The following is a 56,765-nucleotide window of genomic DNA, read 5'->3' on the forward strand; positions in this document are numbered from 1 at the left end:
GGGTTCCGGGCGTCGCTGCGCGACGCGAGGGACAGGCCGACCACCGCCAGCTTTTTGGGTTAGCGCGGCGGTCGGCCTGCCCCTCATCGCGAGCAAAGGATACAGTCTGGCCAGGCGGACCTAAGCGTTGCTTGGTGCCCTCGAAAATCGATAGCGCTGCCGACTTGGCGCCGGAGTTGAGCGTCCCTCCGGTTTCGCAGTCGACGATCCGCGTCGCCTCCAGCGCGTCGCGCAGGTTGGCATGAATGATCGCCCAGGCTTCGGCATAGGCATCATAAACCGCGATCTGATCCTCGGTCAGGCAATGCTCAAGGATCTCATATTCGACACCGGCGAATGAAAGGGCCCGGGCGGTGTATAGTCCGAGCGACTTGAGATCTCGCGCGACCAGTTCCATCGCGGCGATGCCGCCATCGCGAATGTCGGCAACGAAAGCCTCGCGATTAGCGAAGGCGGTCTCCGGCCCCCACAGCCCAAGGCGCGTCGCATAGGCCAAATTGTTGACGTCGGACGCTCCGGTGGCCGAAGCATAGAGCACCCGTGCGCGGGGCAGGAGGTTCTGCAGGCGCACGCCAGCGATACCCTGCTCCGATCCCTTGACCTTGCCTCGCGATCCTTCGCCGCCAGCAGCATTGGCCATGGCGTGCGCCTCGTCGAACACGATCACGCCCTCGAAGTCATCACCCGCCCAGGCGAGGATCTGGTCGAGGCGGGTCGCATCGTTTCGACCCGAACGCAGGGTCGGGTAGGTGACGAAGAGAATGCCCTCGCGCATGGCGATGGGGGTGCCGAGTTTCCAGGACGCAAGCGGCTGGATGTCGATCGGGAGACCGCCAAGGGCGGCCCAGTCGCGCCGGGCATCTTCGAGCAGCGCCTCATTCTTCGAAATCCAGATATGGCGGCGCTCGCCGCGCACCCAGCGATCGAGAATGACGCTCGCGACCTGGCGACCTTTGCCGGCGCCTGTCCCGTCCCCGAGGAAATAGCCCTGCCGGTACACCTGTCCTTCCGCCGAGGCTTTGAGCGAACAGCCTTTGTCCTCGGGTTCGAACCGGCCGGGAAGATCGCGGGCGTGAGCGCTGGCGGTGTAGATCAGGGTCTCTGCCTGCGCAGCCGACAGCAGCCCTTTGGCAACCAGACCGTTGGGCAGCTGCGGCACCGCTTCGGGCATCGGTGCGGCGATCGACCCCATGGCAACAGATTCGACGAGCGGTGTCGGATGCTCGGCCGCGCCATTGATCACAATCCTGCTCGGGCGATAGGGCAGATAGTGGCCAACCTGAGGGGCAAGCCGCGCAGGGGTTTCGAGCGACTGGTAGGTGAGCGACGCGATGGCGGAGGCTGGGGGCGCGATCCTGGCTGGTGTCGGCAGCGGCCTGCGCGGCACCGTCACCAGGCGAAACGGCGCACGAGCCGGAAGGCTCGATTGCTCGGGAACGGCATCCAAGATGGCGCGATCGGGCAAGGCATCGACAATATCGAACAGCTGGCGAAAGTCGTTTGTGCGGATGGCGACAGGCTCATTGGAGCCTTCCACCTTGTCGAAGACCAACAGCCGCGTGGTAATGCCGGTGCCCTGCCTGACGAACGCGCGTTCAACCGCGGCATTGAGCCTCAGCGAGATCGGTCCCTTCAGCCCTGCCAAGAACTTCACACAGTCGAACCATTCAGGCATGATCGCGACAAGCCGTCCGCCGGGAGCAAGGCGGTTCCAGGCTGATCGCAGATGCCTCGCCCCGGTGCGGCCATCGTGGCCCCGCTCGATCCCGTGAGAATAGGGCGGGTTAATCAGCACGACGCTGGGGCTGATGGCCGGATCGAGCAATTCGTCGATCAACTCGGCATCATGTCCGGTCACGCGGGCGGTCGGAAACGCCGCAATAAGGCAGTCGCGGCGCAGCGGCGAGATTTCGTTCAAGGCAAGGCGGGTGCCGGCTTTGGCAGCCCAGACCGCGAGCATCCCCGTTCCGGCAGAGGGTTCCAGCGCGAGCTCATCGGCACCCAGCGCGCAAGCCCGGGCAGCGAGCCAGGCCAGGCGCGGCGGCGTTGCAAACTGCTGCCATTCAATCTGCTCGTCGCTGCGATTGGTCTGGGTCGGAATTCGGTCATCGAGCCTGCAGAAGAACTGTTCCGCTTCATCAATCGGGCTCGAGAGCTGGATCTGATCGAACGTCTGCAGGTATTGAACCTGTGCCAGTTCAAGAGCTGCGTGGGCGTCACGCACCGACCAACGCCCGAGAGCATCGCTGCCCCCGAAGTGCTCGCTCATAATCCGCGTAACGTCGCTGCGTGACAGCGCGCGGCCTGCGGCGAGCTCTGAAGCCAAGATCTGGGCCGCCGTGGCAACAGCGGGCGGTGATGGTTCATCGAATGCAAAAGCAAGGGAAGAATTGGACATGGGAGCCTCCTGACGAGGTCCTGCCGCGGGCAGGCCTCAATCAGCCAAAGGCCTTCTCCCCTCTCTCTTCACGTCACGGCTTGGACCGCAGCCACGCTTGCAAAGCGTCGTTCCAGTCTTTCCCGTGACCGCGCGGGCGACGCGTGACGATCGTTCGGTTTTCACAAGCATAGGCGCTGCGCGCACGTTCCTCGGCAAGATCGCCGCCTGCATCATGGTCGACGAACAGGTGCAATTCACGCACGCTTTCCGGGATCGACACGAGGCCAAAACGCTCGTTGCCAAGTGAGGCCCAGCAAGGGACCTGGGTCAAGGCCTTGGCAGCAAGCGCGCTCTCGATACCTTCGGCAAGCCCGAGCCGCCCGTCGACAGGTTCGAAGAGGCGAACTGCGCCTGATGCCAAGCTCCCGAGTGCACGCTTGGGGTTGGCGAAAGGGGGAACCGCGGGCCTCAGCGGGTTAAGAAACGTGCGGTGAATTCCGACCAGCCCATGATCCATCGCCACTGCCGCGATCAGAGCAGGCAAGTACTGTGTGTTCCCCTTCGGTCCGAGCGGGGTGCGAGGGTGAAATCTGAGGGCGCGTGAGACCGCACGAATCCCGCGGGCCTGAAGATAAGCCTTGGCGGGAGTATCGTCGATTGGTCTTGCTTCGCGCCAGATGCGCTCTGCGAACGCATGGTAGGTGGGCTTGCCGACGCTGACGCCAGCATCGGCTTCGATCCTCCCTGAAAACATGCTTCGCGGCGAAACACCGCGTGCGGCGAGCGCAGTAAGGACCTGATCCTGGCTGCAGCCCGCGAAACAATGAAAGAGGATGGCGCGGCGTCCCAGAGTTACGCCGAGGGAGGGCGTACGATCATCGTGGGCGGGACATCGCGCCATGCCCTTGGAGCCGGACCAATACCCTCCCAGTTCCTCGCAAAGCTGCTTTGCCACTGACGCAAGGGACGAGCCGGTAGGACTGGATAACGCGTGGGACATGCGGGGCTCCTCAAGCTCAAAATACCGCCCCCTTGCGAGCGAGCTCTCCTCCCAATCGCCCGCGTAAAAGCACTTTCCTACACCTCATTGTTCACCATACGTTCCGTTTTGATTCGAGGCAATGCGACGAGATGGACGATGATCAGATTTGGAATGATCGGGATGCTCCTGATGAGCGTTTCCGCGGTGCAGGTTTCAGCCCAAGCAGACTCGCCATCCTTCGCGATATTCGAACATCGACCTACCCCTGTACAACCTGAGGCTGTCGAGCCGGCCCTTCCGGCACACGATGAGACGAATTTGAGTCTGAGCAAGGCGGCGTTCGCGCCCTCCTTCCGCGAGGTGATTTATTTGGCGAGTGTGCGGGAGGCAGAGCTTCGATATGGCCTACCCACAGGCTTGTTGCAGGCGTTGATCTGGACTGAATCGCGGTTCAATCCGATGGCGATCAGCCCCGCTGGCGCGGCGGGGCTGGCGCAGTTGATGCCAGGCACGGCTCGGTACCTCGGCATCACGAACCGGCATGATCCTGTCGCAAGTATTGATGGCGGGGCGCGCTACCTACGCGAGATGCTGGACAAGTTTGGGCAGATCCATCTCGCCCTCGCTGCCTACAATGCTGGACCTGGAGCGGTTTCGCGTGCTGGCGGCATTCCCAGAAATAGTGAGACGCCCGGCTATGTCCGCAGCGTGCTCGAACGATGGCAAGCAATTGGCTCGCGCATATGAAAGGTATTCGTCTAGGGATATACGAAGAGTGGATTGCTGGAGTGGGGAAGGCCGAATTTGATGGCTCGAAAAGAAGATCGAGGCACGAAGGATGACAATATCGTTCGCTTCGATTTCCGGGACAAACTGAAGAAGCAGCACGACAAGCGTCGGCGCAAGGGGTGGATGTTGGGTCTAGGCGCGTTCTTGATCGTATTCGCTGGAGGGATGTTGGCATTGAATTGGCCCGTGTCCGGTCTGACCCCGACCGCCCCGTCAGAACTCGCGCCTAAGCTTTCGCTGATGGCCGGAAGCACCTCAGCGCGCTTCGAGCTCTGCGGAATTACACGCCGCACCTGCGTCGTAGACGGAGATACCTTCTGGCTCGAGGGTGAGAAGATCAGGATCGCAGATATCGATACGCCCGAGATCAGCGAACCCAAGTGTGATTCTGAGTACCAGCTTGGTATGAAGGCGACTTACCGGCTTCGCGACCTGTTGAACGAAGGCACTTTCGAGGTCCGGCCGATCGGAAACCGCGACGAAGACCGATTTGGGCGTAAGCTTCGGGTCGTTGTTCGGGGCGGCCAATCACTTGGGGACCAGCTTGTGCGTGAGGGGCTGGCTCGCACATGGACTGGGCGTCGTGAACCGTGGTGCTGAAAGTGACCGTGCCATTGACTGGTCAACATTTGTTGTGGGACTTATCGGCAGGAGCCGACCACGCGCGGACGTTCCGATCAGGCACCCAAAATGTCTTTTTCTAATTTAACCTGCCAAGAGCCGGATATCGATTCGATCCCGGGGCGGAGAACTTTTGGCGAGCGCGAACCAGATCTACTGTACTCGCCTCTTGGCAACCATCAGACGACAAGCAAGCTCACGCTCCCCCCACCGGGTCGAGAAGGCGTCTGAAACCTCAAACCAGCTACCGTCGCTGCCTGCACCGTGATGGACGCCCATACAGGAACATTGGCACTCATGGCCCTTGGCGTTCTGGCAGGAGGGTGAGCAGATTTCCTGCTCACGATACGGCTGGATCACATAAAGGCGGCCATATTTCTGCAGCGCGCGATTCACGAAATCATCGAACCAGGCTTTCGGGATTTCCCAGAACTTGCGCGGTGCGATCCAGCTTGGTGTAATGCGGCGCCCGTTTTGGAGCCATTGGCGGTTATTGCTATCGAACGGCAACCGGACCCGCAAGAGCTCGCCTTTCCCCGTGCGCCGCAGAATGACGGGGATCTCGTCTTGCTTCCAAATGGCTTGGATCGACTGTTCCATGAAATGCCAACATTAGCAGGTTCGTCTCCGACCCTGAAAGCTAGAAATTGACGATTATCGGAGATATTGGAACATAGCAAAAACACCGACCCTCCGCTACACCTTTCCCCTAATGATCGTCACCGTTGTGGGAGACCTACCCAATGCCAGCGGGCACATATCGCGCATTTAAGTTGCCGGCTAGCTATTCGATCGAGGGCCGAGTTCATAAGAACGCGGTTAAGCAGCTTAAGCGGGCGGCGATCCATAAAGAATTCGCTGTTGGATCCAAGGCCATCAAGCGCTCCTCCTATACAGTCCTCCATCCAGACGAGGGCGCGCCGATCCTTATAGCGGACCGCCGTCTTACGGTTACGGACGAGCCGATCGATGTCTTCCGCTGCCGTAACTGGGATGCGTTCGTCGGCGGATCCAGCGAACTCGAAGGCGAATGGCTGATGCCTGCGCCCGCACGCTTTGAGCTACTATCTCCCATCCAAGCCATCGAGGCGCGCGACGCGGTGCTGAACGGTTGGCGCGGCGCATTCGAGTTTCGTGAGGAAAGGCGCGACGGCGATCGCGTGATCGAGACCGGGCTCCGTCCTCCTCAGATTGGGGCGCTATTCGGCGTGCTCTCCCACTGGAAGACGAGCAGTCTGCCCGCGACTGTGGTCATGCCGACCGGCACCGGAAAGACGGAAACGATGCTTGCGTTATTGGCGCGGGAGAGACTGTCGCGGCTGCTAGTGATCGTGCCCACAGGGGCGCTGCGCGATCAGATCGGTGACAAGTTCGTCTCGATGGGACTTCTCAAGCAGCTGGGAGCCTTGAGGGAGGACGCGCCCCTACCGATCGTCGCACTGCTGGAGCACAAACCCAAGACCGCCGAAGAGGTAGACGCCATCTTTATGGGCTGCAACGTGGTGGTCACGACGATGGCGGTCGCTGGTCAGAGCACCGAGGCGGTCCAGCGCCGCATGGCCGAGCTTTGCTCGCATCTATTCATCGACGAAGCGCATCACATCTCGGCCCGAACATGGGAGGCGTTTCGTGGACACTTCGCTGATCGTCCAGTAGTCCAATTCACGGCCACGCCATTTCGCAATGACGGCAAGCACGTGGATGGAAAGGTCGTCTTTAACTATCCGCTTCGGAAGGCTCAGGCCGAAGGTTATTTCAAGGAAATCCGCTTCGCGCCGGTTGACGAACTGGACCAGGTCGAGGCTGACCAGGCTATTGCCATGGCCGCCATCGCGCAGCTTGCTTCGGATGCCGCTGCTGGTTTCAATCACCTCGTAATGGCGCGTTGTTCGGACATCAAACGCGCTGAACAGGTGCACGCCTATTACGCGGCACTCGCGCCCGAGCATGCGCCGCTGCTGCTCCATAATGGAATTCCTGCCGGCGAGGCCCGAGATGGTTTAGCCCGCCTCCGCCGCGGGGAAGCACGCATCGTAGTATGTGTGGACATGCTGGGTGAGGGTTTCGACCTCCCAGAGCTGAAGATTGCCGCGATCCACGATCCGCACAAGAGCCTCGCGATCACGTTGCAGTTCACGGGGCGGTTTACCCGCTTTCGCTCCGATCTCGGTGAAGCCACGATGATCGCCAATATCGCCGACCCTGGCGTCGGAGAGGCTCTACAGGACCTGTATGCGGAGGATGCGGATTGGAACGTCCTCCTCCGAGACCTTAGCGAGGGCGCCAACACTAGGCAGGCTCGTCGCTCGGACTTCATCGACGCGTTCCAAGATGCTCCCGACGTCGTTTCGCTGCGCAATATCTTCCCAAAGATGAGTGCGGTCGTGTTTCGGACAGGCACGCGACGGTGGCGGCCCGATCGGGCGATCGCCGCGATGGGTTCGACGGAAATCTATGCCGGTCCGACTGTGAACGAACGCAACAAGGTGCTGCTATTCATCACACGCGAGCATGATGCCGTGTCTTGGGGTGATGTCCGGGATATCCGAAACACCGAGTGGCACCTTTATCTCGTTCATTGGGACGAAGGACAGGGGCTCCTCTACATTAACAGCTCAAACAACAGCAGCATGCACGAAGATTTGGCCAAGGCCGTGGCTGGCGATGATGCAGCCATATTAAAGGGCGAACTTGTGTTTCGTTCGCTTCATAACGTGAACCGGCTGGTCCTTACGAATCTTGGTCTTAGCGATGTTATCAACGACCGGCTGAGGTTCAGCCTGCATGTGGGGCCGGATATCACTGATGCATTGCCAGAGGCAATGCGGACTAACAAGCGAAAGTCCAACCTCTTCGCACATGGTTACGAGGACGGCGCGCGAGTAACGATTGGCTGCTCGCAAAAGGGCCGGGTGTGGTCGATGATGACCGCCGAGGACCTCTCATCCTGGGTTGAATGGTGCCACGCGGTCGGTGCCAAGCTCCGCGATGATACGATCTCGACCCGCGATGTCTTCACCAACGTGATCCTGCCGGTTGAAATCAGTGAGCGTCCCGCCCTCATTCCGCTTCTGATCGATTGGCCGGAGGAATTCCTGAAGCGTGCCGAAGACGCTATCAAGGTCACAATCGATGGAGAATCCGTGCTGTTCTTTGATGTGGAACTGCAAGTTTTGGATTTTACGACCGATACGCCGATCCGCTTTCGGGTCGTCACTTCCAACAAGATCGCCGACTATATCGTTCGATTCGCGCCGGATGGCGTCTCCTACGAACCACAGGGCGCTTTTGCGGCCGACATCACGATTGGGCGCACCACAAGGTCGCTTGGGGACTGGTTCCGCAGAGAGCCGCCTGCGATACGCTTCGACAATGGCGGCTACCTTGAAGGAACTGAGTTATTCGTGCCTCCGATCGGGGCCGCGCGAAAGCCGTTCGACCGCGATCGGATCGTCGAATGGGATTGGGCTGGTGTCGATTTCTCGAAGGAATCGCAACGCGTGGAGAAGCGACCGGACTCAATACAGCGGCGCGTCCTTGATCGCCTTCTCGCCACTACCACAGAGGATGAATTCCCTATCATTTTTGATGACGATGATGCTGGCGAAGCCGCCGATATTGTCTGTATTGGGGTTCGCGACGGCAGGCTGGTAATCCATCTTTACCACTGCAAGTTTGCAGGATCCCCCAGCGCGGGGGCTCGGGTCGACGATCTTTATGCGGTGTGCGGCCAGGCGCAACGTAGCACGCACTGGCGTAGCGCAGTGCCGGAACTCTTCAAGCATCTTCGTCGCCGCGAGGACAGCCGCCGGGCAAAGCTCGCGGCTGCCGGGATTGACCACGTTTCGCGTTTCGAGCGCGGTGATCTTCGCGGCTTGCGCGATCTAGCCAAACAGGCGAAGCTTCTACTTCCGGAACTGAAGGTCTTTATCGTCCAGCCAGGGTTGTCCAAAAAGGCTTTGGTAAACCGACAGCTTGATTTACTCGGGGCGACCGAACTCTATCTGATGGACACAGCAGCGATTCCATTGGGTGTAATAGCGAGTGAGTAACTTCCGCTTACCCCATACTCCTGGGCCGGATGGGTGACAGACGCAACGTTCTCCGAGCGGCTCCTCAGGTTCGGGCCGCGCTTGGTAACGCTGCTTTGCTGGGAACTGTTGGCTTTGTAGGACTAAGTAAGCGACGGCTTGCTGCCTCATCATACCTGAAACCGGACAGGCATGAACCTCCCATTCTCGCTCATATCCTCGAGTGCCGCCACCGGTGCTACCCAGTCGGCAGTGTCCGGATCTGACAAACGCTGACGTTGGGAAGCATCGTATGAAACGGCAGGGAAGTACCCGTTCCAGCTAGACCCTACAGGTGTTTAAAATCCTCGTCAGGCTCTTCCCGCAAACGCGCCCTTGATGACCTTGCCGCCCTCTCGGATCGTATCGAGATAGTCGCTCCACCATTGCGCCATGCGGACGCGCTCATCCCAGTGTTTGCCGCGGTGATAGACGCCGCGAACGGCATTGCTGTCACCGTGGGCCAAACCGCGTTCAATCGCGTCTGGATTCCAGAGGCCGCTTTCGTTCAGCATGGTGGAGGCCGTAGCCCGAAGACCATGGGCGGTGACTTCGTCCTTCGTGAAGCCCATCCGCCGGAAAGCGGCATTCAGGGTGTTTTCGCTCATCGGACGGACGGAGGCGCGAGCTGACGGAAACACATACCCCTCGGTGCCGACCATCTCGGCAAGTTCCTTGAGATACCCGACTACCTGCTTGGACAACGGCACGGCATGAGGGCGGCGCGCCTTCATCTTTCCCTCTGGGATGCGCCAGACGCCTTCTTCGAGGTCGATCTCTTTCCAATCGGCATGCCGCAGCTCGCCAGGGCGTACAAAGACATGGGGGGCGATAAGCAAGGCGTACCGGGTAATGAAATTGCCAGTGTAGTCCTGGATCGCACGGAGCAGCCCACCAAGATCCTTGGGCTCAAGGATCGCTGCATAGTGCTTTGCCTTGGGCGTTATCAGCGCCCCGCGGAGCATCGCCGTCGGGTCGCCTTTGCAGCGCGTCGTGGCAACCCCATAGCGAAACACGCGGCTGGCAAAGGATCGGGTCTTTTTGGCGGTCTCGTGCTTGCCCTTCGCTTCGAGGCGCTTGAGGGGAGCCAGCACCTCGAACGGCTCAATCTCGTCGATCGGACGGCTGCCGATGGCATCCGTCAGCTGGTCGAGGAAAAAGTTGGCCTTGATGATGGTCGCATCCGCCCGACCGTTCTGCACCATCATCTCATCAATGTACTCGCGGGCCACCGCCTCGAATGTCTGGGCAGAAAGGAATTCCGAACGGATCTTCTGCTTGCGCTTCTCCATCGCCGGGTCACCGCCCGCCGCGACTTTAACCCGCGCCTCATAAGCCGCTTGGCGTGCGTCCTTGATATTAATTTCGGGATAGGAGCCGATCGAGAGCTTCTTTTCAACGGTGCCGATTCGATAGCGGAATCGCCAGAGTTTTCCGCCCGATGGGGACACCTCGATGTACAATCCGCGGTCGTCGGCGACCTTGTACGGTTTGTCCTTTGGCTTGAGTGCGCGAAGCCGGGTTTCGGTCAGAGGCATGGGCGGGCCTTTTCCCAATGTGGTTTTCGCAAAGGCCCGTAAAAGGCCCGCAAAAATGTGCGGAACCCCCGAGAAAAGGCGGGACGATCCGGCACGATCCAAGGGCCAATTCCCTTGGATTTCTGCGGGTTTAATACACTTGCTGGGTTCTTCTGAGAAGAACAAATGGTGCCCAGAAGAGGACTCGAACCTCCACGCCGTTTCCAGCGCCGCCACCTGAAGACGGTGCGTCTACCAATTCCGCCATCTGGGCACGGAGGCGAAGGGCTGAAGCGCCGTTTCGCCGGGTAGGAGGGCGCCTCTAGTGGACGCTTGGCGGGGTGTCAACACGGGTTTGCCAACAAACTTGCACTCTTTTTCTTCGGCATTGAATGGCACGGGGGAGCGTGCCAAAGGCGGCAGTTGGAAAAGCCGCTTGCGGGGCACCTCGCGCGGCTCTCGTGGCAACTTTTGCGGATTGAGGCATATGGGCAAGGGCAGGACGCGCGATCTCGAAGGACGGCTGGTCGCGCTGATCGGCGGCAGCGGCTTCTTCGGCACCCATCTGGCGCAGGAACTGCTGGCGCGCGGCGCGCGGCTGCGCGTGTGCAGCCGCCATCCCGAGCGGTCCTTCCGCGTCAAGCCGCTGGGCGGCCTGGGCCAGGTGCAGACGGTCGCCGTCGATGTGACCAAGCCGCATACGCTGGCCGTGGCGCTGACGGGCGTCGATGCCGTAGTCAATCTGGTCGGCGCGTTCGGCGGCAATCTCGATGACGTGCAGGGCAAGGGCCTGCGCCGTCTGGGCGAAGCCGCCACGGCAGCGGGCGTGCGCGCGCTGGTGCACATTTCCGCGATCGGCGCGGATGCCGATTCGGACGTGGCCTATGCGCGGACCAAGGCCGAGGGCGAAGCCGCGCTGCTGGCGGCTTATCCCGCCGCCACGATCCTGCGTCCGTCGATCCTGTTTGGCGAGGACGACAAGTTCATCAATATGTTCGCAGGCCTGATCGCGCGCCTGCCGGTGCTGCCGGTGTTTGCGCCCGACGCCAAGTTCCAGCCGCTGTTCGTCGATGATGCTGCCGAAGCGGTGGGTAACGTGCTGGCCGCGCCTGCCGTTCACGCGGGCGTGACGTACGAACTGGCCGGGCCGGAGCAGATCACCATGGGCGATCTCAACCGCCGCATCGCGCGTGCCGAAGGGCGTGAGCCGCTGCTGGTAGAACTGCCTGACGCCCTGTCCTCGGTGATCGCCACGGCCACGGGATGGCTGCCCGGCGCGCCGTTGACGCGCGACCAGTGGGCGTTGCTGCAGAAGGGCAATGTCGCCAGCGGTGCGCTGCCGGGTCTGGCGGCGCTGGGCGTCCACGCAAGGCCGCTCGACCTGTTCCTGGAGCGCTGGATGGTGCGTTACCGCAAGTACGGCCGGTTCGGCGCGAAGACGCGGTTGGCCTGAGTCGAGACCAGACCATTGGGCATGGTGCAGGGATGGGTAATCCCCGCATGCCGCTCCCTGTCTTCAGGCGTTCACGTCCGCATAGTGCGAGGGCGGGTGGATCACGTCCATCCGTTCCGAAAGTAGCGGTCGAAAGCTGGGGCGGCTCTTGAACACAGAGTACCACCCTCTTGCCTGTTCGTGCTGCGACCAGTCGATGCCGCCGAGGTAATCGGCCACCGAGATTTGCGCGGCGGCGGTGAGGTCGGCGAGGCTCATGGTCGATCCGGCCAGCCAGGGGCGGTGGTCGATCAGGTAGTCGATGTAGTCGAGGTGCAGGTTGGCCATGCGCATCGCTTCGCGCAGGATCCGCGAATCGGGCGACTGGCGATAGACCAGCCGCTTCTTCATCCGCTCCTCGAGCAGCGGGTGAGTCACATCGGCGAAGAAGTTTTCCTCGAACAGCGCGATCAGGCGGCGGATTTCGGCGCGGTTGGTGGCCGTGCCGTTGATCATCGGCGCCTTGTCGACCGTCTCCTCGAAATATTCGCAGATCGCGCGGCTGTCGACGAGCGTGATCTGGCGTTCGGGGTTGTGGATGACGGGCGTGCGCAGTGCGGGGTTGAGGTTCTGGAACTCGTCGCGATGTTCCCACGGGTTTTCGCGGATGAGATCGTAGGCGATGCCCTTTTCCGACAGCAGCAGGCGCACCTTGCGCGAGAAGGGGCAGAGGGGGAACTGATAGAGTTGCCACATGATTCCCGGTCAATGGACGAGGCGGGCGGGCCAAGTCCAGCGCCAAGTCCACTATTGGCACGCGGCGAGCGTGCAAAAAAAGCGCAAGCCAAGGGAGCGAGTTTGCTGTAGGGGCCGCCGCAACGATTGCCCCGGCGTGTGCGCAAAGGGCATCAAGGCCGCGGTGGGAGCGGCATTTTCGACAACTGGAAACGACCGGGCCGCACACCCGCTCCATAGGCAATTGATATGACATTCGAAGGACTTTCCCCTGCGCTCGACCGGGCGCTCACGGGCCATGGCTATTCCGCGCTGACTCCGGTTCAGGCTGCGGTGATCGAAGACGTGGCCAAGGGCCGCGACCTGATTGTTTCGGCGCAGACCGGTTCAGGCAAGACGGTGGCGTTCGGCCTCGCCATGGCGAACGAGCTGTTGAGCGAAGATGGCGCCTTGCCGCAGGCTGGCGCGCCGCTGGCTCTGGTGATCGCGCCGACGCGCGAACTGGCGCTTCAGGTCAGCCGCGAACTCGCCTGGCTATATGCCGAAACCGGCGCGCGCATCGCGACCTGCGTTGGCGGCATGGACCCGATGCGCGAACGGCGCACGCTGAACTTCGGCGCGCACATCGTCGTGGGCACGCCTGGCCGCCTGCGCGACCATATCGAGCGCGGCGCTCTGGACCTCGGTTCGTTGCGCGCGGTCGTGCTCGATGAAGCCGACGAAATGCTCGACATGGGCTTCCGCGAGGATCTGGAAGAACTGCTCGATGCGACCCCCCAGGGCCGCCGCACGCTGCTGTTCTCGGCCACGATGCCCAAGCCCATCGAGATGCTGGCGAGCCGCTACACCAACGAAGCGCTGCGCATCTCGACCATGAACGCCGCGCGCGGGCATGGCGACATCGCCTATCAGGCGGTGACGGTCGCCCCTGCGGACATCGAGCACGCCGTGGTCAACCTGCTGCGCCTGCACGAAGCGGAAACCGCGATCCTGTTCTGCGCCACGCGCGACAACGTGAAGCGCCTCCACGCGCTGCTGGTCGAGCGCGGCTTCGCCGCCGTGGCGCTGTCGGGCGAACACAGCCAGTCGGAGCGCAACAATGCGTTACAGGCGTTGCGCGATCGCCGCGCCCGCGTCTGCGTGGCGACCGACGTTGCCGCGCGCGGCATCGATCTGCCCTCGCTCAGCCTCGTCGTCCACGTGGAGATTCCGCGCGATGCCGAAACCTTGCAGCACCGTTCGGGCCGTACGGGCCGCGCGGGCAAGAAGGGCACTGCCGTCATCATCGTGCCGTTCCCGCGCCGTCGCCGCGTGGAAATGATGCTGCGCGGCGCGCGCATCGAAGCCGCTTGGATCGATGCGCCGGGGCCGGAGGCAATCCGCGCCGCTGATCGCGAGCGCCTGCTGGCGGCACTACTCCAGCCGGTCGAGCAGGACGAGGCCGACATGGCGATCGTGCAGGAATTGCTGGCGCACAAGAGCGCCGAGGAACTGGCCGTGGCGCTCGTCCGCGCGCATTCCGCAGCGCTGCCGCAGCCCGAAGAGCTGATCGGCAACAGCCCCGAAGCACGCGAGGACCGCAAGCGTCCCGGCTTCGAGGACGTGGTGTGGTTCCGGCTCGACGTGGGCCGCCGCCAGAACGCCGATCCGCGCTGGCTGCTGCCGCTGCTGTGCCGTCGTGGCCACGTGACGCGCGGCGAGATCGGCGCGATCCGCATTTCGGCGAACGAGACCTTCGTGCAGATCCCGCGGGCGGCGGCGGATCGTTTCGCCCATGCCGTGGTGCGCACCGCAGGCGTCGACGGCGACGATGAGAGCGGGATCACCATCGAGCATTCGCCCCAGCCCCCGCGCGAAATGGCGCGCGACAACCGCCGTACGGGGCCTGGCCCCCGGGGCGACCGGCCGCATGGTGGCGATCGGCCCTATGGCGGCGACCGTCCCAACAGCGGCGCGCCGTTCCGCAAGAAGGTCTACAAGGCCAAGCGTTTCGAAGGCTGACCGCGACGGGGCGGTCCGATCGAAGGGACTGGAGGAGGAACCGGCGCGCAGTCCGCCGGTTCTTTGACCATACCCTTTCGCAACCTGGATACTTTCCGGCATGGCCAGCAATCCCCGTGCGGACGCATCGCGCCCGCAACCCGTCGCCGCGCGCTTCGCGCGCTCGCAATTCCTCAACGATGCCTTTCAGCGACGATTGGCGCACTGGAACCGGGTGCGCCTTTCCCCTTCGCTGCCCGGCCCTGACTGGGCCGAGAGGCTTGACGACGACCATGTCATGCTGCGTCTGGAAGGCGCATTTCTCGAAGAGTTGCGCGCCCACGTCGCGTGCGCAGCGGCAGCGGTGCCGACCGATCCCGACGGCTTCATTGCCTGGTTCGAAGGCCTGCTCGATCGCGGCCCGGGACAGGGCGATGCGCTGTTCCCGTGGATCGCGAACGAGGCCACCCGCGACCAGATTCGCTGGTTCCTCGAACAGGAAGCGGCGGGAGAGGCGGGTTTCGACGATCTCGTCGCGATGACGCAGGTCAAGCTCCCCACTCAGGCCAAGCTCGAACTCGCGCGCAACTACTGGGACGAGATGGGGCGCGGCAATGTGAAGGGCATGCACGGCCCGATGCTGAACGGTCTGGTGGCGACGCTCGACCTTGAACCCACGATCGAAACGACCGTGTGGGAAAGCCTTGCTCTTGCCAATGGCATGACAGCCATGGCCAGCAGCCGCCGCTATGCCTGGCACAGCATCGGTGCGCTGGGCGTGATCGAACTGACGGCGCCGGGCCGCTCTGCGTGCACCGCAGATGGCCTGCGCCGGATCGGCCTCAGTGAACGCGAACGGCGCTATTTCTCGCTTCACGCGGTACTCGACGTCAAGCACTCCGAGGACTGGAACCGCGAGGCTATCCGTCCGCTGGTGGAGGAAGATCCTCGCCGCGCCACGGCCATGGCCGAAGGCGCGCTGATCCGCCTGCGCTGCGGCGAGCGCTGCTTCGCCCGCTACCGCGCCACGCTTTGGGGCTAGGTTCTGGGTTTGGGCGTGATCTGTCGGATCAGGCCTTCCTGCGCGACATTGGCGACCAGCCGTCCATCCTGCGTGTAGATGCGCCCGCGGTTGAATCCGCGCGCGCGGCCCGCCCAGGGGCTGTCGCAGGTGTAGAGCAGCCATTCGTCGGCGCGGAAATCGTCATGATACCAGATCGCATGGTCGAGGCTGGCGCTCATCAGCGTGCCCTTGGGCCAGCTCAGTTCCTCGTGCGGCATCGTGCAGGTGCCCAGCAGCGTCATGTCGCTGGCATAGGCGAGCACGGCGCGGTGGATCTTGGGATCATCGGGCAGGGGGGCGGCCGAGCGGAACCAGACGTGGCTGATTGCCTCGCGCGCGTCTTCGCGCACCCAGCGACCGGGATCGACCGGGCGCATCTCGATCGGTCGCTGGCGCACGTGTTCGCGGAAGGTGCGGCCCGCCGCCTCGGCAGCACGGCGGCGCAGCGTCACTTCGTTTTCCAGCGCTTCGGGCGCGGGCACGTCGGGCATCGCGTCCTGGTGGTGGACGCCCGGCTCGCGCTTGTGGAACGAGGCGAGCATGTTGAGGATCGTCTGCCCCTGCTGGCTGGCGACGATGCGCCGGTTGGAGAAGCTGCCGCCGTCGAGGTCACGCTCGACGCGGAAGTCGATCTCGTAGTCCTCGTTGCCCCCGCGCACGAAATAGGCGTGGAGCGAATGGACAGGGCGATCTGCCGCGACGGTCAGTTCGGCCGCGGCCAGCGCCTGCCCGATCACCTGCCCGCCGAACACGCGCCCCACGCCGCCCTTCTTGCGCCGCCCCCGGAAACGGTCGCCGCCGCGATCCTCGACATCGAGCAGTTCGAGCAGGTCGGCGACGAGTTGTTCGGGCGACAGGGCGGGGGCAGGGGAATCGTTGCTCATTGCAACCCGATGGTACGACTTTCCGTTTCCGTCAACGTCAATCTGTGGCGGGCCGTTCGGCGAGAATGCGGGCGACGGCGCGCAGGCCGTCCGAATCGCGCAAGTGCACGTCCGATTGCGGGAAGGGGATCTCCACCCCCTGCTGGCGGAACAGGTGCCACGCGGCCTTGAGCACTTCGGACCGCACGTTGCCCACGCCCATTTCGGGGTCGTCGATCCAGCACACCACCTGCATCTCGATCGCGCTGGGGCCGAAGGCGGACAGCAGCACGCCGGGCGCCGGCTTCTGCAACACGCGCGGGGCCGATCGCGCGGCTTCGAGCAGCAGGCGTTCGGCAAGGTCGATGTCGCTGCCATAGGCCACGCCCACGGGGATCGAGATCGCCACCTCGCGTGAGGAATAGGACCAGTTTTCCACCTGGCTGGTCATCAGGATCTCGTTCGGGATCAGGTATTCACGGTTGTCGCGCGTCGTCACCGAAACCGCGCGCAGCCCGATCTTCTTGACCTCGCCGAAGGTGTTGCCCTTGCCGTCGCTCACTGCCACCACGTCGCCCGGCTTGATCGAACGGTCCATCAGCAGGATGATTCCGGCGATCATGTTGCCGAAGGTCTTCTGCAGGCCGAAACCGATGGCGAGGCCGAACGCGCCCGAAAATACCGTCAGCGCGGTCAGGCTGATCCCCAGCACGTCGATCGCGGTGAAGAAGGCGAGCGCCCACACCGCCAGGGTGACGAGCTTTTCGGTCAGCACCTTCTGCGTGGGGTCGAGCGAACTGACGCGGCGCACCATGATCCTGCCGATCCGCGCCGCTAGCCGCGCACCATAGAAGGTGCACAGCACGACGAAGACCATCCACAAGGCGTTGAGTAGCGAGATGTGGTAGTGGCCGATATCGATCGAGACGGAGTCGATCGCGTCGCGCGCCTCCCTCAGCGCGCGGGCCACGTCGCGAAGCTGGCGGTTCATTGCACCGCGCTCCACGCCGACAGGCCGTGATCGAGATCGGCGATCAGGTCGGCGGTGTCTTCCAGCCCGATCGACAGGCGTATGCCGAAGCGATCGGTCTCGGCCATGCCGGGCAGCGGCCAGCGCGATGCGGTGCGGATCGCGGCGGGATCGACCGGCGTGGCAAGGCTTTCGAACCCGCCCCATGAAAAGCCGATGCCGAAAAGCGACAGCGTGTCGATCAGTGCGTCGCGCGCCTCGGACGTGCCGCCCTTCAGCACGAAGCTGAACAGGCCACAGCCGCCAGTGAAATCGCGTTTCCATAGATCGTGGCCAAGCGAGCCGGGCAGCATCGGGCACAGCACGCGCGCCACTTCGGGCCGTGCGGCAAGCCATTCGGCGATGGCGAGCGCGGATTTCGTCTCCGCATCCAGCCGCAAGTGCATCGTGCGCAGCCCGCGCAGCATCAGCGATGCATCGTCGGGCGAGACGACATTGCCCAGCCCCTGCGCGCGCAGGCGCAGGCGGCGATACCAGTCCTTGCCAGCGGTGGCGCTGCCCATCATGCAGTCCGAATGGCCGGAGACGTGCTTGGTCAGGCTCATCACCGCAATGTCGGCGCCATGCTCCAGCGCGGCGAACCCCAGCGGCGAGGCCCAGGTGTTGTCGAGCACGGTGACGATGCCGCGGGCCTTCGCGATGGCGCAAAGCGCGGGCACGTCCTGCACTTCCATCGTCAGGCTGCCGGGGCTTTCGAGCAGGACGCAGCGCGTCTTTTCGCAGATGGCGGCTTCGAAGCTGGCGATGTCGGTGGGATCGAACCAGCGCGTGGTCACGCCGAAATCGGAGAGCAATCCCCGCCCCATGACCCGGCTCGGCTCATAGGCGTTGTCGGTCATCAGCAGCACGTCGCCGGGGCGCAGCACGGTCAGCAGCACGCCCGCGATGGCCGCGACGCCCGAGGGATATAGCACGGTGCCGACCGCGCCCGGCTCGAGGCTGGTCAGCGCATCGGCCAGCGCCCACTGCGTCGGTGCGCCGCGACGGCCATAGTAGAACAGGCCGTCCTCGTTGGCGGGATGCGCGCGCAGCGCGGCCATGTCGGGATAGAGATGCGTGCTGGCGCGCCATACAGGGGGGCTGACCACGGCGGAGGGATGGCCGGGCGTGCCGGTCCATTCGGGGCGGCGTCCGGCCCCTGCAAGGCGGGTGCCGGGGCCTTTCGGCGTATCGTCGTCGGGGGCGCTCATGGGGCTGGGTGAAGCAGGATTGCCGTGCTTTGCCAAGGGTCGGGACGGAAAGGGATTTCGCGCGAAGACGCAAAGATGGGGCGCGCACAGGTGCGGAAAGGGGGCGTTCCCGGCTGCAGGCCGGTCTCACCTGCGGACAACGGTCGGACGGAAATGCGGCTTCGCGGCGTAAGCCCTTCTTCTTTGCGCCTTTGCGCGAAACGAATCTAACGCGCCGGGCCGGTTTCCTTGGGCGTCGCCGGGTCCGAACCCCATTCCGCCCACGAACCATCGTAAAGCGCCACGTCGTGCTTGCCCAAAAGGTGCAGGGCGAAGATCACCACGTTGGCAGTCATGCCCGATCCGCACGTGGTGATGATCGGCCGGTCGAGATCGACGCCCGCCGTTTCGAACGCTGCGCGCAACTGCTCGGGCTTTTTCCATGTGCCATCGGGCGCGAACAGGCTGGCATAGGGCACGTTGCGTGCGCCGGGAATGTGGCCGCAATCGAGGCCGGGGCGGCTTTCCGGAACGTCGCCGGTGAAGCGGCCCGCGCCGCGCGCATCGACTATCTGCGCCGCCTGGCTTTGGAGGTTGGCGAGCACGTCGGCCTTGTTGCGCACGCCCGATTCATCGCTCCACACCGTGAAATGGCGGTGGCGAAGGGTGTGTTTGCCCTGCGCGCAGGGACGGCCTTCTGCCTTCCACTTGGCGATGCCGCCATCGAGCAGGGCGACGTTCTGCGCGCCGAACATGGTCAGCATGAACCACGCGCGGGTGGACGTGCGGATCGGGCTGTCGTCGTAAAGGACGATGCGGCTGCCATCGCCAAGGCCGAGGCTCTGCATCCGGCTGGCGAATTTTTCGGCGCTGGGCAGGGTGTTGTCGAACGGCGCATTGGTGTCGACCAGATGGGCGATGTCCATGAACACCGCGCCGGGGATGTGGCAGGCCTCGTACTCAAGGCTTGCGTTGCGCGCGTGTTCGGGAAGAAATGCGCTCGCATCGACCACCCGAAGGTCGCTCGCGCCCATTTCGTCCGCGAGCCACTGGGTCGTGACCAACGAATCCATCATCTGCTCCTGCCTGCGTGTTCCCGGACCGTCTTTGCGGACTCGGGAACGACCAGACTAACCTCGCCGGGCGGGAGCGTCGACCCCCGAAACGGTCGGGAGCGGAGTGTTACGAGACCGGCAGCGCGAGCGCGCGCTGGCCGAGATCGGCCCAGGTGCGCGGGCCAAGGTCAAGCCTGAAGGGCTGGAGCCGGTCGGCGGTCGGCGTGCTTTCCTGACCGACCATGTAGGCCGCACGCGCATGGATGGCGCCGCCTGCGGGGGTACTGGCCCAGGCATCGAACCGGGCGAGCGGTACGAACAGCGCCGCCTCGCCCGCGCGGATCGGGGTGACGGCGGTGAGCGGCAGGCGCATTTCGCCGGGCAGCGCCAGTTCCGCGCCGGGTTCGAGCCGGTCGATGTGGTGGATCGGCGGCAGGTCCGGTCCGGCGAGGCCGAGTTGTTCGTCGATCGGCTTGGAGGCGTGCGCAGCGGTCATGTCGCCGTTGATGGCGATGTCGGTGAGGGGTTCGGTTCCCCGGTTCAGCGCAACAAGGCGGTAGGTGAGCGTGGTGTTGACCAGCGTGGCCGACATCCGCGTCGCTTCGAGCCGCAGTTCCAGCGGATCGGCCACGGGCTGGCGCAGCGGAATGGGGGCGGGCGGAACCGGCGCCGGGGCAGGGGCGGGCGCTGGTTCAGCGCGCGGCGCGGGTGTGGGCGCAGGTGTCGGCCCGGGGGCAGGCTCGGGTTCGGGCACAACGATCGTCGGGACGATGACCGCGCGACGACGACGCCAGAACAGCAGCGCGGCGATGATGGCAGCCACGGCCACGGCAATGCCCGCCGCCAGCGGACGCCAGTCCTCGCCAGCATCGGTGGTATTGACCGGCGGCGTGTCGGACATCGGCGCAACGCTCGGCTCGGGCGTCGGCGGGACGGTCGCGGCGGGCGGTGCGACGTCGGGCGACGGTCCCGCCACCGGCGTCGGGCTCGGGCCGGGGGCGGGCGCGGCGGCGGTATCCGGCGCGCGCGGGATTGCGCGCGGGCGGGGCGTCGGCTTGGCCGGTGCAACGGTGGGCGTCGGGATCGCGATCTGTGGGGGCGGCGCCGGGGTCGGTGCTGCCGAAGGCGACGCGGCCACCGTCGGCGCAGGCGCGCCCTCCTCGACCGGTCCTGCGGCGCGCGGGGCGGGGCTTGGGCTTGCAGGCGGCAGCTGGTAGTCGCTCGCCGGCTGCGCGCCCGCCAGCGTCGGGGCGAGCAGAAAGGCCGCCATCAGGCCCGCTTTACCCAGCGCGGTGCGCTCCCCTGCCACGTTCCGATCTTCCCCGTTTGCCAAGTCCTGTCCCGCCAAGGCGGGGGCGGGTGAATAGCGGCTTAATGGGCAAGGGGGAACCGCCGTCTTGCCTCTGTCGGGCGGCGGGTGCATGGGCTGCGGCATCATTGCATCACAGGAGCCAGCCCCTCATGGCCGCCAACGGACCGCTGCACCTCGGGCAGACGAGCAGCCTTCCCGCCTCGCCCGATCAGGCGGTGCTTGATTACGTGCCCAACCCGCGCCCCGGCGCGCTCTATCTGGTGCGCTTCGTCAGCCCGGAATTCACCTCGCTGTGTCCGGTGACCGGGCAGCCCGACTTCGCGCATATCGTGATTGACTACGTGCCCGATGAAACGATCGTTGAATCCAAGGCGCTCAAGCTGTTCCTCGGCTCGTTCCGGAACCACGCAGGCTTCCACGAGGATTGCACCGTCGGCATTGGTCAGCGCCTGTTCGACGAGATGAAGCCCAAGTGGCTGCGCATCGGCGGCTACTGGTATCCGCGTGGCGGCATCCCGATCGACGTGTTCTGGCAATCGGGCATTCCGCCCGAAGGCTTGTGGCTGCCCGATCAGGGCGTGCCGTCCTATCGCGGGCGCGGTTGAGGCTACCAGCGTTCGTCCCAGCGGCGGCGGGTTTCGCGGTCAAGCCAGTGGCTGATCCGCATGAATTGCTCGCCCGTCTCGCGCGCCGCGCGCCAGTCGCGGTTGCGGCAGGCCCAGCGACCGCGGTCGTCCAGTCTGCGCAAGTCGTGGCGCACGCGCTCGGCCTCATCGCGCCGCAGGGATCCGTGCTGGCGCTCGCGCGCGACACGGCTGTCGAGGATCGCGAGGAAGCGACCATTGCAGGTGCGCTCGACGAGGATGCGGTCTCGCTCGCCCGGCGCATAGACGCTGCCGCCCGGAATGCCGCTGCCCCAGTTCGGGGTGCGCCAGTTGCCGCGCCAGTCCTGCATTTGCGCCTGCGCGCCCGTGGCGCCACCCGTGGTGAGCGCGATGGCGGTGAGCGTAGCGAAAAATCCTTGCCGCTTGTTCATGGTCCCACTCCCTGTCGGCAATCCCCATGGCCGAGCGCGTTCAGCATGCCTTGAGTCGCCACAAGGCAGCCTGAATGGCGTGTTAGATGTCGTTCAGGTCATGTTAGGTGCCGCTTGATCGGGCTGGCAATGGGGGCTGGTCCTAGTTAAGCGGTCAAGCAACTCCATTTCGGAAAGCGAGCCGGACGACCGATGCGACCCCGCGATTTTGCCGTGCTGGCGCTGGTCTGCGTGATCTGGGCGATGAGCAACGTACTCAGCCGCGTGGTCGTCGGGCAATGGATGGTCCCGCCGCTGTTCTTCGCCGCCGTGCGATTCGCTGTGGTGGTGCTGGTCACGCTGCCCTGGCTGCTGCCGATGCCGCGCCCGGCCTGGCGGATCGTACTTGTGGGGATGTTGATGGGCGGGGGCAATTTCGCCGTGTTGTTCATGGGCTTGCGCACCACGGCGCCCTCGCTGGCGGGGATCGTGGTGCAATCGAGCGTGCCGATGACGACGCTGCTGTCGGTGCTGCTGCTGGGCGAGCGCATCCATTGGCGGCGAGGGCTTGGCATCACGCTGGCGCTGGTGGGTGTGCTGATCGTGGTGTGGCAGCCGGGGCTGCGGCTTTCGCCCGGCGTGCTCTACATCCTGGCGGCGGCGTTCTGCGGATCGCTGGGCGCGGTGATGATGAAGCAGATGGACCAGGTCGCCCCGCTGCGGTTGCAGGCATGGGTGGCGCTGACCTCGCTTGCGCCGCTGGCTGCGTTTTCCGCGCTGTTCGAGCAGCACCAGTGGGCGCTGGCCACGGCGCACGGCTGGGCCTTCGTGGGCGCGGTGGCCTTTTCGGCGCTGGTCGTCTCGGTCTGCGCGCACACGGTCTATTACTGGCTCATCAGCCGCTACGAGGCGAACCTGATCGCGCCGATGACGCTGATGACGCCGCTGGCCACGATCGGCCTCGGCTATGTCATCACCGGCGACAGGCTAGATGCGCGGATGCTGCTGGGCGCGGGCGTAGCGCTGTCGGGCGTGCTGATCGTCGCCCTGCGGCGCAGTAAGGCGCCGGTGGCCGAAGCCGTGGAGCACTCCTGAACCCGCTTTGGGCCTACTCCTTCACCGTCTCCATCGCGACGAAGGTGGAGGTGTGCGCCACGTGCGGCAAGCTGGAGATCTTCTCGCCCAGCACGGTGCGATAGCGGCGGATGTCGCTGGTGCGCACTTTCAGCAGGTAGTCGAAGCTGCTGGCGATCATGTGGCATTCCTCGATTTCGGGAATGCGCTGCACGCCGGCGTTGAATTCGCGCAGCGCTTCGTCGCGGGTGTTCGACAGCTTCACTTCGGTGAAGGCGATATGGTCCATGCCCAGCTTGGCGCTGTCGACCAGCGCGGTGAAGCCCCGGATCACGCCGTGGTCGATCAACCGTTTGAGCCGGACCTGGCAGGGCGTCTTCGACAGGCCGACCTTTTCCGCCAGCGCGGTGACAGTCACGCGCCCATCGGCCAGCACCGCCGCGATGATCTTGCGATCGTATTCGTCCAATTCGACCGGATGAGGCGGGTTCTGTGGCATGATCGACCTTTCAGAGCGTCAAAATAAGTCGAAACGCAAATTCCGGCAACGCTCAAAAGTCGGACTGACTTGAGCCTTCGCGATATCCTGCGCGCATGAGCCAGATCCCGCAGCCCTTCGCCGATTTCGCCCCCGCCATCCGTCCGGCCACGCCGCTGCGCAGGGCGATCACCGCCGCCTATCGGCTCGACGAGGCCGAGGCGCTGGCCCCGTTGATCGCTGCGGCGACATTGCCCGCCGATGCACGCGCCGCCATCCGCGCCACCGCCAGCGCGCTCGTCATCGGCCTGCGCAGCCAGCACAAGGGTTCGGGCGTCGAAGGGCTGGTGCAGGAATATTCGCTGTCGAGCGAGGAGGGCGTCGCGCTGATGTGCCTTGCCGAAGCGCTGCTGCGCATTCCCGACAATGCGACGCGCGATGCGCTGATCCGCGACAAGATCGCCGATGGGGACTGGACCGCGCATCTGGGCGGCGGGCGCTCGCTGTTCGTCAATGCGGCGTCGTGGGGGCTGGCCATCACGGGCAAGCTGGTGGGCAGCGTCGACGATCGTGGGCTCGGCGCGGCGCTGACGCGGCTGGTGGCGCGCGCGGGCGAGCCGGTGATCCGGCGCGGCGTCGATCTTGCCATGCGCATGATGGGCGAACAGTTCGTGACCGGCGAGACCATCGATGAAGCGGTGGAGCGCGCGCGAGAGCTGGAAGCGAAGGGCTTCCGCTACAGCTACGACATGCTGGGCGAGGCTGCGACCACCGCCGCCGATGCGGATCGCTATTACGCCGATTACGAGAACGCCATCCATGCGATCGGCCAGGCCTCTGCCGGGCGCGGAATCTATGAAGGACCGGGTATCTCGATCAAGCTGTCGGCGCTTCATCCACGCTACTCCCGCGCGCAGGCAGGCCGCATGACGGCTGAGCTGCTGCCGCGCGTGAAGGCGCTGGCGGTGCTGTGCAAGTGGTACGAGATCGGCCTCAACATCGATGCCGAGGAGATGGACCGACTGGAGCTGTCGCTCGACTTGCTCGAAAGCCTTGCGCTCGATCCCGATCTGGCGGGGTGGAACGGCCTCGGCTTCGTCATCCAGGCCTATGGCAAGCGTTGCCCCATGGTGATCGACTGGATCATCGACCTGTCGCGCCGCGCGGGGCGGCGGATGATGGTGCGGCTGGTCAAGGGCGCCTACTGGGATGCCGAGATCAAGCGCGCGCAGGTCGATGGCCTGCCCGACTTCCCGGTCTATACCCGCAAGGTCCACTCCGACGTCGCCTATATCGCCTGCGCGAAGAAGCTGCTGGCCGTGCCAGATGCGGTGTTCCCGCAGTTCGCCACGCACAACGCGCAGACATTGGCGACGATCTACCACCTCGCCGGGCCTGACTTCCATGTCGGCCAATACGAGTTCCAGTGCCTGCACGGCATGGGCGAACCGCTTTACCGACAGGTGGTCGGCGCGGACGGGCTGGACCGGCCCTGCCGCATCTACGCCCCGGTCGGCACGCACGAGACGTTGCTTGCCTACCTCGTCCGCCGCCTGCTGGAAAACGGCGCCAACAGCAGCTTCGTCCACCGCATCGGCGATCCGAACGTGCCGGTGGACGATCTCGTCGCCGATCCGGTCGAGGTGGTGCGTGCCATGCCCCACCCCGGCGCGCGGCACGACCAGATCGCGCTGCCCGGCGGGCTCTATCCCGACCGGCGCAATTCGGCGGGGCTGGATCTGTCCAATGAAGACACTTTGTCCGCGCTCACCGACCAGTTGCGGGAAAGCGCGCGCATCGCATGGACGGCCGCGCCCGAAAGCGGCAAGGGCACGCCCCGGCCCGTGCTGAACCCCGCCGACCATCGTGACGTGGTGGGCCAAGTCATCGAGACCACCCCCGACGCCGCCCGCGCCGCCGTGGCGCGCGCCGCTGCCTCGCATTGGGGTGCCGAACCCGTCGCGCGGCGCGCGGTCGTGCTTGAACGCGCCGCCGATGCCTTGCAGGCGCGAATGCCCATCCTGCTCGGCCTGATCATGCGCGAGGCGGGCAAGTCGCTGCCCAACGCGATTGCCGAAGTGCGCGAGGCGATCGACTTCCTGCGCTATTATGCCGCACAGGCGCGCACCACGTTCGGATCGGCGCAAATGCCGCTGGGGCCAGTGGTGTGCATCAGCCCGTGGAACTTCCCGCTGGCGATCTTCGCAGGGCAGGTCGCCGCTGCGCTGGTTGCGGGCAATGCGGTGTTGGCCAAGCCTGCCGAGGAAACCCCGCTGATCGCCGCCGAAGCCGTGCGCCTGCTCCACGACGCGGGCGTGCCCGCCGATGCGCTGCAGCTGGTGCCGGGCGATGGCGCGATCGGGGCCGCGCTGGTCGCCGCGCCTGAAGCGGCGGCGGTGATGTTCACCGGCTCGACCGAAGTCGCGCGCCTCATCCAGCGCCAGCTCGCCACGCCGCTGTCGAGCGCGGGCAAGCCGATTCCGCTCATCGCCGAAACCGGCGGGCAGAACGCGATGGTGGTCGATTCTTCGGCGCTGGCCGAACAGGTGGTGGCCGATGTCATTGCCTCGGCCTTCGACAGCGCGGGGCAGCGCTGCTCGGCGCTGCGCATCCTCTGCCTTCAGGAAGAGGTCGCCGACCGCACGCTGGCGATGCTCAAGGGGGCGCTGCGCGAACTGCGCATCGGGCGGACCGATGCATTGAAGGTCGATATCGGGCCGGTCATTACCGCCCAGGCGAAGGACACCATCGAACGCCACATCGCTGCGATGCGCGCGAGGGGCCTGGTGGTAGAGCAGGGGGCGCTCCCCGAGGAGACGATGCACGGCACCTTCGTCGCCCCCACGATCATCGAGATCGACAACATCGCCGATGTCGGGCGCGAGGTGTTCGGCCCGGTGCTGCATGTCCTGCGCTTCCGTCGCGAGCGGTTGAACCAACTGATCGATGACATCAACGCCACCGGCTATGGCCTCACCTTCGGGCTGCACACGCGGCTGGACGAGACCGTGTCGCGCGTCACCGCGGGGGTGAAGGCGGGCAACATCTACATCAACCGCAACGTCATCGGCGCGATCGTCGGGGTACAGCCGTTCGGCGGATGCGGGCTTTCGGGAACGGGACCAAAGGCGGGCGGGCCACTCTATCTCGGGCGGCTGGTGGCGCGCGCGCCGGTCTTCGCCGCCCGGCCTGCGCACCTTACCACGCCGGTGCACGACTTTGCCCATTGGCTGGAGGCGCAGGGCGAAGCGCAGGCGGCTGCGATGGCGCGGCGTTATGCGCAAGCTTCGGCGCTGGGGGTGGAACTGGAACTGCCGGGGCCGGTGGGCGAGCGCAACCTTTATGCGCTGCACCCGCGCGGTCTGGTGCTGCTGCGCCCGGAAACGCGTGGCGGTCTGCTCGAGCAGATGGCGGTCGTGCTCGCCACCGGCAATCGCGCGGTGGTCCAAGGCATGACACTGCCGCAAGGGCTGCCCGCAAGCGTGGCCGCCGCCTTTGCAATGCACAGCGGCGGGCCTTTCGCGGCGGCATTGGTGGAAGGCGGCGCGGAGCGCGTGGTTGCGCTGGCGCGCGAAGTGGCCGCCATGAACGGGCCGATCGTCCCGGTTTACGTCGCCGATCCGGCGCAAGGGCTCGCGTATGCCTGCTATTGGCTGCTGGAAGAGGTGTCGACGTCGATCAACACGACAGCGGCGGGCGGCAATGCCAGCCTGATGATGCTGGGGTGAGCGTGCGCCCGTCCGGTAGGGCGCTGCTGGTGCCGGCTACAGGATTCGAACCCGTGGCCCCCTGATTACAAATCAGGTGCTCTACCAACTGAGCTAAGCCGGCCCGGTTCTGCGCATAGCCTCACCGGGCGCCGAAGGTCCAGCCCTCGGTTCGCGCAATTTCGCGTGTCAGGCCGGCAGGACGCCACAGCGCGGAATCGGGCGCGGCGCGGCGCAGCCAGGCGGCGGTGACGATCGCGTCGCTGCGGTGGTCGTCGATCGCGCCTGCATGGCCGAAGGGGCGACTATCGAGCTTTGCCAGCGCGAGATCGAGTTCGCCACCATCGCGGATCTTAGAACGGTTCGCGGTCCGACCCGCCGCCATCGCCGCGATGGTGGTGTAGATCTCGCAGATCGCGGGCCCATGCGAGGGCAGGGGATCGACCGGCCAGACCGGGATGTGACCGGAAAGGCGGTGCAGCACGCGCATCCCCGAAAGGCTCGACTTGCCCACTTGCGCCGCGCCGACGAGGTTGAAGTTGCTGTAGGGCTTGCACCCCATGGCTTCCTGCGCGCGCTCGGTCACGCGGAAGCGGCCACGCCCTCCTCCGAATTGCGCACCTTCGCGCCCGCCGTGACGCCGGAAGTGCGGCGCGATGGCGGGATGATCGACAAAGCTGGAGACGCCCAGGTGTGCGTCATCGGCGCAGATCGCATCGACCACGGCCCAAAGCGTGCGCGCATCGGGCGGGCTGCCATCCCATCCCGGCAGGAACGCACCCCGGTCCGCGAAGGCGAGGCTGATGCCGAGGTCCATGCCGACGAGCGTATCGGCAGGCAGGTCGTGGCGCAGCCAGTCGAGCACTTCGGCGCGTGACCAGCGATGCGCGGGGCGGACGAGATCCGGCGCGGCCTGCCCCTGCGTGCAGATCGCCACGGCGATTCCGGCGTGACGCTCCCCTGCCGCGCCCGACCAGTCGATTGCCGCGAAATGCCGGAAGCGGTCAGGTCTCACGTCGCTCGCGGCGCTTCTTGTCCCACCATTCGAGCCGCTTCATCACCTCGCGTTCGAAGCCGCGTTCGACCGGGCGGTAGAAGTCCTGAGGGGCCATGCCCTCGGGCCAGTAGTTCGCGCCCGAAAAGCCGTCGTCGGCGTCGTGGTCGTAGGCGTAGTCCTTGCCGTAGCCGATGTCCTTCATCAGCTTGGTCGGCGCGTTGAGGATGTTGGCGGGGGGCGAGAGCGAGCCAGTGTCGCGCGCCGACTTCCACGCCGCCTTCTGCGCCTTGTAGGCCGCGTTCGATTTGGGCGCGGTCGCAAGGTAGAGGCAGGCCTGCACGATCGCCAGTTCGCCTTCCGGGCTGCCCAGAAACTCGTAGGCGTCCTTGGCGGCAAGGCACTGGATCAGCGCCTGCGGATCGGCCAGGCCGATGTCCTCCGACGCGAAACGCACGAGGCGGCGCAGGACGTAGAGCGGCTCCTCGCCCGCCACCAGCATCCGTGCGAGGTAGTAGAGCGCGGCCTGCGGGTCCGAGCCGCGCAAGCTTTTGTGCAGCGCGGAAATGAGGTTGTAGTGCCCGTCGCGGTCCTTGTCGTAGACCGCCACGCGCCGCATCAGGAACTTCGACAGGCCCGCCGGATCGAGCGGTTCGGTCAGTGACACGTCGAACAGCGTCTCGGCTTGCCCCAGCAGGAAGCGCCCGTCACCATCGGCCGAAGCGACCAGCGCTTCGCGCGCATCCGGCGTCAGCGGCAGCCGCAGGCCGGTATGCTCTTCCGCCCGCGCGAGCAGTGCGCCCAGCGCCTCTGCATCGAGCCGGTGCAGGATCAGCACTTGCGCGCGGCTCAGCAGCGCGGCGTTGAGCGCGAAGCTGGGGTTCTCGGTGGTCGCGCCGACCAGCGTGACGGTGCCTTTTTCCACGAAGGGCAGGAAGCCGTCCTGCTGCGCGCGGTTGAAGCGGTGGATCTCGTCCACGAACAGCAGGGTCTTGCGCCCCGTCAGCGCCATCGCCTCCGCCTCGGCGAAGACCTTCTTCAGGTCCGCAACGCCGGAAAACACTGCGCTGATCGCCACGTAGCGCATCCCCACCGCGTCGGCGAGCAGGCGCGCGATGCTGGTCTTGCCCGTGCCCGGCGGGCCCCACAGGATCATCGAGGAAAGCTTGCCCGCCGCCACCATGCGCCCGATCGCGCCTTCGGGTCCGGTCAGGTGATCCTGCCCGATGATCTCGGACAAGTCGCGCGGACGCAGGCGATCGGCAAGCGGACCAGCCTCGCCGGGGGGCGGGGCGGGGATGTCCTGCGGGGGCGGTGCGAAGAGGTCGGCCATGGCGTTCGCCCCACATAGGGCTTCGCGACAAACAATTACAGCCGTCCTCTTGTCGAGATGTAATTAAGATATATCTTAGGGCCATCGAATCGAAAGGAGATATCATGCGTTTCGAAATCGGCGGCCACGGTCGCCACGGCCTGTTCCAGCATGGGAACGGGCACAGGATGTTGAAGATGATGATCGGGCGCGGCTTTGGCCGGGGCTTCGACGATGACGGCGAAGGCTTCGGGCGCGGACACCGTGGCGGCCATGGCGGCGGGCCCGGTGGCGGTCATCGCGGCGGTGGCCGGATGGGCCGGATGTTCGGGCCGGGCGAGTTGCGCCTGTTCCTGCTCCATCTGCTCGGGCACCAGCAGCGCCACGGCTATGAACTGATCAAGGCGATCGAGGAACTATCGGGCGGGCACTACGCGCCCAGCCCCGGCGTGGTCTATCCCACGCTAAGCGTGCTGGTCGATGAAGGCCTGATCGCCGAAGTCCCCGGCGAAGGCGCGCGCAAGGCCTTCACCGCGACCCCGGCGGGCGAAGCCGAACTGGTGGGCAAGGACGAAGCAATCGCCGCTATCCGTGCCCGGCTGGAAGGCCTTGCCGAGATGCGCGGGCGTGAAGCCAGTCCTCCGGTCATGCGCGCGATGAGCAACCTCAAGCTCGCGCTGCGCCAACGTGCGATGGCGGGGGCGCTCGATCAGGACACTGCCCACAAGATCGCGGACATCCTCGACGATGCCGCGCGCAAGATCGAAAGGCTCTGATGCTCATGACCGCTTCCACGTCCACCAGCACCGCGCGCGTGCCCACCGCCAGCGGATCGCGCTATCTCCAGCAACTGTGCAAGCACTGGGCGCACAATCTTTCGGTCGAGTTCGACGAGACACGTGGCAAGGTGACGTTCCCGCGTGATGCGCGCGGCGCCAGCTGGGCCGGCGATGGCGTCGTCATCTTCGCCGCCGAGCCCGACACGCTGGTCTGCACGATCGCCGCGAGCGAAGCGGGGCAGCTCGAAGGCCTGAAGGGCGCCGTCCAGCGCCACCTCGACCGTTTTGCCTTCCGCGAAGCGCCGCTGGCCTTCGACTGGCAAGATGGCTGAGATTGCGCGCCGGGCGGATCGGGCGTAACCATGGCTGCACGATCGCAAGGGGGAGATTGCGATGGAGAGCATGGATTCAAGGCCGGCCGCGCCGGGGCATCTCTGGGCTGTGGGCACCATCAGCCTGCTGTGGAATGCGTTCGGCTGTTACGACTACGTGATGAGCAAGCTCTCACCCGAAACCCATTTCCGCGACATGGGTCTAGGTCCGGAAACGATCGCTTACATGCAGGCGTTTCCGGCTTGGCTGACCGTATTCTGGGCGCTGGGTGTGTGGGGCTCGCTGGCCGGATCGGTGCTGCTGCTGGCCCGTTCGGCGCTGGCCGTGCCCGCGTTTGCGATCTCGCTGCTGGGGCTGGCGGTCAGCCAGGGCACGCAACTGCTGTGGCTCACGCCGCCGCAACCGCCGCCGGTGGCGATGGTCGTGACGATCTGGGGCGCGCTGATGTTCTTTCTTGCCTATGCGCTGCGGATGAAGCGCGCGGGCGTTCTGGCCTGAACGATCAGCCGCCCGCCATGCGCGCGCGCTTCTGCCGGATCAGCCGCAGATAGGTGTCGGCCACGGCCTGGTTGATGCGGTCCCAGCTGAATTCCAGGCTGCGCTCCTCGCCCGCCGCGCCGTGCTTGGCGCGCAAGGCAGGATCTTCGGCATAGCAGCGCAAGGCTTCCGCGAACTGGCGCACCGCGCCGGGCGTGATCAGGCGGCCCGATACGTGATCGTCGACAAGGCTCTGGCTGCCGGTCGCGGCGGCGGCAACCACGGGCACGCCGCAGGCCATCGCCTCGAGCGTCACGTTGCCGAAGGTCTCGGTGATCGAGGGGTTGAACAGCACGTCCATGCTGGCGACCGCGCGACCAAGGTCCGCGCCGCCCTGAAAGCCTGCGAACACGGCTTGCGGCAGGCGCGCGGTGAACCAGTCGCGCGCGGGGCCTTCGCCGATCACCAGAACCTTGTGCGCCACGCCGCGCCGCACGAGCTGGTCGATCGTGTCGGAAAAGACGTCGAGCCCCTTTTCCATCACCAGTCGGCCAAGGAAGCCCACCACCACGTCATCGTCGCCGATCCCGAGGCTGCGCCGCCAGTCGAGGTCGCGCCGACCGGGGTTGAAGATCTCGCGATCGACACCGCGCGACCAGATGTCGATATCGTAGTTCATGCGCTGGTCGCGCAGCACTTGCGCCATCGATTCGGACGGGGCGACCAGTGCATCGCAACGACGGTAGAACCGGCGGAGCATGGCTTCGAGCACGGGCTCGAGAAACGCCATGTTGTAGTAGCGCGGGTAGGTTTCGAACCGCGTGTGCACCGAAGCGAGGATGGGCAGGCCGCGTCGGCGCGCCCAGCTGACCGCGCGGTGGGCGGCGAAATCGGGCGAGGCGACGTGGACCACCTGCGGCGCGAACGCCGCCAGATCGCGCCGCACGCGCGGGGACAGCGCCATCGGCACGCGATATTCGGCGCGGCCCGGAATGGCGAGCGCGGGTACGCCGATCAGATCGCCGGTCGCTTCGAAAGCGGGGTTTTCAACCTTGGGCGCATAGACCCGCACCGCCGCGCCCTGCCGCAGCAGATAGCCGACAAGGCGGTTGAGCGCCTGGTTGGCGCCATCGCGTACGTAGTTGTAGTTGCCGCTGAACAGCGCGACGCGAAGACCCGCGAGCGGGGCGGCAGGTTCGGGTGTGGTGAGGGCCATTACCTGCGCCCCATAGCCGCGCCGCTCGCACTTGGCGAGAGGGCGGCGATGGGGCGCCGCCACGCGACCGACTTGCCGGCCGCGCGGGTCGCGTCAGTCGTCGTCGCGATCGTAATGGCGATAGCGGTCGTAGTGACGATAGCGGTCGTAGTCGCGCCAGCGGCGGTCATCATCGCGATAGTAGTACCCGCGATAGACCGGAGCGCTGTAATAGCCACCGCGATAGCGCGGGTAGTAGTACCCCCGGTCGCGGTAGTAATATCGGCGGTCGTCGTGGTCCGAGGCGATCGCGGCTCCAACCGCGAGGCCGATGATGCCAGCGCCGATGGCGATGGCGGCATCGTCCGACCCACGATGGCGGTCGTAGTAGTAATCGTGGGCCTGCGCCGGGGCCGCTGCGGCCAGGGCGGAGGCCGCAAGGCCGAGTGCAAGCGCGCCCTTCCTCACAAGGTTCATGTCACGTCTCCTGCGCTCCTTCAGCCGCTGGGCGCGGGGGAGCGAACGTGTTGATCATGACACGGCGGGCTGAATGCTGGCTTAAATATTTGTTAATACGCGCAATACGCGCGCGTCCTGTCGCACGTCCAGAGCGGCAGGGCGTGAATCAAGAAGGGCGGCCGTTGCGGGCCGCCCTTCGTGTTCCGGATCAGGCCGCTTCCTTCTTGCGGCCGGCCTTCTTACGCTCGTTCGGGTCGAGGATCGCCTTGCGCAGGCGGATCGACTTCGGCGTCACTTCGACCATTTCATCGTCGTCGATGTAGGCGATCGCCTGCTCGAGCGTCATGATCTTGGGCGGGGTCAGGCGGATGGCGTCGTCCTTGCCGGTCGAACGGAAGTTCGTCAGCTGCTTCGACTTCATCGGGTTGACCTCAAGGTCTTCCGGCTTGGCGTTCTCGCCGATGATCATGCCTTCGTAGAGGGCTTCGCCCACGCCGACGAACAGGATGCCGCGTTCTTCGAGCGGCCCGAGCGCGTAGGCGACGGCTTCGCCCGCGCCGTTCGAGATCAGCACGCCGTTCTTGCGGCCTTCGATCTTGCCCTTGTGGGGACCGTACTTTTCAAACAGGCGGTTCATGATGCCCGTGCCGCGCGTGTCGGACAGGAATTCGCCGTGGTAACCGATCAAGCCGCGCGAAGGGGCGGAGAAGGTGATGCGGGTCTTGCCGCCGCCCGAGGGACGCATGTCGGTCATCTCGGCCTTGCGCAGGTTCATCTTCTCGACGACCGTGCCCGAAAATTCATCGTCCACGTCGATCATGACGGTTTCGTACGGCTCGGTGCGCTTGCCGTTCTCGTCTTCGCCGAACAGCACGCGCGGGCGGCTGATGCCGAGTTCGAAGCCTTCGCGGCGCATCGTTTCGATCAGAACGCCCAGCTGCAATTCGCCGCGTCCGGCCACTTCGAAGCTGTCCTTGTCGGCAGATTCGGTGATGCGGATGGCGACGTTCGATTCGGCTTCGCGCTCAAGGCGGTCGCGGATCATGCGGCTGGTGACCTTGCTGCCTTCGCGACCGGCCAGCGGGCTGTCATTGACCGAAAAGCGCATCGACAGCGTCGGCGGATCGATCGGCTGGGCCTTGATCGGCACGGTCACTTCAGGCGCGGCAATGGTGTTCGACACCGTCGCCACGGCCATCCCGGCGAGCGAGATGATGTCGCCCGCGCGCGCTTCGTCCACCGGCACGCGGTCGAGGCCACGGAAGGTCATGATCTTGCTGGCGCGGCCGGTTTCGATCACCTTGCCGTCCATGTCGAGCGCGCGGATCGGATCGTTGACGCGGATCGTGCCCGACTGGACGCGACCGGTCAGCACGCGGCCGAGGAAGTTGTCGCGATCGAGCAGCGTGGCGAGGAACGAGAACGGCACGTCGGCATCGAGGTTCGGCGCGGGCACGTGATCGACGATGAGCTGGAACATCGGCTCCAGCGTGCCTTCGCGGCGATCGGGATCGGTGCTGGCATAGCCGTTGCGGCCCGAAGCGTAGAGCACCGGGAATTCGAGCTGGTCGTCGTTGGCGTCGAGCGTGACGAACAGGTCGAACACTTCGTCGAGCACTTCCTGGATGCGCTCGTCGGGGCGGTCGACCTTGTTGACCACCACGATCGGGCGCAGGCCCAGCGCCAGCGCCTTGCCGGTGACGAACTTGGTCTGCGGCATCGCGCCTTCCGAGCTGTCGACCAGCAGGATCACGCCGTCGACCATCGACAGGATGCGCTCGACTTCACCGCCGAAGTCGGCGTGGCCGGGCGTGTCGACGATGTTGATGCGGATGCCGTTCCATTCGATCGAGGTCGGCTTCGCAAGGATGGTGATCCCGCGTTCCTTTTCGAGATCGTTCGAATCCATCGCGCGCTCTTCGACGCGCTGGTTGTCGCGGAACGTGCCGGACTGGCGGAACAGCTGGTCAACCAGCGTGGTCTTGCCGTGGTCGACGTGGGCGATGATCGCAATATTGCGCAGGGGCAACGACATGGGGTGCTTTCCGTTGAGAATCGGTCGGGAGCCCACGGCGCTTCTTCGCGGAAAACGATGGGGCTGTATGGGCGCGCGCCTACACGCAATTGTGCGTTGCGGCAAGCTGCGAGCGCCGAGGTGGCCCCGGCCGCTGTGCCTTTGTGGCAACAACCGGACAAGATTGACGAATTTGGGTTTCGTAAGGCGGATTGTCTGGCGCGGCGCGGCTGATTAGGGCGAAGGACTGTGGCGCTTCGTGCGTTCGGGCTTGCGGCCCGGCGTTTCATTATGCGCCCGATAGTGTTTTCCCTGGGAAGGTTGTCCAACGCCATGACGTCCGTCACGATTGCCTCGCGCGCGCTGCTGCTGGCCGGAGCCGCCATCAGCCTGCCCGCCCTCGCCTTCGCGCAGGAAGCCGCCCAGCCGGAAGAAATGGCCCAGCCTGCCACCGAGGAAGCCGCGCCTGCGACCGGCGCCGCGCCCGAAAGCGACCAGATCATCGTCACCGCGACCAAGCGCGAGCAGACGCTGCAGGACGTGCCGATCGCGGTCAGCGTCACCAGCGGCCAGACGATCGAACGCGCGCAGATTCGCGATATCAAGGACTTGTCGAGCCTCGTCCCCTCGCTGCGCGTGAACCAGCTGCAATCGAGCGCCAACACCAACTTCTTCATCCGCGGCTTCGGAAACGGCGCCAACAACCCCGGCATCGAACCTTCGGTCGGCGTGTTCATCGATGGCGTCTACCGTTCGCGCTCGGCCGCGCAGATCGGCGATTTCCCCGACGTCGAGCGGATCGAGGTGCTGCGCGGGCCGCAATCGACGCTGTTCGGCAAGAACGCTTCTGCCGGCGTGGTCTCGATCGTGACCGCCAAGCCCAGCTTCACCTTCGGCGGCAATGCCGAGGCGAGCTATGGCAACTATAACGCGGTGGTGCTCAAGGGCCTCGTGACCGGGCCGATCAGCGACACCGTCGCCGTCAGCCTCGCGGGCGGGTATAATCGCCGCGACGGGACGCAACACGATCTTGGCACCGGGATCGACGTCAACGACCGCAACCGCTGGTTCGTGCGCGGGCAGGTCTATGCCGAGCCGACCACGGGCCTGCGCGTGCGCCTGATCGGCGATTATGGCCGGATCACCGAACTGTGCTGTGCCACGGTCAACTTGCGCCCTTCGGGTTCGACCGACGCGATCCGCCTGCTGGGCGGCAACGTCAACACGCCGGATCAGGCGTTCTCGAACAAGGTCTATTCGAGCTACCGGCCTGAGAACGACATCAAGAACTACGGCCTGTCGGGGCAGGTGGACTATGATCTCGGCCCGCTGACGTTCACGTCGATCACGGCCTATCGCAAGAGCCGCACTTTCGCGAACACCGATGCCGATTTCACCAGCGCGGACCTGATCGGCGAGTTTTCGGCCGACACGAAGATCCGCACCTTCACGCAGGAACTGCGCGTCGCGACGAACATCGAGGGGCCGCTCAACTTCCTCGCGGGCGCCTACTACTTCAACGAGAACATCGACCAGACCGGCGCGCTCAAGTGGGGCGCGGACGCGCGCGGCTATGCCGACGTGCTGGTGCGTTCGATCAGCCAGAACCAGCTTTCGCTGGGCGGGTTGGAGGCGCTGTTCGGCGGCCTTTCGGGGCAGGATTTCTCGGGCCGGTTCTTCGCTGTCGGGCAGGGCATGGACGAGAAGTACCGCCTCAAGAACGACGCGTTCTCGGTGTTCGGGCAGGCCGATTTCAAGATCGGCGACCGCGTGACGCTGACCGGCGGGGTCAACTACACCAAGGATCGCAAGCGCTTTGCGACCGACGTTCAGACCAGCGACGTGTTCGCGCAGCTGGATATCGCAGGGCTTCGCACCGCGGCGGCCAACTTTGGCATCGCGCAGTACATCGGGCGGGAGTTCTTCGGCGTGCCGGTGGCTTCGGCGGAGCAGGTCCAGGGATTCGCGGCCGCCAATCCGGCGGGCTTCGCGCAGATCAACAGCGTGGCGCAGGCGCGCACCGCGCCGTTGCTGGGGCTGACCAAGCTGCAATACCTGCCCGCGTTCCTGAACGTGCCCAACGCGGTCGAGCCGGGCCGCACGCGCGACAGCAAGGTCAGCTGGGTGGCCCGCGTGGCCTTCGACGTGACCGACCAGATCAATCTCTACGCAAGCTATGCGACGGGCTTCAAGGCCAGTTCGATCAACCTGTCGCGCGACAGCCGGCCGAGTGCGCTGGACCAGAATGCGATCGAAAGCGCCGGGATCCAGATGCGGAACCAGACCTACGGTTCGCGCTTTGCCGGCCCCGAATACGCCAAGGTCTATGAAATCGGGCTGAAGGCCGACTGGAAGGTCGCCACCGCCAACATCGCGCTGTTCCAGCAGTCGATCGAAGGCTTCCAGTCGAACGTGTTCACCGGCAGCGGCTTCATCCTCGCCAACGCGGGCAAGGAAACGGTCAAGGGCATCGAGTTCGAAGGCACGGTGAAGCCTGCCAGTGGCTGGCTGTTCTCGGCCGCGTTCACGTATCTCGATGCGCGGTACGACAGCTTCAAGCTCTCGGCCGTGGGCGACCTTTCGGGCACCGATCCGGCGGGCATCCCGTCGCTTTCGACCACGTTCGCGGCGCAGAAGGACTTCGAACTGCCCGGCGGCGATCACCTGATCATTCGCGGCGACTACCACTATGAAAGCCCCTCGCAGATCGTCGAAGGGATGCCTGCGTTCCTCGACTTCGGCGTGGCGGCGGCGGTCGATGCCGCGCGGCCCTTCCGCCGCGAGGTCAGCGAAGTGAACGCCTCGATCACGTGGGCGATGCAGATGGGGCTGGAGCTGACCGTGTGGGGTCGCAACATCACCAACGACCGCTACCTGCTCAACGCCTTCGACAGCCCGGCGCAGCCCTATTCGATCAGCGGCTACACCAACCAGCCGCGTACGTGGGGCGGCACGGTGCGCTACAAGTTCTGATGCGACGATGAAGGGTGGCGCTGTCGCGCTGCCCTTCATCCCGGCTTTTTCTTGCGCCTCATCCGAAAAAGTGCCTCAATCCGCGGTGTCCGCCCCGTAGCGGACGCCAGCGAGGGGGATTGGCCATGGAATGGATGCTGATGCCGTATCAGCGCTACTTCGATTTTTCGGGGCGGTCGCGGCGCAAGGAATACTGGATGTTCGTGCTGCTGTCGGTGATCGTCTCCATGATCAGCGTGGCGCTGATGTTCGCAGGCGGCTTGCAAGGCGAGATGGCGGACGGAAGCGCGCCCGGTGCGACCTTCTGGCTGGGCGTGACCATCCTTTCGATCTGGGGCCTGGGCAGCATCATTCCATCGATCGCGGTGCAGGTGCGCCGCTTTCATGATCAGGACCGTTCGGGCTGGATGATTCTGCTCGGCTTCATTCCTTATGTCGGTGGCCTGATCGTGCTGGTGTTCATGTGTCTGGAAGGCACGCGCGGGGCCAATCGTTATGGCGCCGACCCGAAGGACCCCGCAGGCGCTTCGGTGTTCGCCTGAACCCACGCTCGCCCAAGGAGACCGGCCGATGCACTGGATGCTGCTGCCCTATCGCCGCTATGCCGAGTTCACCGGCCGGTCGCGGCGGCGCGAATACTGGATGTTCGCGCTGTTCTACGTGCTTGTCATGGTGGTGCTGAACGCGCTGTTCGGCACCAACGAGGTCCAGCGTGGCGCGGGCACGTTCGCCTATGGCTCGCGGCTGGTGGGAGCGGGCAGCTGGGTGGCCGGGCTGTTCTGGCTCGCCACCATCGTGCCCAGCCTCGCCGTCAGCGTGCGGCGGCTGCACGATCAGGATCGCTCGGGCTGGATGCTGCTCCTGATGCTGATACCCTTCCTCGGCTGGTTCGCGCTGCTGGTGCTGATGTGCCTTGAAGGCACGCGCGGACCCAACCGCTTCGGGCCGGACCCGAAGAACCCGGCAGGGGCCGATATCTTCGCCTGAAAGGCGGCGCTGCGGCCCCTCCCGCGGATGGGAGGGGCGGGGCGATCACCGCTTCGTCGTGCGGATATATTCGCTGATGTTGTCGGCCAGCACGTCGAGCGGCACGTTGCCGCCACCGACCACCGCATCGTCGAAGGCGCGCAGGTCGTAGGCCTGCCCAAGCTCTGCCTGCGCCCGTGCGCGCTGGCGCAGGATCTGGGTGTGGCCGATCTTGTAGCCGCAGGCCTGCCCCGGCCAGCTGCAATAGCGATCGACCTCGCTGGTGACTTCATCGAGGCCCGAGCCATTGGTTTCGGCAAACCATTTGATCGCCTGCTCGCGGCTCCAGCGCTTGGCGTGGAGGCCGGTGTCGACCACCAGTCGGCAGGCGCGGAAGGCGATGGATTGCAGGTAGCCCAGCTGGCCCACCGGATCGCCCTCGTAGGCGCCCAGTTCGTCGCCCAGCGTTTCGGCATAGAGCGCCCAGCCCTCGGAATAGGCGTTGAAGGCGAGGATCGAGCGGATCAGCGGCAGCGTCTGCGCATATTCGCCCTGCCAGACGTGGCCGGGGATCGCCTCGTGGTGGACGAGCGTCGGCAGGCTGAACTTGTTGTGCAGCTTCGTGGTGCCGAGGTTGATCCACATCCGGCCCGGAATCTTGCCGTCGATCGAACCGGGACCGCCATAAGCGCCGGGCGCGCCGGGTTCTTCCTCGGGCGGCAAGCGGCGCACTTCGACGTTGCCGCGCGTCAGCTTGCCGAAGGCGCGCGGCATCTGCGCGCGGATGTAATCGAGCCGCTTGCTGATGAAGGCCATGATCTGCGCGCGGCCTTCGTCGTTGTCAGGAAAGGCGAAGCGCGGATCATCGCCCAGCGCGGTCATGCGCTGGCCGACGGTGCCTTGCGTATAGCCCAGCGAGCGCAGGATCGGGTCCATCCGCGCGTGAAGCGCCTTCAGCTCGTCGAGGCCGATCTGGTGGATCTCTTCCGGCGAGAGCGTGGTGGTGGTGCTGGCCTTCAGCGCCCAGGCATAGAACGCATCGCCACCGGGACGCGCTGCCATCCCGGCGTCGCTGGTGGCGCGGGCGCGCTGGCGGGTGAGTTCGGCAATTTGGGCGGAGAGTGCGGCGGCGACCGGGCCGACCGCGAGCGCGCGGGCGCGGGCCTCCCAGTTGCCCGGGATCGCCTTGGTACGGCGCGTGATAGAGTCCACGAGGCCTCCGCCTGAGCGCGCCCCGGCGAGCGAGGCGGCGAGTTGCCTGAGTGCCTTGTCGATCAGGAAGTCGGGCGCGATCACGCCTTGCGCGGCGGTGGTCTTGAGCCGTTCCGTCTCGCCGTCGAGGACGTTCGGGTAGGCTTCAAGGCGCGTCAGGTACGCTTCTGCGTCGCTCGACGTTTCGATCGGGTGGTCGGAATCGAGGAAGCGTGGAATGTCGAGGTAGGCCCCCACGTTCTGGATCACGACATAAGGCGTGTTGCGATAGCCGCCCACGGCCACATCGCCATAGGGCAGGGAGAAGCCTTCGAGCGCAGTGCGATAGGCGCTGCGGATCACCGCGAGGCTGGTGCGGGTGGAATGATCGAGCGCGGTGGCATCGAAGGCTTCGACACGGGCGAGGTCGGCGCGAACTTGCGCGGCAATGCGCTGTTGCCCGGCGGCGGAACGGTCGGTGAGGCGGCCGCGCAAGCCGGCATGATCGCCGCTATCGACGCCGAGGCTGGTCGCGCCTTCGGGGCTGAGCGCGAGCAGGTTCCACGCGACGGACTCGAGCAGCGCGGCGGCGCCTTCGGCCGTGGGCGCGGGCGCGCTGGCGAGGTGCGCCGGGGCGCAGGCGTTGAGGGCAAGGGCGGAACCACCGGCGGCCAGCGAGGTCAGCGCCTGGCGGCGAGTGAGCGTATTCGTTTCGGGTGCAACCATGGCGCGCACCCTGTCGGCGTGCGCGCCACCTGTCAAATGGCTCAGTCGGTCATGCTGGCGGGGACCTTGCCGCCGTTCTCGGCCAGCTTGCACATGGTCGCCTTGTGCAGCCAGATGTTCATATCCGCCGAACCGTCGAGCGCGCCGGTGTAGCCGAGTTCGCGGGCAAGGTCCTTGCGGTTCTCGAGGCTCGAATCGATGCCGAGGAGCTTCATCAGGTCGACAATCGAGCTTTGCCAGTTGAGCGTCTTGCCCTGCGCCAGCTGCGAGAGCTGGGCTTCGACATCGACGTCCTGCAAGGGCGGCTGCGCCACGGCGGGGGGGATGGCAGGAGCGGGTGCTGCCTGCGGTGCGAGGCCGGGTATGCTGGCGCCGGGGGCGGGCTGCGCCTCGTGCTGGCCGGTCTGGGTCGGGCGCGTGCCCTTGAACGAAATTGCGTCCATGATCTTGGAGAAGATGCTCATGCCGGTGGCTCCTGTCGTTTCAACAGGCAACCTGCATGGGCAGCGCAGGGTTCCACGCTTGCGCCTTGCCGCCCGCGCGGACTAACGCAGCGGAATGCTCGACACCGCTCTTTCGCTGCTCATGCTCGCTTCGATCGCCCTGATCTCGGGCGCGGTCTTCCTGTGGCGGCGCGGCGAGCGCCAGCGGCCCGCGCTGATGCTGGTGCTGGCGGCGATCATGCTGGGCAACCTGGTGATCTGGACGCTGCCGACTGGCGGGCCGAGCGGCGGCGGGACGCTGGCCGAAGCGGCGCGCAAATGAAAACGCCCGGCGGTGAGGCCGGGCGTCTGTCATGTTTTGCGGGGTTTCTCGCGAACCCGGCCGATCACTTGATCGGGCAATCCGGCGCGAGGCGCATGTCGAGGTAGTTGTCGACCGAGCGCATCATGTCGTCCATCTCGTTCTCGAAGAAGTGGTTCGCGCGGGGCACTTCGTCGTGGTGGATGGTGATGTGCTTCTGCGTGCGCAGCTTGTCGACCAGCTTCTGCACCGCGTTGGGCGTGACGACCGTATCGGCCGACCCTTGCACGATGATGCCGCTGGCAGGGCAGGGCGCGAGGAAGCTGAAGTCGTACATGTTGGCGGGCGGAGCCACCGAGATGAAGCCGCGGATTTCCGGGCGGCGCATCAGCAACTGCATGCCGATCAGGGCGCCGAACGAATAGCCCGCGATCCAGGTGGTGCTGGCTTCGGGGTGGATCGACTGCACCCAGTCGAGCGCGGCAGCCGCGTCCGACAGTTCACCGATGCCGTTGTCGAAGCTGCCCTGCGACCGACCGACGCCGCGGAAGTTGAAGCGCAGCGTGGCAAAGCCGCGGTTCACGAAGGTCTTGTAGAGCGCCTGCGTGATGCGGTCGTTCATCGTGCCGCCCGCCTGCGGGTGGGGGTGAAGGATCATGGCGACGGGCGCGCGAGGCCGCGAGGCGGGCTGGAAACGGCCTTCGAGACGGCCTTCGGGACCGGGGAAGATGACGGCTGGCATCGTGTGTCCTGGTGAACCTTGCTGGGGAGCCGCGCCGGCGGCATGCGCCGGGGCTTGGGAATTGGAGCAAGCGCTATATAGAAACGAGCGCTCCAAAAGCAACTTTTTGCGGGATTCCGTTTTGCCTCCGATCTATCTCGACCACGCCGCGACCACACCGTTGCTGCCGCAAGCGCTGGCGGCGATGGAGGAAGGCTTGCGTATCTGGGCCAATCCTTCGAGCCCGCACAAGGCAGGCCGCGCGGCGCGCGCGGCGTTGGAGGAGGCGCGGGCGCGGGTGAAGGCGGCGCTGGGCTGGAGCGGCGAAGTGGTGTTCACCAGCGGTGCCAGCGAGGCCATTGCCATTGCCATCGGGCGCTGCGTCAAGCCGCTGGTCGCGGTCTCGGCGGTCGAGCACGAGGCGGTGCTGCGGCTGGCGGGCGAGGCGGCGCGCTGGCCGGTAGGGCCGAACGGCCTCCTCGGGCAAGCTCCGGCGCTGGGTGGTCTGGTGGCGGTGCAGCAGGCCAACAACGAGACCGGCGTGATCCAGCCGCTGGGCGAGCTTGTTGATGAAGTGCATGCACAGAACGGTTTGTTGATGGCCGACTGTGCACAAACCGCGGGCAAGATTGCGCTGCCCGAGGCGGACCTGATCGCGGTTTCGGCGCACAAGTTCGGCGGGCCAATCGGTATCGGGGCGCTGCTGGTGCGCGACTGGGCGATGCTGCGGCCGAGCGGCGGGCAGGAGCGGGGCTATCGGCCCGGCACCGAGAACCTGCCGGGCGCGATGGCCATGGCGGCGGCGCTGGAGGCCGGAAATGCATGGCTCAAGTGCGCTTCAGGTTTACGAGAAAGTCTGGAAAAACAGTTGGTTGACAGTGGGGCCGTCGTCGTCGCGGCGGATGGGCCGCGCCTGCCGACGATCGGCGCCTATCGGATGCCGGGGCGCTCTGCCAATGCGCAGCTGATCCGTTTCGACGGGATGGGCATTGCGGTTTCGGCAGGGAGCGCGTGCTCTTCGGGATCTTTGAAGGCCAGCCATGTGCTGGGCGCGATGGGCGTGGAGGGCGCGGGCGAAGTGATCCGCGTGTCCATCGGGCGCGAGACGACGCAAGCCGAGATCGACCGCTTCGTGGGCGCGTGGCGGGAGATTGCGGCGTGATCTACCTCGATTATCAGGCGACCACGCCGCTGGCCCCCGAAGCGCGCGAGGCGATGCTGGCCTGGCTGGCAGGCCCCGAAGCTATGGGCTTTGCCAATCCGCACAGTTCGCATCGCCCCGGCCGCGCTGCCGCCGCCGCGGTGGAAGTGGCGCGCGAGCAGGTGGCCGCCTTGTTGCCGCCGGGTGGGCGGGTGATCTTCACTTCTGGCGCGACCGAGGCGATCAATCTGGCGATCATCGGTTCGGGGCGGAAACGGCTTGCCGTTTCGGCCATCGAACATGCCGCGGTGCTCGATACCGCGCGTTTCGTCGATCCGGGGGTGACGCTGCTGCCGGTCGATGGCGAAGGGCTCGTCGCGCCCGATGCGCCACTGCCCGACGACGTCGGCCTTGTCGCGGTGATGCAGGTCAACAACGAGATCGGCACGATCCAGCCGGTGGGCGAGATCGCCGCGCGGGCGCGGGCCGCAGGCGCGCTGTTCCTGTGCGATGCGGTGCAAGGGGCGGGCAAGATCGCCGCGCCCGAAGGCGCCGATCTGATCGCGCTGTCGGCGCACAAGCTTTACGGCCCCAAGGGCATTGGCGCGCTGTGGGTGCGCGAGGGGGTGGAACTGGCGCCGCTGGTCCACGGCGGCGGGCAGGAGGGGGGCTTGCGATCGGGCACGCTGAGCCCGGCGTTGTGCGCAGGCTTCGGCGCGGCGGCGACCCTGTGCAAAACCTGGTGGGAAAGCGATGGACAACATGTGGAACGGTTGTGGGAAAGGGCGCGCGACCTGTTCGCCGACTGGACGCTGAACGGCAGCGCCGAGCATCGCTGGCATGGCAACCTCAACATCCGGCGCGAGGGGCTCGATGTCGCGCGACTGTTGTCCGAATGTCGCACCGTGGCGATTTCAGCAGGTTCGGCCTGCGCGAGCGGCTCTGGCAGGCCCAGCCATGTCTTGCGCGGGCTGGGTCTATCGGACAAGGGTACGCGAACTGCGATCCGGATCGGCTTCGGGCGCTACACTGGAGAAGAGGAGCTGGAACGGGCCGCCGTGGCAATCAATGCCGCGGCGCGGGCGCAAGGAGTCTAGCCAGATGGTACGGGTCACGTTCGTAACTGCCGAAGGCGCGCGCATCGAGGCCCAGGGCGAGGCGGGCCAGCGCCTGCTCGAAATCGGGCAGAATGCCGGGCTGCCGCTGGAAGGCACCTGCGAAGGCCAGATGGCCTGTTCCACCTGCCATGTCGTGGTTGCCGCGCAATGGTTCGATCGCCTGACTCCTGCCGCCGAGGACGAGGAGGACATGCTCGACCTTGCCGCAGGCGTCACACGCACCAGCCGCCTGTCGTGCCAGATCGAACTGACCGCCGACCTCGACGGGCTGGAAGTGCGCGTGCCCGAAGAGGCGCGGGATATGCAGCGGGGGTGACGTTTCGGGGCGGCGGGTTGCGCTTTGCCCGCCCACCCCGATGCGACGAATTTAGCCTGTGGCGCAATAAGTCTCGCTGCCGCTCCGGTTTGCGCGAGCGGGCGTCAGCGCCTTGCCCCCTCCCGCCCGCGGGAGGGGGCGGGCGTGGGCAAGGCCCGGTTCAGAGCTCCTCGACTTCCTCGTCTTCTTCCTCGTCGTCCTCGTCGTCGATTTCGTCCCCTTCCTGCGCTTCGAGCGCGTCGATCAGGGCCTGCGTGAAGGCGGGGATGTCGTCGGGCTTGCGGCTGGTGATGAGGTTGTCGTCGATCGCCACTTCCTCGTCGACCACGTCGGCGCCGGCGTTTTCGAGATCGGTGCGGATCGAAGGCCAGCCGGTGACGGTGCGGCCATCGATGATGTCGGCTTCCACCAGCAGCCAGGGGCCATGGCAGATCGCCGCGATCGGCTTGCCGAGGTCGTCGAATTCCTCGACCAGCGCGATGGCGCGCTCGTCCATGCGCAGCACGTCGGGGTTCATCTGGCCGCCGGGCAGCAGCAGCGCATCGAAATCGTCGGCGGAGACGTCCTCGATATCGGCATCGACGGGCACGGACTTGCCCCATTCGCCGTGGTTCCAGCCACGGATTTCACCGACCTTGGGACTGGCGACGACGGTTTCGTAGCCGGCGGCTTCGAGCAGCTTCTTGGGTTCGATCAGTTCCGATTGTTCGAAACCGTCGGTGGCGAGGATCAGCACGCGCTTGGCCATGGGAAATACTCCGGGGGGCGGGAATCGCCCCGCCATAATGAGCGGGTTCGGTGACAGTTCCTCGGTTCCCCACGAGCCAACTCGTTGCTAAGACGTTCTGCCTATGGCGAGCACCACTTCCGAGCCCGATCCGTTCGACGCCATCGTCGACGCCCCTTTCGATTCCGCGCTGTCGGAACGCTACCTCGTCTACGCGCTCAGCACGATCACGGCGCGGTCGCTGCCGGACCTGCGCGATGGGCTGAAGCCGGTGCACCGCCGCCTGTTGTGGGCGATGCGGCAGCTGAAGCTGGACGCCAACGGCGCGTTCAAGAAGTCGGCGCGCGTGGTCGGCGACGTGATCGGCAAGTATCACCCGCACGGCGATGCCTCGGTCTATGATGCGATGGTGCGCTTGGCGCAGAGCTTCGCGCTGCGCTATCCGCTGGTCGAGGGGCAGGGCAACTTCGGCAACATCGACGGCGATAACGCGGCTGCCTATCGCTACACCGAAGCGCGGCTGACGCGCACGGCGATGCGCCTGATGGCGGGGCTGGACGAAGGCACGGTCGATTTCCACCCGACCTACAATGGCGAGGAAGAGGAGCCGGAGATCTTTCCGGGCCTGTTCCCGAACCTGCTCGCCAACGGGTCGAGCGGGATCGCGGTGGGCATGGCCACCAACATCCCCAGCCATAACGTGGCCGAGATCGTCGATGCCACGCTGATGCTGATCGACAATCCGGCGGTCGAGCACAGCCAGCTGATGGAGGTGTTCCACGGGCCGGACTTTCCCACCGGCGGCGTGGTGGTCGATAGCCCGGCAGCGATTTCGGCGGCCTACGAAAGCGGCAAGGGCGCGATCCGCGTGCGCGCGCGCTTTTCCACCGGGCGGGCCGAGGATGGCGCGTGGGAAGATACCGGAATCGAGAAGCTCGGCAGCGGCCAGTGGCAGCTCGTGATCAGCGAAATTCCCTACATGGTGCAGAAGGGCAAGCTGATCGAGCAGATCGCCGCGCTGATCGGCGACAAGAAGCTGCCCATCCTGGAGGACGTGCGCGACGAATCGGATGAACAGATCCGCATCGTGCTGGTGCCCAAGAGCCGCAACGTCGATCCCGACTTGCTCAAGGAATCGCTCTATCGCCTGACCGACCTCGAAACGCGCTTCGGGCTGAACCTCAACGTGCTCGATGCGCATCGCACGCCGGGCGTGTTGGGGCTGAAGCTGCTGTTGCAGGAATGGACGATCAGCCAGATCGATATCCTGCTACGCCGATCGCAGCACCGGCTGGACAAGATCGCCGCGCGGCTGGAGCTGCTCGAAGGCTATATCATTGCCTACCTCAACCTCGACCGGATCATCGAGATCATCCGCACCGAGGACGAGCCCAAACCATTGATGATGGCAGAGTTCGGCCTGACCGACCGGCAGGCCGAGGCGATCCTCAACATGCGGCTGCGCAGTTTGCGCAAGCTGGAGGAGATGGAGCTGCGCAAGGAGCGCGACGAACTGCTGGCCGAGAAGGACGAGCTGGAGAAGCTGCTCGACAGCCCGGCCCGCCAGCGCACGCGGCTCAAGCGCGACCTGAACGCGCTGCGCAAGGAATATGGCCCCGATACGGAGCTGGGCCGCCGCCGCACGACCATGGCCGAGGCCGCGCCGACGCGCGAATTCAACATGGATGCGATGATCGAGAAGGAGCCGGTCACGGTGATCGTCTCGCAGCGCGGCTGGATCCGCGCGGCCAAGGGGCACCTGCCGCTGGATGGCGACTTCAAGTTTAAGGAGGGCGATGGCCCCGCCTTCGCGCTTCATGCGCAGACCACCGACAAGCTGCTGGTCGCGCTCGACAACGGGCGGTTCTATACCTTGGGCGCGGACAAGCTGCCGGGCGCGCGCGGCTTTGGCGAGCCGATCCGCACGATGGTCGACATCGATCCCGAGGCGCACATCGTGGCCGTGGTGCCGTGGAAGGCCAAGGGGCAACTGCTGCTGGCCAGCAACACCGGGCGCGGGTTCACGGCGGAAATGGACGAACTGCTGGCGGAAACGCGAAAGGGGCGCGGCGTGGTTTCGACCAAGCCCGGCGTGAAGCTGACCCATGTGCGCGAGATCGCCGCCGAGCACGATCACGTCGCGGTGATAGGCGAAAACCGCAAGCTGGTGATCTTCGCGCTGTCCGAAGTGCCGATCCTGGCCAAGGGGCAGGGAGTCACGCTGCAACGCTACAAGGACGGCGGCATGGCCGACCTGGTAACGCTGAAGTTCGAGGACGGGCTGACCTGGGCGATGGGCGGCGACAGCGGGCGCACGCGCGTCGAAAAGGACCTGATGCCGTGGAAGGTGGCGCGCGGCGCGGCCGGACGGTTGCCGCCCAACGGGTTCCCCAGAGACAACAAGTTTTGACAAAAGTTCTGACTCGACCTTGTTCACACATCTGTTAAGCGCGCGGTTAACTGCTGGATGAAAGGGAGAGAACCCGTGGACAAGCCCCGTTATTCGCTCGAAGGCCGCGTGGCGTTGATCACAGGCGCGTCGTCCGGGCTGGGCGCGCGGTTCGCGCGGCTTTACGCGGCGGCGGGGGCCAAGGTGGTGATCGGCGCGCGCCGGGCCGAGCGCATCGCTTCGCTGGCCGCCGAGATCGAGGCGGCTGGCGGGCAGGCGCTGGCCGTGTCGATGGACGTGACCGACGAAGCCTCGATCATCGCCGCCTTCGATGCCGCCGAAGCGAAGTTCGGCGCGCCCGACGTGGTGGTGGCCAATGCCGGGATCGTCGAGGCGGGGCGCTCGATCGACCTGCCTGCCGATGCCATGCGCCGCGTGGTCGACACCAACTTCAACGGCGTATGGCTGACCGCGCGCGAAGGCGCGCGCCGCATGATCAAGGCAGGGTCCAAGGAAACCGAGCGCGGGCGGATCATCCTGACCGGCTCGATCACCGCCGACATGACGGGGCAGGGCGACGCCGCCTATGCCGCGACCAAGGCGGGCGTGGTGCATCTGGGCCGCCAGTTCGCGCGCGAATGGGCGCGGCAGGGGATAAACGTCAACACGATCCAGCCGGGCTACATCCGCACCGAGATCGACGGCGAATGGTTCGACAGCGAAGGTGGCAAGGCGCAGATCGCCACCTGGCCGCGCCGTCGCCTGACCGACATTTCGGCGCTGGACGATCCGATGCTGTTCTTCGCCTCGGACGCCTCGCGCTTCGTCACGGGCGCGCATATCTCGATCGACGACGGGCAGTCGCTGTAAGCGCGGCCCGGCGGGGCGGGGCCGATTACCGCCCCGCCGCCAGCCCCGGCAGCGTTTCGGGCGTCAGCACTTGCGGCAGCTTCTGCGGTTCGCCGCGGGCGGGATACCACAGGTAGAGCGGCACGCCTGCGACGCCTTGTTCGCCGAGGAAGCGGGTGATTTCGGGATCGCGGCGGGTCCAGTCGCCCACCAGCACGACGACGCCCGCCTTGCGGAAGGCATCGCGCGTGGCTTCGCGTTCGATCGAGGTGCTTTCGTTGACCTTGCACGAGAGGCACCAGTCGGCGGTGAAATAGGCGAAGACCGGCTTGCCCGAGGCGCGGGCGCTGGCGAGCGCGGCTTGGCTGAACGGCTGGGCATCGAGCAGGCCCGCGTCGGCCTGCTTGTGCGAATCGGCAAGACGCGGGGTAGCCAGATAGGCGGTGGCCGCCAACGCCAGTAGTGCGGGCGCGACGAAGCGGGCAACCGGCAGGCCCTTGCGCTGCGCGCGCCCGGCGAAGGCCAGCGCGACGACGACGACGGCGCCCAGAGCGGCGGCGGCGGCGGCGAACGTCGCGCCGCCCAACCGCCAGGCCAGCCAGCCGAGCGCCAGCGCGGTGAGGCCCATGGGCAGGGCCATGACCTGGCGGAACTTTTCCATCCACGCGCCGGGCTTGGGCAGCAGGCGGCGCAAGGGCGGCACGAAGCCCAGCAGCAGGAACGGTAGCGCAAGGCCCAGGCCGAGCGCGGCGAACACGGCGAGCGCCGCCCATGTCGGCAGGACCAGCGCCGCCCCCATCGCGGCGGCCATGAACGGGCCGGTGCAGGGGGTGGCGACGAAGGCCGCGAGCAGTCCGGTGCCGAACGCACCCATCGACCCTGCGCCGCGCTCCACCGACAGGCCCGGCATTTCGTAGAGCCCTGCGAAGTTGGCGGTGATGGCCAGCGCCAGCAGCAGCAGCACCGCCACCACGCCCGGTTCCTGCAACTGGAACGCCCAGCCGACCTGTTCTCCGCCCGCGCGCAGGGCGAGCATCGCAGCCCCCAGCGCGAGGCAGGCGAGAATGACACCCGCCGCATAGGCCAGCCCTTCGCGCCGGGCGTGGTGCGAATTGCCGCGCGCCAGCGCCAGCGCCTTGAGGCTGAGGATCGGGAACACGCAGGGCATGACGTTGAGCACGAGCCCGCCCGCCAGTGCGCCGAGGATCGCCAGCGCGAGCGTGGTGGCGGAAAAGGCAGCGGTTCCGGTAAGTGGCGTGCCGCCGTCGGGCACCGGGCCGGGCTTTGCGGTGAGTGCGATGCCGCCCGCGCCTTCGCCCAATGACAGCACGCCGGAAATGAGGCCGGGGCGCTCTGCCGAAGGCACCTTGGCACGGGGAAGGTCGACGATCAGCAGGTCGCCCTTGCGGCGAAACACCTGCGGCGCGGCGTAATCGACCAGCCCGTCGCCCGCGATGAAGAAGTGCGGGTCTTCCACGCGCGCGGTGGCGGGGAACGGGATCGCGAGGCTGAGGCCCTTTGCCGTGGTGGTGAAGGTTCCGGCGCGGTCGAGCGGGGCGGGCAGGGCGGCGCGCCAGCCGGAAAAGCGCGCCTCGGCAGGCCCTTCGCCGACGGTGACGGTGCCTTGCAAGGTTGCCTGTTCGGGCACGCAGATGGTTTCGGTGCAGGCCAGCCATTGCGCCTTGGCCGAGATCGGCAGGGTGGTGCCTGCTTGCGCATCGGCCGGCAAGGTCAGTGGCACGAGCACGGCATAGGCGTGCTCATAGACGTGGTTCATCAGCCCCTGCACGAGCAGCGTCTGCGGCACGGGGTATTGCAGGTCGCCAGCCTTTGAACCCTTGGGCAGAGTCCAGTCGAGCGTGAGGCCGAGGCCCGCATCGCCGGGATTGAGCCAGTAGCCGTGCCAGCCTTGTTCGGGCTGCATCGTTACCGCGAGCATGACCTCGCCACCGCGCGCGCCGGGCTTTTCGGCCACGAGGCTGGCGGTGATGTGATTGGCCTGCGCCGGGGAAACCGACAGGACCAGCGCCATGATCGTCGCAAAAAGTGCGGCAAGCAACCGTGCGGTCACATTCGCGGCTAAGGTGCTGGCGCGCATGGACGATCTGGCCTTCCTGGCTGGTGCGGCCCCTTGCACCCGATGCCTCGCGGGGCCAAGACCCGCGCTTAAGGGCGCATTGCAACCGAGTCCAGTGCAGCCCAAAGTGCACGCCAGACAGGAATCCGATGATGGTTCGCTCCAAAGCCCTGCTTCTTCTCGCCGCCGCGCTGCTGCCGTTCCAGCCGCAGGCCTTTGCGCGCGCGCCCAAGGCGACGAAGCCCGCGCCCGTTGCCGCTGCTGCGCCCGCGATCCCGGCGGGTCGGCCCGCGCCGCGCCTGCTGGTGGCGATCGCGGTGGACCAGTTCTCGGCCGACTTGTTCGCGCAGTATCGCAGCCATTTCGTGGCAGGGCTTGCCCGGCTCTCGGGCGGCATGGCGTTTCCGGCAGGCTACCAGAGCCACGCCGCGACCGAGACCTGCCCCGGCCATTCGACGATCCTGACGGGGATGCGCCCGGCGCACACCGGGATCATCGCCAACACCTGGATCGACCAGTCGGTGGGCCGCGACAAGAAGGCGGTCTATTGCGCCGAGGACGAGACGCGCCAAGCGGCGGACCCGAAGGACTATGTCGCCTCGGTCGATCACCTGCTGGTGCCGACGTTGGGCGAACGGATGAAAGCGCAGTGGTCCGCCAGCCGCAACGTGGCAGTTTCGGGCAAGGATCGCGGCGCGCTGATGATGGGCGGGCACAAGATCGACCAGGTCTATTGGTGGAAGGGCAAGGGCTTTGCCACGCTCGAAGGTCGCACGCTGTCGCCCGAAGCCGTGGCCGAGAACAGCAGTCTGGCCGAGGTGCTTGGCGCGGGTGCGCCGGGCTTCACGCTGCCCGCGTGGTGCGGCGCGCAGGACCGCGCGATCGCGCTCAATACCGGCGCGGCGGCGGCGGGCGGGATCGGCATTGCCAACTCCATGGCAGGCGGCGCCGCGCCTGCGCCCACCGCGTTCAGCGTCGGCACCGGCCGCTTCGTGCTGGCGGCGGGTGATGCCAACGCCTTCCGCACCTCGCCCCGGCTCGACCGCGCGACACTCGACCTTGCGACCGAGCTGGTCGATTCGATGAAGCTGGGCAAGGGCGCCGCGCCCGACATGCTGTCGGTTAGCCTGTCGGCCACCGACTACATCGGCCATGCCACTGGCACCGAGGGCGCGGAAATGTGCATCCAGATGCAGCAGCTGGACCTGGCGCTGGGGGATTTCTTCAAGGCGCTCGATGATCGCGGGCTCGACTATGCCGTGGTGCTGACCGCCGACCACGGCGGTTTCGACCTGCCCGAACGCCTGCACGAACAGGCGCTGCCGAGCGCCGAACGCGCCGCGCCTGCGCTGCTGCCCGAGCAGATTTCCGCCGCCGTCGCCGCGAAACTGAACCTCGATCCCAAGGGACTGGTGCTGGGCGATGGCGCGTTCGGCGATTTCTGGGTGAAGCGCGACCTTTCGGCGGAGGACAAGGCCCGTGTCGTGGCCGAGGCCAAGGCGCTGCTGATGGCCCAGCCGCAGGTGCAGGCGGTGTTCACCGCTGCCGAACTGGCTGCCGCCCCCATGCCGAGCGGCTCGCCCGAGACATGGAGTCTGCTCGATCGCGCGCGCGCCTCGTTCTATGCCCCGCGTTCGGGCGATTTCGTGGTGATCCTCAAGCGCGGGGTGGTGCCGATCGTGCGACCGATGCCGGGGATCGTGGCGACGCATGGATCGGCGTGGGATTATGACCGGCGCGTGCCGATCCTGTTCTGGCGCGCAGGCATGACGCCGTTCGAACAGCCTAGCGCGGTCGAAACGGTGGACATTGCGCCCAGCCTTGCCGCATTGATCGGGCTCAAGGCGCCGGCGGGCACTTTTGATGGAAAGTGCCTCGATCTCGACGCCGGACCCGGCACGACGTGTGGAGTGACGAATTGAGCGAAGTTGCCATTGAAGTGACGGCCCGCGCCCCCGATGCCCGTGCAGACGTGGTGATCCTTGGGGGGGGCCTTGTCGGCATGACGTTGGCGATCGGCCTTGCAAAGCAGGGGATCACCAGCGTCGTGGTCGACAGTTCGGACCCGGCGGCGCAGACCGCGCAAGGGTTCGACGGGCGCGCCTCGGCGATTTCGACGGCGAGCTGGAACCTCTATGCCAACCTCGGCATGGCGGCGGACCTGGAAGCCAAGGGTTGCCCGATCGCCTCGATCGCCGTGACCGACGCGATGAAGCCGGGACGGATCGATTTCCGTCCGGGCGAAGGCGACGGCTCGCTGGGGCGGATGTATGCCAACCGCGATTTGCGCATCGCGATGTATGGCGCGGCGGCGCGCGAGGACGCGATCACCTTCATCACCAACGCCCGCGTGGTGGAGCGTGAACGTGGGAGCCATGGCGTGCGGGTGACGCTCGCCGACGGGCGCGTGCTCGCGGGCAGCCTGCTGGTGGGGGCCGAAGGGCGCCAGTCGCCCACGCGCGACGAGGCAGGGTTCACGCCCGCGCGCTGGGATTATGGCCACCGCGCGATCATCACCGGGCTGTACCACGAAAAGCCGCACGGCAACGTGGCGTGGGAAATCTTCTATCCGGCGGGGCCCTTCGCGCTGCTGCCACTGCTCGACGAGAATGGCCGTCACCGTTCGGCGCTGGTGTGGACCGTTGCGGAAAAGGATGCGGCAGGCGTGCTGGCGCTGCCCGAATCCGCGTTCCTGTCCGAAGTCGAACGGCGCATGGACGGGATCTTCGGCACAATCGAGCTGGCCAGCCCGCGTTCGTCCTACCCGCTGAACTTCCACCACACCGCGAAGATCGTAGACGATCGGCTGGCGCTGGTGGGCGATGCCGCGCACGGGATGCACCCGATCGCGGGGCAGGGCCTCAACGTGGGCCTGCGCGATGTGGCCGCGCTGGTCGAGGTGCTGGCCGAAGGGATGCGGCTGGGGCTGGAGGCGGGCGATGCGCAGCTGCTGGCGCGCTACGAACGCTGGCGCGCGCTCGATACCTTCATGGTGGCGGGCGCGACCGACGTGCTGACGCGGCTGTTCGGCCTGCCGGGGCGCATTCCCTCCGCGATCCGCCGCTTCGGCATGGCGGGCGTGCAGCGCAGCCCGACGCTCAAGCGCTTCTTTATGGACGAGGCGCGGGGCATGAGTGGGAAGCTGCCCGCGCTGTTGCAGGCTTAACGAGGCGCGGGGGTAGCCCTGCGCCCATCTTGCCTCACAGCTTGCCGAACTTCGCTTCGTAGCCGCTGGTGTCGCCGCCAGCGAGCAGCTGCGCCTGTTCCACCCACGAATCGCGCTTGGGGCGCCCGGCGAAGCTGCCGAGCTGGGCGTCGATCGCGGCCATGTCGGCCTCGCTCCACGCAGCGATCTGGGCATAGGTGGTGACGCCCAGTTCCTTCAGCCGCGCGTTGAGCTTCGGGCCGACGCCCTTGATGCGGCTCAGGTCGTCGCCCGCCGGGGCGGGCGCGGCGGCTTCGACTTCCTCTTCAGCGGCATGGGCGACGATTTCGCCGACGCCTGCCATCAGGCCAGAGGCGGGGCCGGGGACGATGGGCGGGATCGCGGCGGCGGGGGCTGCGTCGATCAGCGCGGTGTTGCGCTGGGCAGGGCCTGCGCCTTCAGAGAGAACGTCGTTGTATTCGCGCGTCTGCCGGGCGGGCTTGGCCCGGCCCCACACCAGCCACGCGACCAGAAGGACCAGCGCGAGGACTGCGGCGACCGCGATCCAGTTGGCCTCGATCATCTGAACCATGCGAACTCCCCGATTGATGCGCCCGTGCAAGGGCCGCGCGTTCGAACCTTAAACGGACTGCTTGCGGAACAACATCCGGTCTTCCGGACCGAAGCCGCGCCGCCAGATGACGAAGCCGTAGACTCCGAGAATGGCGGGAATGCCCAGCGCCAGCTCGGCCCATTCGGGCAGGAGCTTGGCCGCGAAGCCCACCGCCGCGGCAGGCGCTGCCGCCCAGATCAGCGGCCAGCGCAAGTTGGTGATGCGCTGCCCGAGGATGTGGCTGAGCAGTCGCGACTTGAGAAACGAGGACAGCGCCAGCGCGACAGCCAGCGCAAAGGCGGCCGCTTCGGCCTGTTGCAGCGGATCGGCATGGGCGCGGCGGGCCAGCAGCATCAGCGCCACGGTGAGCAGGCCTTGCGTAGCGATGGCGCCCAGGCTGATCCACAGGTTGCGCATTCGCGCCATGTAGATCAGCGCAGCCTCGCTCACCACGGCGGGTGCGGCGACCACTTCGGCGGTGAGCAACAGCGCCAGCGCGCCGGTCCCGGCGACGAAGTGCGGGCCGACGAGGCCCATCACGCCCTTGCCCGGAATGCCCAGAGCCAGCGCGATCCCCGCTTGCGCGGCGGTGATCCAGAAGCCCACCTGGCACACCTGCTGCGCGATCGCGGCGTAGTTGCGCTCTTTCAGGTTGCGGGTGATCACCGGGCCGAGGATGGGCTCGAAGCTGGTCTTGAGCTTCTGCGGCAGCGTCGCCACCTGCTGCGCGGCGTAGTAGATCCCGACCGCCGTGGGTGAGGTGAAGAAGCCGAGCAGCGCGATGTCGAGCTTGCGCGTGCCCCATTCGACAAGGTCCGCTCCGGCCAGCGGCGCCGACAGCAGCGCCAGGCGGGAGAGGCGCAGCGGGTTCGGCTGCCACTGGCGCGGCAGGCCATATGTGCGGACCAGCGGCCACAGCGCGACGGCGAGCGCTGCCAGCTTGGACAGGATGTAGGACAGCGCGAGGCCGCCGTCCGGCAGGACGAACAGGAAGGCGATCGCGGCCAGCGTCTGCGTCCACGGTTCGACCACCGAGCGGGACCGCACCGTCGCGCCCACGTTGTAGCGATAGGCGAGCGCGGCGAGCGACACGTCGGTCAGCGAACCGGCGACGATCGCGACCGGCAGCAGCCGGTCCCAGGCGTTGAAGTGGCCGCTGGGGAACATCGGCGCGGGGATGAGGTAGAGCAGCATCGCCGCCACCAGCGACAGCGCCAGCGAGAGCGTGAGCGCATCGGCGACGCTGTGGGCATCATCGCGCGGGTCTTCGGCCAGGCGCTGGGCAAGGCCGCGGCGCTGGCCGAGGCTGCACCATTGCGTGATCAGCTCGACGATCACCAGCGCCGAGGCATAGCGGCCCAGCGCCTCTACGCCATAGAAGCGCCCGGCGATGAACAGGAACGGCGCGGTGCCGCCCAGCCGCAGCAGGAAGCCGAAGAAATTGGTGCGGCCGCCCTTGGCCAGCGCGGCGATGTCCTGCTGCTCGCTGGAAGGCTGTCCGGAAATGGCGGCGGCGTCAGGCAAGCAGGGTTTCCGCGCGCAAGGGACGGGCGAGCAGGCGGGCGACGACTTCGTGTGCGGGGGCTGATCCTTCGAGCAGCAGCGCGACCGCTTCGACGATGGGCATCGACACGCCCTTCTGGCGGGCAAGGTCGGCCAGAACCGGCGCGGTGAAGGCGCCTTCGGCCACGGTGGCGCGGTCGGACAGGATGGCCGCGGCGCTCGCGCCTTCGCCCAGTGCCTTGCCGAGCGAGAAGTTGCGGCTGGAGGTGGAGGAACAGGTCAGCACAAGATCGCCCAACCCCGAAAGTCCCGAAAGGGTTTCCGCCTGCGCCCCCATGGCAAGGCCGAACCGCTGCATTTCGGCAAAGCCCCGGCTGATCAGCGCGGCGCGCGCGTTCTGGCCGAGGCGCAGTCCTTCGACCACGCCGCACGCGATGGCGAGCACGTTCTTGACCGCGCCGCCGATCTCCGCGCCGGTCACGTCGTCGGAGTAATAGGGGCGGAAGGCGGGGCGGGCGATGGCGGCGGACAGGCGCTGCCACTGCGCTTCACCGCCCGCGCAGGCAAGCGTGACTGCGGTGGGCAGGCCTGCTGCGACTTCATGCGCGAAAGTGGGGCCTGACAGGACGGCAAGGCTGGCGTTCGGTGCGGCATCGCGCGCGACATCGGCCATCAGGCGGCCGGTGCCCGCCTCGATCCCCTTGGAACACAGCACAAGGTCGCCATCGCTG

At 66.2% G+C, this 56,765-nt stretch carries 48 protein-coding genes and 2 tRNA genes (1 of these 50 running past the window's edge); 23 read left to right on the forward strand and 27 right to left on the reverse strand.

Features of this window, described 5'->3' with window-relative positions; translation table 11 throughout:
* Positions 1-2,398, reverse strand: a 2,398-nt coding sequence (locus tag K3A84_RS08480) for a strawberry notch-like NTP hydrolase domain-containing protein (protein ID WP_225008917.1), incomplete at its 3' end; no start/stop codon positions are given.
* Between the two features lie 73 nt (positions 2,399-2,471).
* Positions 2,472-3,335: a DUF7146 domain-containing protein gene (locus tag K3A84_RS08485; RefSeq protein WP_318248294.1), complete on the reverse strand. Its 864-nt coding sequence runs from the start codon at positions 3,333-3,335 to the stop codon at positions 2,472-2,474.
* Between the two features lie 216 nt (positions 3,336-3,551).
* Here K3A84_RS08485 and K3A84_RS08490 point away from each other — a divergent pair, with 216 nt between their 5' ends.
* Complete coding sequence (locus tag K3A84_RS08490) at positions 3,552-4,109, forward strand: lytic transglycosylase domain-containing protein (RefSeq protein WP_318248295.1); 558 nt, start codon at positions 3,552-3,554, stop codon at positions 4,107-4,109.
* Between the two features lie 60 nt (positions 4,110-4,169).
* Positions 4,170-4,751 (forward strand): thermonuclease family protein, encoded by a 582-nt coding sequence (locus K3A84_RS08495; protein ID WP_225008918.1) that lies wholly within the window; start codon positions 4,170-4,172, stop codon positions 4,749-4,751.
* A gap of 174 nt (positions 4,752-4,925) precedes the next feature.
* Here K3A84_RS08495 and K3A84_RS08500 read toward each other — a convergent pair whose 3' ends face one another.
* Entirely contained in the window at positions 4,926-5,372 is a 447-nt protein-coding gene (locus tag K3A84_RS08500) for a hypothetical protein (RefSeq protein WP_212608768.1), read from the reverse strand.
* 125 nt (positions 5,373-5,497) lie between these two features.
* On the opposite strand from K3A84_RS08500, the gene K3A84_RS08505 reads away from it, so the two are divergent.
* Positions 5,498-8,824, forward strand: coding sequence for a DEAD/DEAH box helicase (locus K3A84_RS08505; RefSeq protein WP_225008919.1), 3,327 nt, complete (start codon positions 5,498-5,500; stop codon positions 8,822-8,824).
* Between the two features lie 329 nt (positions 8,825-9,153).
* Here K3A84_RS08505 and K3A84_RS08510 read toward each other — a convergent pair whose 3' ends face one another.
* Positions 9,154-10,380: a tyrosine-type recombinase/integrase gene (locus K3A84_RS08510; protein WP_212608766.1), complete on the reverse strand. Its 1,227-nt coding sequence runs from the start codon at positions 10,378-10,380 to the stop codon at positions 9,154-9,156.
* A gap of 166 nt (positions 10,381-10,546) precedes the next feature.
* A tRNA-Leu gene (locus K3A84_RS08515) sits at positions 10,547-10,633 on the reverse strand.
* Between the two features lie 213 nt (positions 10,634-10,846).
* On the opposite strand from K3A84_RS08515, the gene K3A84_RS08520 reads away from it, so the two are divergent.
* Positions 10,847-11,812, forward strand: coding sequence for a complex I NDUFA9 subunit family protein (locus K3A84_RS08520; protein WP_225008920.1), 966 nt, complete (start codon positions 10,847-10,849; stop codon positions 11,810-11,812).
* Positions 11,813-11,875: 63 nt separating this feature from the next.
* Here the strand turns inward: K3A84_RS08520 and K3A84_RS08525 are convergent, their stop codons facing one another.
* Entirely contained in the window at positions 11,876-12,547 is a 672-nt protein-coding gene (locus K3A84_RS08525; protein WP_225008921.1) for a glutathione S-transferase family protein, read from the reverse strand.
* Between the two features lie 228 nt (positions 12,548-12,775).
* Between K3A84_RS08525 and K3A84_RS08530 the strand changes: the two genes are divergently transcribed.
* Positions 12,776-14,527, forward strand: a complete 1,752-nt coding sequence (locus K3A84_RS08530) for a DEAD/DEAH box helicase (protein WP_225008922.1) — start codon at positions 12,776-12,778, stop codon at positions 14,525-14,527.
* Positions 14,528-14,627: 100 nt separating this feature from the next.
* The gene (locus K3A84_RS08535) at positions 14,628-15,548 is read left to right on the forward strand and encodes an iron-containing redox enzyme family protein (RefSeq protein WP_225008923.1); all 921 of its coding nucleotides are present in this window, start codon (positions 14,628-14,630) and stop codon (positions 15,546-15,548) included.
* On the opposite strand, the gene K3A84_RS08540 is transcribed toward K3A84_RS08535, so the two are convergent.
* From K3A84_RS08540 to K3A84_RS08560, 5 genes are all read right to left on the reverse strand, one after another.
* Complete coding sequence (locus K3A84_RS08540; protein ID WP_225008924.1) at positions 15,545-16,453, reverse strand: acyl-CoA thioesterase; 909 nt, start codon at positions 16,451-16,453, stop codon at positions 15,545-15,547. The two genes, K3A84_RS08535 and K3A84_RS08540, sit on opposite strands and share 4 nt — an antisense overlap.
* Positions 16,454-16,490: 37 nt before the next feature.
* A complete protein-coding gene (locus K3A84_RS08545) occupies positions 16,491-17,423 on the reverse strand; it encodes a mechanosensitive ion channel family protein (RefSeq protein ID WP_225008925.1) in 933 nt (310 codons plus the stop codon).
* The gene (gene metC, locus K3A84_RS08550; RefSeq protein WP_225008926.1) at positions 17,420-18,652 is read right to left on the reverse strand and encodes a cystathionine beta-lyase; all 1,233 of its coding nucleotides are present in this window, start codon (positions 18,650-18,652) and stop codon (positions 17,420-17,422) included. The genes K3A84_RS08545 and metC overlap by 4 nt, the downstream gene beginning before the upstream one ends.
* Positions 18,653-18,858: 206 nt before the next feature.
* Positions 18,859-19,704 carry a 3-mercaptopyruvate sulfurtransferase gene (gene sseA / locus K3A84_RS08555; RefSeq protein ID WP_225009419.1) on the reverse strand — a complete coding sequence of 282 codons (846 nt, stop codon included), beginning with the start codon at positions 19,702-19,704 and terminating at the stop codon, positions 18,859-18,861.
* Positions 19,705-19,813: 109 nt separating this feature from the next.
* Positions 19,814-20,995, reverse strand: coding sequence for a hypothetical protein (locus tag K3A84_RS08560; protein ID WP_225008927.1), 1,182 nt, complete (start codon positions 20,993-20,995; stop codon positions 19,814-19,816).
* A 152-nt stretch (positions 20,996-21,147) separates the two neighbouring features.
* Between K3A84_RS08560 and queF the strand changes: the two genes are divergently transcribed.
* Positions 21,148-21,603, forward strand: coding sequence for a preQ(1) synthase (gene queF, locus K3A84_RS08565; protein ID WP_225008928.1), 456 nt, complete (start codon positions 21,148-21,150; stop codon positions 21,601-21,603).
* A gap of 2 nt (positions 21,604-21,605) precedes the next feature.
* Here queF and K3A84_RS08570 read toward each other — a convergent pair whose 3' ends face one another.
* On the reverse strand, positions 21,606-22,034 hold the full coding sequence (locus K3A84_RS08570) for a hypothetical protein (protein ID WP_225008929.1): 429 nt from the start codon (positions 22,032-22,034) through the stop codon (positions 21,606-21,608).
* A gap of 192 nt (positions 22,035-22,226) precedes the next feature.
* Between K3A84_RS08570 and K3A84_RS08575 the strand changes: the two genes are divergently transcribed.
* Complete coding sequence (locus tag K3A84_RS08575) at positions 22,227-23,108, forward strand: DMT family transporter (protein WP_225008930.1); 882 nt, start codon at positions 22,227-22,229, stop codon at positions 23,106-23,108.
* Between the two features lie 13 nt (positions 23,109-23,121).
* Here K3A84_RS08575 and K3A84_RS08580 read toward each other — a convergent pair whose 3' ends face one another.
* Positions 23,122-23,586 carry an Lrp/AsnC family transcriptional regulator gene (locus K3A84_RS08580; RefSeq protein WP_225008931.1) on the reverse strand — a complete coding sequence of 155 codons (465 nt, stop codon included), beginning with the start codon at positions 23,584-23,586 and terminating at the stop codon, positions 23,122-23,124.
* Positions 23,587-23,681: 95 nt separating this feature from the next.
* Between K3A84_RS08580 and putA the strand changes: the two genes are divergently transcribed.
* A complete protein-coding gene (putA, locus tag K3A84_RS08585; protein ID WP_225008932.1) occupies positions 23,682-27,293 on the forward strand; it encodes a trifunctional transcriptional regulator/proline dehydrogenase/L-glutamate gamma-semialdehyde dehydrogenase in 3,612 nt (1,203 codons plus the stop codon).
* A 27-nt stretch (positions 27,294-27,320) separates the two neighbouring features.
* Here putA and K3A84_RS08590 read toward each other — a convergent pair.
* The 3 genes from K3A84_RS08590 to K3A84_RS08600 form a co-directional block, all read right to left on the reverse strand.
* Positions 27,321-27,396, reverse strand: a tRNA-Thr gene (locus K3A84_RS08590).
* Between the two features lie 18 nt (positions 27,397-27,414).
* A complete protein-coding gene (locus K3A84_RS08595; protein ID WP_225008933.1) occupies positions 27,415-28,287 on the reverse strand; it encodes a hypothetical protein in 873 nt (290 codons plus the stop codon).
* A complete protein-coding gene (locus tag K3A84_RS08600) occupies positions 28,277-29,599 on the reverse strand; it encodes a replication-associated recombination protein A (protein WP_225008934.1) in 1,323 nt (440 codons plus the stop codon). Before K3A84_RS08600 ends, K3A84_RS08595 begins: the two co-directional genes overlap by 11 nt.
* A gap of 104 nt (positions 29,600-29,703) precedes the next feature.
* Between K3A84_RS08600 and K3A84_RS08605 the strand changes: the two genes are divergently transcribed.
* The 3 genes from K3A84_RS08605 (at position 29,704) to K3A84_RS08615 (ending at position 31,188) form a co-directional block, all read left to right on the forward strand.
* On the forward strand, positions 29,704-30,354 hold the full coding sequence (locus K3A84_RS08605; RefSeq protein ID WP_225008935.1) for a PadR family transcriptional regulator: 651 nt from the start codon (positions 29,704-29,706) through the stop codon (positions 30,352-30,354).
* A gap of 5 nt (positions 30,355-30,359) precedes the next feature.
* Complete coding sequence (locus tag K3A84_RS08610; protein ID WP_225008936.1) at positions 30,360-30,689, forward strand: DUF2218 domain-containing protein; 330 nt, start codon at positions 30,360-30,362, stop codon at positions 30,687-30,689.
* A 70-nt stretch (positions 30,690-30,759) separates the two neighbouring features.
* The gene (locus K3A84_RS08615) at positions 30,760-31,188 is read left to right on the forward strand and encodes a hypothetical protein (protein WP_225008937.1); all 429 of its coding nucleotides are present in this window, start codon (positions 30,760-30,762) and stop codon (positions 31,186-31,188) included.
* A gap of 4 nt (positions 31,189-31,192) precedes the next feature.
* On the opposite strand, the gene K3A84_RS08620 is transcribed toward K3A84_RS08615, so the two are convergent.
* The 3 genes from K3A84_RS08620 to typA form a co-directional block, all read right to left on the reverse strand.
* The gene (locus K3A84_RS08620; protein WP_225008938.1) at positions 31,193-32,383 is read right to left on the reverse strand and encodes a glycosyltransferase family 4 protein; all 1,191 of its coding nucleotides are present in this window, start codon (positions 32,381-32,383) and stop codon (positions 31,193-31,195) included.
* 93 nt (positions 32,384-32,476) lie between these two features.
* A complete protein-coding gene (locus tag K3A84_RS08625) occupies positions 32,477-32,839 on the reverse strand; it encodes a hypothetical protein (protein ID WP_225008939.1) in 363 nt (120 codons plus the stop codon).
* Between the two features lie 190 nt (positions 32,840-33,029).
* The gene (typA, locus tag K3A84_RS08630) at positions 33,030-34,856 is read right to left on the reverse strand and encodes a translational GTPase TypA (protein ID WP_449867088.1); all 1,827 of its coding nucleotides are present in this window, start codon (positions 34,854-34,856) and stop codon (positions 33,030-33,032) included.
* A gap of 312 nt (positions 34,857-35,168) precedes the next feature.
* Here typA and K3A84_RS08635 point away from each other — a divergent pair, with 312 nt between their 5' ends.
* The 3 genes from K3A84_RS08635 (at position 35,169) to K3A84_RS08645 (ending at position 38,795) form a co-directional block, all read left to right on the forward strand.
* On the forward strand, positions 35,169-37,808 hold the full coding sequence (locus K3A84_RS08635; RefSeq protein ID WP_225008940.1) for a TonB-dependent receptor: 2,640 nt from the start codon (positions 35,169-35,171) through the stop codon (positions 37,806-37,808).
* A gap of 125 nt (positions 37,809-37,933) precedes the next feature.
* Positions 37,934-38,350: a DUF805 domain-containing protein gene (locus tag K3A84_RS08640; RefSeq protein ID WP_225008941.1), complete on the forward strand. Its 417-nt coding sequence runs from the start codon at positions 37,934-37,936 to the stop codon at positions 38,348-38,350.
* 28 nt (positions 38,351-38,378) lie between these two features.
* Positions 38,379-38,795, forward strand: a complete 417-nt coding sequence (locus tag K3A84_RS08645) for a DUF805 domain-containing protein (RefSeq protein ID WP_225008942.1) — start codon at positions 38,379-38,381, stop codon at positions 38,793-38,795.
* Between the two features lie 45 nt (positions 38,796-38,840).
* Here the strand turns inward: K3A84_RS08645 and K3A84_RS08650 are convergent, their stop codons facing one another.
* Positions 38,841-40,691 carry a DUF885 domain-containing protein gene (locus K3A84_RS08650; RefSeq protein ID WP_225008943.1) on the reverse strand — a complete coding sequence of 617 codons (1,851 nt, stop codon included), beginning with the start codon at positions 40,689-40,691 and terminating at the stop codon, positions 38,841-38,843.
* Positions 40,692-40,732: 41 nt separating this feature from the next.
* Positions 40,733-41,155, reverse strand: a complete 423-nt coding sequence (locus K3A84_RS08655; protein WP_225008944.1) for a DUF3597 domain-containing protein — start codon at positions 41,153-41,155, stop codon at positions 40,733-40,735.
* A 94-nt stretch (positions 41,156-41,249) separates the two neighbouring features.
* Between K3A84_RS08655 and K3A84_RS08660 the strand changes: the two genes are divergently transcribed.
* A complete protein-coding gene (locus K3A84_RS08660; RefSeq protein WP_225008945.1) occupies positions 41,250-41,456 on the forward strand; it encodes a hypothetical protein in 207 nt (68 codons plus the stop codon).
* A 64-nt stretch (positions 41,457-41,520) separates the two neighbouring features.
* On the opposite strand, the gene K3A84_RS08665 is transcribed toward K3A84_RS08660, so the two are convergent.
* The gene (locus tag K3A84_RS08665) at positions 41,521-42,177 is read right to left on the reverse strand and encodes an alpha/beta hydrolase (RefSeq protein WP_225008946.1); all 657 of its coding nucleotides are present in this window, start codon (positions 42,175-42,177) and stop codon (positions 41,521-41,523) included.
* A 121-nt stretch (positions 42,178-42,298) separates the two neighbouring features.
* Between K3A84_RS08665 and K3A84_RS08670 the strand changes: the two genes are divergently transcribed.
* The 3 genes from K3A84_RS08670 to K3A84_RS08680 are packed head-to-tail and all read left to right on the forward strand — an operon-like array spanning position 42,299 to position 44,731.
* Positions 42,299-43,318, forward strand: a complete 1,020-nt coding sequence (locus K3A84_RS08670) for a cysteine desulfurase family protein (protein ID WP_225008947.1) — start codon at positions 42,299-42,301, stop codon at positions 43,316-43,318.
* Positions 43,315-44,394 carry a cysteine desulfurase family protein gene (locus tag K3A84_RS08675; RefSeq protein ID WP_225008948.1) on the forward strand — a complete coding sequence of 360 codons (1,080 nt, stop codon included), beginning with the start codon at positions 43,315-43,317 and terminating at the stop codon, positions 44,392-44,394. Before K3A84_RS08670 ends, K3A84_RS08675 begins: the two co-directional genes overlap by 4 nt.
* Before the next feature lie 4 nt (positions 44,395-44,398).
* Complete coding sequence (locus K3A84_RS08680; protein ID WP_225008949.1) at positions 44,399-44,731, forward strand: 2Fe-2S iron-sulfur cluster-binding protein; 333 nt, start codon at positions 44,399-44,401, stop codon at positions 44,729-44,731.
* 160 nt (positions 44,732-44,891) lie between these two features.
* On the opposite strand, the gene K3A84_RS08685 is transcribed toward K3A84_RS08680, so the two are convergent.
* Positions 44,892-45,479, reverse strand: a complete 588-nt coding sequence (locus tag K3A84_RS08685) for a type 1 glutamine amidotransferase domain-containing protein (protein ID WP_225008950.1) — start codon at positions 45,477-45,479, stop codon at positions 44,892-44,894.
* A gap of 103 nt (positions 45,480-45,582) precedes the next feature.
* Between K3A84_RS08685 and parC the strand changes: the two genes are divergently transcribed.
* Both parC and K3A84_RS08695 read left to right on the forward strand, forming a co-directional pair.
* Positions 45,583-47,868, forward strand: coding sequence for a DNA topoisomerase IV subunit A (gene parC, locus K3A84_RS08690; protein ID WP_225008951.1), 2,286 nt, complete (start codon positions 45,583-45,585; stop codon positions 47,866-47,868).
* A gap of 75 nt (positions 47,869-47,943) precedes the next feature.
* On the forward strand, positions 47,944-48,717 hold the full coding sequence (locus tag K3A84_RS08695; protein WP_225008952.1) for an SDR family NAD(P)-dependent oxidoreductase: 774 nt from the start codon (positions 47,944-47,946) through the stop codon (positions 48,715-48,717).
* Between the two features lie 25 nt (positions 48,718-48,742).
* On the opposite strand, the gene K3A84_RS08700 is transcribed toward K3A84_RS08695, so the two are convergent.
* The gene (locus K3A84_RS08700) at positions 48,743-50,728 is read right to left on the reverse strand and encodes a protein-disulfide reductase DsbD family protein (RefSeq protein ID WP_225008953.1); all 1,986 of its coding nucleotides are present in this window, start codon (positions 50,726-50,728) and stop codon (positions 48,743-48,745) included.
* A 194-nt stretch (positions 50,729-50,922) separates the two neighbouring features.
* On the opposite strand from K3A84_RS08700, the gene K3A84_RS08705 reads away from it, so the two are divergent.
* Together K3A84_RS08705 and K3A84_RS08710 are read left to right on the forward strand one after the other, a co-directional pair.
* A complete protein-coding gene (locus tag K3A84_RS08705; RefSeq protein WP_225008954.1) occupies positions 50,923-52,695 on the forward strand; it encodes an alkaline phosphatase family protein in 1,773 nt (590 codons plus the stop codon).
* A complete protein-coding gene (locus K3A84_RS08710; RefSeq protein ID WP_225008955.1) occupies positions 52,692-53,939 on the forward strand; it encodes a UbiH/UbiF/VisC/COQ6 family ubiquinone biosynthesis hydroxylase in 1,248 nt (415 codons plus the stop codon). Before K3A84_RS08705 ends, K3A84_RS08710 begins: the two co-directional genes overlap by 4 nt.
* A 34-nt stretch (positions 53,940-53,973) precedes the next feature.
* Here the strand turns inward: K3A84_RS08710 and K3A84_RS08715 are convergent, their stop codons facing one another.
* The 3 genes in view from K3A84_RS08715 to K3A84_RS08725 are tightly spaced (at most 48 nt apart) and all read right to left on the reverse strand, a layout consistent with a single transcriptional unit that may run on beyond the window.
* Complete coding sequence (locus K3A84_RS08715; RefSeq protein ID WP_225008956.1) at positions 53,974-54,510, reverse strand: hypothetical protein; 537 nt, start codon at positions 54,508-54,510, stop codon at positions 53,974-53,976.
* Positions 54,511-54,558: 48 nt separating this feature from the next.
* A complete protein-coding gene (locus K3A84_RS08720) occupies positions 54,559-56,055 on the reverse strand; it encodes a lipopolysaccharide biosynthesis protein (protein ID WP_225008957.1) in 1,497 nt (498 codons plus the stop codon).
* Positions 56,048-56,765, reverse strand: partial view of an NAD(P)H-dependent glycerol-3-phosphate dehydrogenase gene (locus K3A84_RS08725; protein WP_225008958.1) — the 3' portion only. The gene runs 278 nt beyond the window's last position; 718 of the gene's 996 nt are visible here — the last part of the coding sequence; the start codon falls outside the window, past its right edge; its stop codon occupies positions 56,048-56,050. Before K3A84_RS08725 ends, K3A84_RS08720 begins: the two co-directional genes overlap by 8 nt.

This window comes from Novosphingobium percolationis (assembly GCF_020179425.1).
GTDB classification, from domain to species: Bacteria; Pseudomonadota; Alphaproteobacteria; order Sphingomonadales; family Sphingomonadaceae; genus Novosphingobium; species Novosphingobium percolationis.

What these genes read in the sequence shown, in the direction of transcription:
- K3A84_RS08490 (WP_318248295.1), top strand. Translation starts at nt 3,552, where the DNA reads ATGAGCGTTTCCGCGGTGCAGGTTTCAGCCCAAGCAGACTCGCCATCC.
- K3A84_RS08495 (WP_225008918.1), top strand. Translation starts at nt 4,170, where the DNA reads ATGGCTCGAAAAGAAGATCGAGGCACGAAGGATGACAATATCGTTCGC.
- K3A84_RS08500 (WP_212608768.1), bottom strand. Translation starts at nt 5,372, where the DNA reads ATGGAACAGTCGATCCAAGCCATTTGGAAGCAAGACGAGATCCCCGTC.
- K3A84_RS08510 (WP_212608766.1), bottom strand. Translation starts at nt 10,380, where the DNA reads ATGCCTCTGACCGAAACCCGGCTTCGCGCACTCAAGCCAAAGGACAAA.
- K3A84_RS08520 (WP_225008920.1), top strand. Translation starts at nt 10,847, where the DNA reads ATGGGCAAGGGCAGGACGCGCGATCTCGAAGGACGGCTGGTCGCGCTG.
- K3A84_RS08525 (WP_225008921.1), bottom strand. Translation starts at nt 12,547, where the DNA reads ATGTGGCAACTCTATCAGTTCCCCCTCTGCCCCTTCTCGCGCAAGGTG.
- K3A84_RS08530 (WP_225008922.1), top strand. Translation starts at nt 12,776, where the DNA reads ATGACATTCGAAGGACTTTCCCCTGCGCTCGACCGGGCGCTCACGGGC.
- K3A84_RS08535 (WP_225008923.1), top strand. Translation starts at nt 14,628, where the DNA reads ATGGCCAGCAATCCCCGTGCGGACGCATCGCGCCCGCAACCCGTCGCC.
- K3A84_RS08540 (WP_225008924.1), bottom strand. Translation starts at nt 16,453, where the DNA reads ATGAGCAACGATTCCCCTGCCCCCGCCCTGTCGCCCGAACAACTCGTC.
- K3A84_RS08545 (WP_225008925.1), bottom strand. Translation starts at nt 17,423, where the DNA reads ATGAACCGCCAGCTTCGCGACGTGGCCCGCGCGCTGAGGGAGGCGCGC.
- metC (WP_225008926.1), bottom strand. Translation starts at nt 18,652, where the DNA reads ATGAGCGCCCCCGACGACGATACGCCGAAAGGCCCCGGCACCCGCCTT.
- sseA (WP_225009419.1), bottom strand. Translation starts at nt 19,704, where the DNA reads ATGGATTCGTTGGTCACGACCCAGTGGCTCGCGGACGAAATGGGCGCG.
- queF (WP_225008928.1), top strand. Translation starts at nt 21,148, where the DNA reads ATGGCCGCCAACGGACCGCTGCACCTCGGGCAGACGAGCAGCCTTCCC.
- K3A84_RS08570 (WP_225008929.1), bottom strand. Translation starts at nt 22,034, where the DNA reads ATGAACAAGCGGCAAGGATTTTTCGCTACGCTCACCGCCATCGCGCTC.
- K3A84_RS08575 (WP_225008930.1), top strand. Translation starts at nt 22,227, where the DNA reads ATGCGACCCCGCGATTTTGCCGTGCTGGCGCTGGTCTGCGTGATCTGG.
- K3A84_RS08580 (WP_225008931.1), bottom strand. Translation starts at nt 23,586, where the DNA reads ATGCCACAGAACCCGCCTCATCCGGTCGAATTGGACGAATACGATCGC.
- putA (WP_225008932.1), top strand. Translation starts at nt 23,682, where the DNA reads ATGAGCCAGATCCCGCAGCCCTTCGCCGATTTCGCCCCCGCCATCCGT.
- K3A84_RS08600 (WP_225008934.1), bottom strand. Translation starts at nt 29,599, where the DNA reads ATGGCCGACCTCTTCGCACCGCCCCCGCAGGACATCCCCGCCCCGCCC.
- K3A84_RS08605 (WP_225008935.1), top strand. Translation starts at nt 29,704, where the DNA reads ATGCGTTTCGAAATCGGCGGCCACGGTCGCCACGGCCTGTTCCAGCAT.
- K3A84_RS08610 (WP_225008936.1), top strand. Translation starts at nt 30,360, where the DNA reads ATGACCGCTTCCACGTCCACCAGCACCGCGCGCGTGCCCACCGCCAGC.
- K3A84_RS08615 (WP_225008937.1), top strand. Translation starts at nt 30,760, where the DNA reads ATGGATTCAAGGCCGGCCGCGCCGGGGCATCTCTGGGCTGTGGGCACC.
- K3A84_RS08620 (WP_225008938.1), bottom strand. Translation starts at nt 32,383, where the DNA reads ATGGCCCTCACCACACCCGAACCTGCCGCCCCGCTCGCGGGTCTTCGC.
- K3A84_RS08625 (WP_225008939.1), bottom strand. Translation starts at nt 32,839, where the DNA reads ATGAACCTTGTGAGGAAGGGCGCGCTTGCACTCGGCCTTGCGGCCTCC.
- typA (WP_449867088.1), bottom strand. Translation starts at nt 34,856, where the DNA reads ATGTCGTTGCCCCTGCGCAATATTGCGATCATCGCCCACGTCGACCAC.
- K3A84_RS08635 (WP_225008940.1), top strand. Translation starts at nt 35,169, where the DNA reads ATGACGTCCGTCACGATTGCCTCGCGCGCGCTGCTGCTGGCCGGAGCC.
- K3A84_RS08640 (WP_225008941.1), top strand. Translation starts at nt 37,934, where the DNA reads ATGGAATGGATGCTGATGCCGTATCAGCGCTACTTCGATTTTTCGGGG.
- K3A84_RS08645 (WP_225008942.1), top strand. Translation starts at nt 38,379, where the DNA reads ATGCACTGGATGCTGCTGCCCTATCGCCGCTATGCCGAGTTCACCGGC.
- K3A84_RS08650 (WP_225008943.1), bottom strand. Translation starts at nt 40,691, where the DNA reads ATGGTTGCACCCGAAACGAATACGCTCACTCGCCGCCAGGCGCTGACC.
- K3A84_RS08655 (WP_225008944.1), bottom strand. Translation starts at nt 41,155, where the DNA reads ATGAGCATCTTCTCCAAGATCATGGACGCAATTTCGTTCAAGGGCACG.
- K3A84_RS08660 (WP_225008945.1), top strand. Translation starts at nt 41,250, where the DNA reads ATGCTCGACACCGCTCTTTCGCTGCTCATGCTCGCTTCGATCGCCCTG.
- K3A84_RS08665 (WP_225008946.1), bottom strand. Translation starts at nt 42,177, where the DNA reads ATGCCAGCCGTCATCTTCCCCGGTCCCGAAGGCCGTCTCGAAGGCCGT.
- K3A84_RS08680 (WP_225008949.1), top strand. Translation starts at nt 44,399, where the DNA reads ATGGTACGGGTCACGTTCGTAACTGCCGAAGGCGCGCGCATCGAGGCC.
- K3A84_RS08685 (WP_225008950.1), bottom strand. Translation starts at nt 45,479, where the DNA reads ATGGCCAAGCGCGTGCTGATCCTCGCCACCGACGGTTTCGAACAATCG.
- parC (WP_225008951.1), top strand. Translation starts at nt 45,583, where the DNA reads ATGGCGAGCACCACTTCCGAGCCCGATCCGTTCGACGCCATCGTCGAC.
- K3A84_RS08700 (WP_225008953.1), bottom strand. Translation starts at nt 50,728, where the DNA reads ATGGCGCTGGTCCTGTCGGTTTCCCCGGCGCAGGCCAATCACATCACC.
- K3A84_RS08705 (WP_225008954.1), top strand. Translation starts at nt 50,923, where the DNA reads ATGATGGTTCGCTCCAAAGCCCTGCTTCTTCTCGCCGCCGCGCTGCTG.
- K3A84_RS08715 (WP_225008956.1), bottom strand. Translation starts at nt 54,510, where the DNA reads ATGGTTCAGATGATCGAGGCCAACTGGATCGCGGTCGCCGCAGTCCTC.